The organism is Stenotrophomonas sp. TWI602, assembly GCF_039674045.1.
GTDB lineage: Bacteria > Pseudomonadota > Gammaproteobacteria > Xanthomonadales > Xanthomonadaceae > Stenotrophomonas.
On record NZ_JBDJMT010000020.1, the window covers coordinates 1 to 57,671 of the forward strand.

The window sequence follows — 57,671 nt, forward strand, 5'->3', positions numbered from 1 at the left end:
CCTTGTGCGGGCCGGGGGGGGGGGCCCTCCGCCGGGGGGGGGGGCGGGGCGGGGGCGGCCCCCCCCGCCCCTGCTGCGCGCGCATTCCATCTGCGCCGCCAGGAAGCGGTAGTGACGGCCGCTGGCCGTCAACCTCATTACAATCGACCCCATGAGTGACATCACCGTTCTGGTCGCCGACGACCATCCCCTGCTGCGTGCTGCGGTCGTGCATTCGCTGCGCCAGGCGCTGCCGCAGGTCAATGTGATCGAAGTGGCCAGCGCCGCGACGCTGGAGAGCGCGCTCGATCAGCATGCAGAGATCGAGCTGGTCCTGCTCGATCTGACCATGCCCGGTGCACGCGGGTTCTCCTCGCTGCTGCATGTACGCGGCGCGCATCCGGATGTGCCGGTGGTGATCGTGTCCTCCAACGACCACCCGCGGGTGATCCGGCGTGCGCAGCAGTTCGGCGCGGCCGGCTTCATTCCCAAGTCGGCGCCGGCCGAGACCATCGGCCAGGCCGTGGCCGCCGTGCTCGACGGCGGCGTGTGGTTCCCGGCAATGGCTGCGCAACGTTCTGAATCCGATGCCCTGCTGGCCGCGCGCCTCGCCCAGCTCACCCCGCAGCAGTTCCGCGTGCTGCTGAGCCTGGCCGACGGCCTGCTCAACAAGCAGATCGCCTACGAACTGGGCCTGGCCGAGAACACGGTCAAGGTGCACGTCACCGCCATCCTGAAGAAGCTCGAGTGCCACAGCCGAACGCAGGCGGCGGTGCTGGTGAAAGCGCTGGAGCCGGAAGGGGATGCCGGCGCCGGACTGTAGAGGCTCAACCTCAGCTGCGATGCCGCACCAGCAGTTGTGTCATCAGCGCCCGCAACGCCGGTGGGCGTACCGGCTTGGACAGGAAGCCCCAGCCATTCTCCATCGCCTGCGCCTTCAACGCATCGTCGCGCTCGGCGGTGACCAGGATCACCGGTGGGCGTGCCTGCCACAGCGTGCACAGTGCTTCGTACAGGTCCGGGCCGTGCCACTGGCCCATGCGCACGTCCAGCAGCAGCAACTGCGGCGGGTTGAAGGCCGAGGCGATCTCCAGCGCCGGCTGCGGGCCATCGGCCAGCGCCACCGTGCATCCCCAGCGTTCCAGCAGCGCGCGGGTAGCCGCGCATACGCGCGGGTCGTCGTCGATGCTCCAAACCCGGCAGCCGCGCAGCGGGCTGTCGTCGCCCGGCTCGGCGTTCGGCACCGGGGCGGCGGCGGGAAGGGGTACGTCGGCGGCGGCGCCCAGCGGTACGTCCACCGCGAACACGCTGCCGCTGCCCAGGGTGGAACGCAGGTGGATGCGGTGCCCCAGCAGGCGGCCGATGCGCTCGACAATCGCCAGGCCCAGCCCGGCGCCGCGCTCCTGGTCCACGCCGTCATCCAGGCGGCGGAACTCTTCGAAGATCTCGCGCTGCAGGCTCTCGGGAATGCCGGGGCCCTGATCGTGCACTTCGATACGCAGCTGATCGCCGGCGCGCCGGCAGCCAATGAGCACGCGGCCGCGCGGGGTGTAGCGCAGCGCGTTGGAGAGGAAGTTCTGCAGGATGCGGCGCAGCAGGGCTTCGTCGCTCACCACCACCGCGCAGGTGTCCACCCAGTCCAGCTGCAGACCACGGCCTTCGGCGGCAATGCCGAATTCGCGCGCCAGCGTTTCCAGCAGCGGCGACAGCGCGAAGGCATGCACGTGGGTCTGCAACGTGCCGGACTCCAGCCGCGAGATGTCCAGCAGGCTGTTGAGGATGGAATCCTGCGCGGCCAGTGCGGCATCGACATGCTCGCTCAATTCCCGCGCATCGCCGCCCAGCTTGCCGCGCAACACCGAGACGAACATGCGCGCCGCGTTGAGCGGCTGCAGCAGGTCGTGCACCGCCGAGGCCACGAATCGTGATTTGTAGCGGTTGGCGCGCTCGGCCTCGCGCCGTGCTTCGTCCAGATCGCGGGTGCGCTCGGCCACGCGATGCTCCAGGGCATCGGCCAGCGAGCGCAGCTCGCGCGCGGTGTTCTTGTAGCTGGTGATGTCTGCATAGCTGGTCACGAAGCCGCCGTCGGGCAGGGGATTACCGCGTATTTCCAGCACGGTGCCGTCGTCCTTCTCGCTCTCGCGCATGTGCGGGCGGCCGCTGCGCAGATGGTTGAGGCGACGCTCGATCGCTTCTTCGATCGGCCCGGGCCCGAGCAGGCCACGGCGCGCGTTGAAGCGGAAAATCTCTTCGATCGGCCGCCCGACCTGGATCAGGCCGGACGGAAACCGGAACAGCTCCAGATAGCGCGCGTTCCACGCCACCAGCCTCTGCTCGTTGTCGATCACCACCACGCCCTGCGGCAGGTGGGCCAGGCTGCGGCTGAGACCGCTGTCGGCCTGCTGGGCGGCCTGCAGTACACCGTCCTGCGCGGTACGCAGCTCCTGCGCATGCTGTTTGAGTACGCTTTCCAGCTCACGCCGGCTGCGCTGGCGATGGGCGGCCAGGCGCCGCCGCTGCTGGATGAACAACACCAGGAAGCCCAGTGCCAGCCATGCCGCACCGCCGCCGATGGCGGCACTGCGCCCGGCGCTGGTGGCAGCGCCGGCATCGTGCAGCAGGTGCAGGTTCCACTGCTCCTCGGGCAGTGCCAGAGTCTGCCAGAGCATCTCGCCCGGCAGCACAGGATCAAGCAGGTGGACCATCCGGCCGCCATCGTCCAGCACGCTGCCGGTGCGTACCCGCAGCGGTTGCAGCGAGCGGTCCGCGTACTGGCGGCTGTCGAGCATCTCGCGGCGTTCGGCGGCGCCCAGCGGGCGCAGCAGCCGGTAGCGCCAGGCGTCGCGGTTGGCCAGGAACACCACATCGTGCTCGTCACTGGCCAGCACCACGTCCGGGCTGGTCAGCCATTCCTGCTCCAGCGCGGCCAGTTCGATCTTGATCACCACCACGCCGATGCGCGCGCCGTCTTCCTCGATCGCCTGCGACAGGTAGTAGCCGGGCACGCCGGTGGTCATGCCGATGCCGTAGAACCGGCCGTGGCCGGTGGCCAGCGCCTGGCGGTAGTAGGGGCGGTAGCTGTAGTCCTCGCCGACGTTGCTGCTGGCCTGGTCCCAGTTGCTGGCGGCCACGGCCACGCCGTTACGCCCGACCAGGGTCAGGGTGGAGGCGCGGGTGACCTGGTTGGCGCGCTGCAGTTTCAGGTTCAGCCGCTGGCGGGCGGCGGCATCGGGGCGCCGCTGCAGCGCCCCGCGCAGGTCCGGGTCCAGCGCCAGCACCTGCGGCAGCGTGCCGAAGCGGTCGATGCGCTGCTGCAAGCCTTGCGCGTACAGCTCCAGCTGGCGCTGCACCTGGCCGCTCTCGGCGGCCAGCGCGCGGCGCCAGGCGTAGTGGCCGGCCGCGGCCGCGCACAGCAAGGTGCCGCCGATCATCACCAGCAGGGTCAACAGCAGGGTGCGGTGGCGGCCGAGCCAGTACATGGGCGGCAGTCTACGATCGCGCGGCGGGCGTGGTGTGCACGCCCGCCGCGCCGGTTGCGGTCGGCGGCGCAGGGCTCAGAAGTGCATCTGCGCGCGCAGTTCGAAGATTTCCGGCTGGCTGCGCACGCCGCGCCGGCTGGCATCGACCTTGACGTAGTTCGCCTGGAACTTGAAGTGCGAGGTCAGGTACCAGTTGGCGCCGATGGTCCAATCATGCTGGCGGCCGCCGAACACGTCGGCATCGTCCAGATCGATACGGCTGTAGCGGGTCACCAGCTCCACCGCGCCGTAGTCGTGGGCCGGCTTGACGTTGGCCACGGCACCGGCGTTGTACGGGCGCGATTCGCCGGTCAGGATCCAGCTGGCCATCGCGTACTGGCCGTTGCCGGTGTAATCCGGCTTGCCCTCACGGCTGACCGTGGTCTGCAGCGCTTCGCCCTGCAGCGAGAACGGGCCGCGGATCCAGATGCCTTCCAGTCCGGTGCGCACGATCTTGTCGGCGGTGGTCAGGGCACCGGAGTCGACCAGGCGGATGTCGGTCAGGCCGGCTTCCGGACGCGCACGCAGGCGCGCGCTGGCGGCATGCGAGACATCACGGCCATCGCGGTAGCCGCGCGGGTTTTCCTGCGAATAGGCCAGGCCCAGGTGGACCACGTCGCCTGCGGCCTTGACCGGAGTCCACACGCCGCGCACGGCCTGGGTGGTGCCGGGGTTGTCGCCCTGCAGGTCCTTGCCGCCATAGGCGCCGGCCTGCAACAGGTACTGCGGGCGCTCCAGCACCCATTCGGCACCGGTGCGGCGGCCTTCGTAGAACGCCTGCACGGGCAGGGCCGTTTCCAGGAAGCTGCCGGCGCGCGAGGAGGTGCCGGCATCCAGGCCGACCGGGGTCTTCATGTAGCCGAAGCGGAAGCGGCCGATGTCGCTGCCGAAGAAGGCCTTGCTTTCGAAGCGCACGAACACATCCAGCCAGGTGTCGGCCTGGAAGTCGTAATAGACCATGGCGTCGTACACGCCTTTCTTCTTCAGGGTCGCGCCGAACTCCTTGCGGCGCACGGCGTCGGCATCTTCGATGCCACTGCCGTCGGAGAAGTCGTTGAGGTCGTAGGCAATGTTGGCCGTGGCTGCCAGCTCGGTACCGTCACTGAAGGTGGTCTTGGTCGGCCAGTTGTCCCAGTCGGCCGCGGTGGCGGCGAGCGGGGCGGTGGTCAGGGCCAGGGCGATGAACAGGGGCGTAGGGCGCATGGGCGGTAGCTGCTAGATAAGGGTGGGGCAGAACAACAACGGCCGCGGACGGCAAATCTGTGGGTCTCTCCCCCTGATCCGCTGCCGGGCCACCCGCCGCCGTGGGGGCGCGGTGCCGGGGCAGTGTAGGCAGTCCGGCCAGCTGAACCGGGGGGCTAGTACCAATAGGTTATCTGCGTTGGCGAGATGCGGGCGTAAAAAGGCCACGCCAGATGCCGCCCAGCGCGGCCGGCATCCTTCGTGACACTGCCGGAGCTTTCCATGCACGTTCCCACCACCGCCCCGCTGGCGGCCAAGCCGCTGCCGTTCTACCGCCAACTGTATTTCCAGGTCGTGGTGGCGATCGTTCTCGGTGCCATCCTCGGCCATTACGAGCCGGCCTTCGCCGAATCGCTCAAGCCGCTGGGCGACGCCTTCATCAAGCTGGTGAAGATGATCATCGCCCCGGTGATCTTCCTGACCATCGTCACCGGCATCGCCGGCATGACCCACCTGCGCACCGTGGGCCGGGTCTTCGCCAAATCGATGGCCTACTTCCTGTTCTTCTCCACGCTGGCCCTGATCGTGGGCATGGTGGTGGCGCACGTGGTGCAGCCGGGCGCGGGGATGAACATCAACCCGGCCGATCTGGACCAGACCGCCGTCAACGGCTATGTGCAGAAGTCGCATGAGCTGACCCTGGTCGGCTTCGCGCTGGACATCATCCCGGCCACCCTGGTCAGCGCCTTCGTCGAAGGCAACATCCTGCAGGTGCTGTTCGTGGCGGTGCTGTTCGGCATCGCGCTGGCCCTGACCGGCGCCAAGGGCCGCCCGGTGCTGACCTTCCTGGAAGCGCTGACCGCCCCGGTGTTCCGCCTGGTCCACATCCTGATGAAGGCGGCTCCGATCGGTGCGTTCGGCGCGATCGCCTTCACCATCGGCAAATACGGGGTCGGCTCGCTGGTCAACCTGGCCTGGCTGGTCGGCTCGTTCTACCTGACCGCCTTCCTGTTCGTGGCGGTGATCCTGGGCGTGGTCTGCCGCCTGTGCGGGTTCTCGGTGTTCAAGCTGGCCCGCTACCTCAAGGCCGAGCTGCTGCTGGTGCTGGGCACCTCCTCCTCGGAATCGGCGCTGCCCTCGCTGATGGAGAAGATGGAAAAGGCCGGCTGCAGCAAGTCCGTGGTGGGCCTGGTGGTCCCGACCGGCTACTCGTTCAACCTGGACGGCACCAACATCTACATGACCCTGGCGGCGCTGTTCATCGCCCAGGCGACCAATACCGAGCTGACCCTGGGCCACCAGATCGCCCTGCTGCTGGTGGCGATGCTCAGCTCCAAGGGCGCCGCCGGCGTCACCGGGGCCGGCTTCATCACCCTGGCCGCCACCCTGGCCGTGGTGCCGGAAGTGCCGGTGGCCGGCATGGCGCTGATCCTGGGGGTGGACCGCTTCATGAGCGAATGCCGCTCGCTGACCAACTTCATCGGCAATGCGGTGGCCACCGTGGTGGTCTCGCGCTGGGAGAACGCGCTGGATCGCGACCGCCTGGCGATGGTGCTGGACGGCCGCGAAGCCGAGCTGCCGCCGCTGGTCGTCGCCGACCTGCCGGACACGCTGCCGGCCCCGGCGCACTGAGCCCGATGACCTGATTGTGTGGTGCATGGTCGTGCCGTTCCTGCCGGGGCGTCGCGGCCATGTTTTATTTTGAAGGCCCGGTGCGCGGCGCTGGAATATGTGCGGTTGCAGCATGACCGCGACAGCGTAGCGACAGGTCCGTCCACGCCAACGGGGGTATGATCCCCTGTTCCTCTCGCCCATTCATCTGCAGAAAGCGATGTCCAACGAAGATTTCAAACAGGCAGCCCTCGACTATCACCGGCTCTCGCCGCCCGGCAAGATCAAGGTCACCGCGACCAAGCCGATGTTGACCCAGCGCGATCTGTCGTTGGCGTACTCCCCGGGCGTGGCACACGCCTGCGAGGCGATCATGGCCGACCCGCAGCAGGCCAGTGAACTGACCGCCCGCGGCAATCTTGTCGCCGTGATCTCCAATGGCACCGCCGTGCTCGGCCTGGGCAACATCGGCCCGCTGGCCGGCAAGCCGGTGATGGAAGGCAAGGGCGTGCTGTTCCAGAAGTTCGCCGGCATCGATGTGTTCGACATCGAGATCGATGAGAACGACCCGGACAAGCTGGTCGACATCATCGCCTCGCTGGAACCGACCTTCGGCGGCATCAACCTGGAAGACATCAAGGCGCCGGAGTGCTTCATCGTGGAGCGCAAGCTGCGCGAGCGCATGAACATCCCGGTGTTCCATGACGACCAGCACGGCACCGCGATCATCGTCGGCGCGGCCGTGCTCAACGCCATGCTCGTCACCGGCAAGAAGATCGAAGACGTGAAGCTGGCCACCACCGGCATGGGCGCAGCGGGTATCTCCTGCGTCAACATGCTGGTCTCGCTGGGCCTGAAGAAAGAGAACATCCTGGCCTTCGACCGCGACGGCGTGATCCACACCGGCCGCACCGATCTGGACCCGGAGAAGGCGCGTTACGCGCGTGATACCGACAAGCGCACGCTGGCCGAGATCGTCGATGGTGCGGACATCTTCCTGGGCCTGTCGGCCCCGGGCATCCTGACCGCGGACATGGTCAAGACCATGGCCAAGGATCCGGTGATCTTCGCCCTGGCCAACCCGACCCCGGAAATCATGCCGGAGGTGGCCCGTTCGGTTCGCCCGGACGCACTGATCGGTACCGGTCGTTCGGACTACCCGAACCAGATCAACAACGTGCTGTGCTTCCCGTACCTGTTCCGCGGTGCGCTGGACGTCGGTGCGACCGCGATCAACGAAGAAATGAAGATCGCCTGCGTGCACGCGATCGCCGCGATGGCACGCCGCGAGGCCAGCGACCTGGGCTCGGCCTATGGCGATGAGACCCCGAGCTTCGGCCGTGACTACCTGATTCCGCGTCCGTTCGATCGCCGCCTGCTGGTGGAGCTGTCGGCTGCCGTGGCGCAGGCCGCGATGGATTCCGGTGTAGCCACCCGTCCGGTCGCCGACATGGGCGCCTACCGCGAGAAGCTGGCCCAGTTCGTCTACCGCACCAGCCTGATGATGAAGCCGGTCTACGACCGCGCCCGCTCGGACAAGCAGCGCGTGGTGTACGCCGAAGGCGAGGAAGAAGTGGTGCTGCGCGCGGTGCAGAACGTGGTCGATGAAGGCCTGGCGCAGCCGATCCTGATCGGCCGCCCGGACGTGATCGAGGCCCGGGTCGAGCGCCTCGGCCTGCGCATGAAGGCCGGTGTCGATTTCGACATCACCAACATCAACGACGATCCGCGCTTCAACGAGTACTGGCAGTACTACCACAACCTCACCGGCCGTCGCGGTGTGACCGTGGCCGCCGCCAAGAACCTGATGCGCTCGCGCCCGACCCTGATCGCGGCAGTGATGGTGGCGCGTGGCGAAGCCGATGCGATGCTGACCGGCGTGGTCGGCCGCTTCCACAAGAAGCTTGGCTACGTGCGCAGCGTGCTGCCGCTGGAAGCCAAGGTGACCTCCACCTCGGCGATGACCGGCGTGATCAACCAGCAGGGCGTGTTCTTCTTCGTGGATACCCACGTGCAGGAAGACCCGACCGCCGAGCAGATCACCGAAGCGACGCTGCAGGCGGCTTATCGCATGAAGCTGTTCGGCATCGAACCGAAGGTGGCGCTGCTGTCGCACTCCAACTTCGGCAGCCACGACTCCAAGGACGCGCTGAAGATGCGGGCGGTCCGCGAGATGCTGCTCAAGCGCAACCCGCGCTTGAACGTGGATGGCGAAATGCAGGGCGATACCGCATGGGATGAAGCCCTGCGCCAGAAGCTGCTGCCCAACAGCACGCTCAAGGGCCGTGCCAACCTGTTCGTGCTGCCCAACCTGGAAGCGGCCAACATCGCCTACAACCTGGTGCGCGTGTTCACCGACGGCGTGGCGATCGGCCCGATCCTGATGGGCGTGGCCAAGCCGGTGCACATCCTGACCACCAGCGCGACCTCGCGCCGCGTGCTCAACATGACCGCCATCGCGGCCGTGGATGCGCAGATCCGCAAGCAGCTTGAGGCGGAGAAGAACGCCTAAAGCGTTCTTTCCACCTCAAGTTGCCAAAACGCGCCCTTCGGGGCGCGTTTTGGTTTCGCGCTGCGAAACGGGTAGCTGCCGACCGTGGGTCGGCAGGCCTCAGTAAAAGGAACGACGCGACGGTCCCTTTTTGCCTTCGCCGTGCGGTCGCTGTGGCACGTGCATCTGCCACACACGCGCCGCACAGACGTCATGGCTCTGCAACCTCCCAAGCGCCCAATACCCCCACGCGGCCCGGCCGTGGTGGCGCTCCGGTGGGGGCGTCGCCACCCTGGGCCCGACCAGCTCCTCCACGATCAGCCACGGGAACAGTGTCATGCGCGATCCACGCACGAAGCGGTATTTCCAGCAGTTGTTCGCGTTGTACGCCGGCTTGGTCGGCGCGCGCTGACCCACGAAAGCCTACCGACCCACCGTCGTTACCTGCCATCGCCCCGTGGGCACCGATGGCACCGATGGCCCTGTGGGCACCGTGGGCACCGATGGGCACCGATGGGACCGATGGCACCGATGGGACCGATGGGACCGATGGGACCGATGGCACCGATGGCACCGATGGCACCGGTAGTGCCGGCCGCTGGCCGGCTCCTCGCAGACGCCGATCAGGCCCGCGGAGCAATCAGCGTGTCCGCACGTACTGCGCCCACAACCGCGGCAGCGATGTACCGCTGAGCGTTTCCCACAGCGCCGGCGTATAACGGCCCTCACGCAGGGCGCCATCCAGCGCCTTCACCAGCCCGGGGTGCTGCGCCTCGCTCCACGCCAGGAACGCACCGGTGACCCGGTAGCCGGTATCGAAGTTCTGCTCCGGTTTGACCTGCGTCGGCAATGCCCAGCCCGCCCCGGCGTTGTCCTTGCCGTAGCGGTTGCGCGCGTAATCGGCGATGCCTTCCACCAGCCAGCCCGGCACACGCGCATTGGCGTACTCCGGGTAGCCCTGCACGATGTGCATCGCCTCATGCGTGACCAGATCGATGTCACCCGGGTGCTTGGCCAGCCAGGCCGGATTGATCGTGATCGTCGCCGCCTGCGCCTTCTCGCCGACAAAGGCGATGCCGTCGTAAGCCGGGTCGATCACGATGCCGACCTGCGTCGGTGCGGCCGGATGGAAATCGGCGCGCTCGCGCAGATACGCGCCGAAGAAGGTCTCGATGATGCGCTCCCGGACCGGCGCGGCCAGCGCATCGCTGGCGTCGCGGTAGTGCAGGGTCACGTCCTCGCGGGTCTGCGTGGTCTCGAATGCGTGCGCATCGGCGAGCCCGGCGCTGACGAGCAGGGCGGTCAGCAGGCAGCGGGTGATCGGCAGGGCAGTGCTCATCGCGCCGCCGCCGGTGCGAGCAGTTCGACTTCCGCCAGCTGCAGGCGACCCGGTGCACCGATGCGCAGCCGGTACTCGGCGTAGCGGCCCGGCTGGGCGATGCGGAACGGTCGGGTCTGCATCGCCCAGGCGAAGGCTTCGCCGCGGCGCTGGTCGACCTGCACCCAGCGACCACCGGTGGTGCGCGCTTCCAGGGTCCATTCACCGCCGCGGATGGGGCCATTGCCGCTGGTCAGCGTGTACATCGACGGCGTGCCCGCGGCGACGTTGCTGAAGGTGATCGTGCTCGAGCCGCCCAACGGCAGTGCCGTGGCCGCATCGTCATCGATCAGGGCCTCCGCCGCGCGGCCATCGCCGAGCTGGGCGGTGGCCCCACCGCCCAGCAGATCATGCAGCAGGGCCGGCTGCTGGCCGCGCGCGGTGAGCGAGCGCGGTGCATCATCCGGGCCGGTGCCCCAGCGCGAGGGTTCCGGGCCCATGACGAAGTCCAGCGTGGCGCCCTTGGCCAGCAACTCGTGCGGCAGCCAGGTCTTGGTCCACGGCGTGCCGTTGACCTTCAGCGACTGCACGTAGATGTTGCGGTCCGAGTTTTCCGGTGCGTTGACGGTCAGTACCGCGCCGCCCTGCAGCTCGACGCGGGCATGGCGGAACAGCGGCGAGCCGATCACGTACTCCGGTGCACCCATGCGCAGCGGGTAGATGCCCAGCGAGGCGAACAGATACCACGCCGAGGTCTCGCCGTTGTCCTCATCGCCCGGGTAGCCCTGGCCGATCTCGCTGCCCAGGTACAGGCGCGACAGGATTTCGCGCACATGCTGCTGGGTCTTCCACGGCTGCCCGGCATACAGGTACATCCACGGAATGTGGTGCGCCGGCTGGTTGCTGTGCGCGTACATGCCCATGCGCACATCGCGCGCTTCGGTCATTTCATGGATGGTGCCGCCGTAGGAGCCGGAGAACGCGGCGTCGGCGGTCTCCGGCGTGGCGAAGAACGTGTCCAGCTTGGCCGCCAGCTGCGCGCGCCCGCCGTACAGCGCCGCCAGGCCTTCGCCGTCGTGCGCGGCGGTGAAAGCGAACGTCCAGCCGTTGGATTCGGTGTAGTCATGGCCCCACACGCGCGGGTCATAGTCCTTGGCGTCCAGGCGCCAGCTACCATCTGGTTTGCGACCCTGGAAGAAGCCTGCGGCGGGATCGAACAACGTGGCGTAGGTGCCGGCACGGTGGCGGAAGTAGTCGGCCTCGGTGGCGTAGCGTTCGCGCGCGGCCGGCGTATCGGCCTGCTTGGCCAGGGCCTCGGCCATGTTGGCCACGCCGAAATCGTTGAGTGCGCCTTCCATCGTCCACGACATGCCCTCGTGCACATCGGCGGTGGCATAGCCACGGAACGTGGAACGGTCCATGCCCTTGCGCCCGACGTGTCGGTCCGGTGGCACCACGGTCGCGTTCTTCAGCGCGGCAGCGTAGGCCTCCTGCGGGTCGAAGCCACCGATGCCCTTCAGCCACGCATCGGCGAAGGCCACGTCCGAACTGGTGCCCACCATCAGGTCGGCGTAGCCGGGCGAGGACCAGCGCGCGACCCACCCACCGGCGCGGTACTGCTCCAGGAAACCCTGCACCAGCGCGCCGGCATCGTCCTTGGTGAACAGCGCATAGGCCGGCCAGGTGGTGCGGAAGGTATCCCAGAAGCCGTTGTTGACGTACACCTTGCCGTCGCGCACCGGCGCGAAGCTGCGCGTGGCGCTGCCATCGGTGTTCTCATCCGAGGCGCTGGCCTGGCTGGCATAACGCCAGTCCGGTGCCGCCGCGGTGCCGGCGTTTTCATGGCCGGAATTGGGGTAGAGGTAGAGGCGGTACAGGTTGGAGTACAAGGTGGTCTTCTGGTCGTCACTGGCATCGCCCACATCGAAGCGGGCCAGGCGCTGGTCCCACGCCTCCTGCGCACGCGCGGCCACGCGATCCACATCGTCGGCAGCAGCCACTTCCAGGGCGAGGTTATGACGGGCCTGCTCGACAGAGATCAACGAGGTGGCGATGCGCATGGAGACGCGACGGTCGGGACCCGCATCGAACTTGATGTAGCCGGTCGGGCGGCCGGTCTTCACCGTGCCGCTGCTGCGCCACGGGCGGTCGAAACTGGCCACCACATACATGCGGGTGGCGCCGGTGGACAGGCCGCTGCGCGTGTCGGTATAGCCGGAGAGTGTCTGCGTGGCGGCATCCAGCGTCAGCCCGCCGCGCGCGTCGACGTTGTCGAACAGCAGGTTGGCATCACCGCCTGCGGGGAACGCGAAGCGGAACACCGCGGCGTGGTCGGTCGGTGCGATCGAGGCGGCGATGCCGTTGTCGAAGCGCACGTCATAGCGGTACGGGCGGGCCTGCTCATTGTCGCGCGAGAAGCTCAGCGCACGCTTGCTGCGGTCGGCCTCGGGCACGCCACGGGTCGCCGACGGCATCACCTGGAAGGTCTGGCGGTCGCCCATCCACGGGCTGGGCTGGTGGCTCAGCGCCAGCGCCTGCAGGCGGGGCCGGTTGGCCGTATCGTTCTGCTCGTTCCAGCGATACAGCCAGGTCAGTGAGCCGGCGTCGGTCACCGGCGTCCAGAAATTGAAGCCGTGCGGCACGGCGGTGGCCGGGAAATTGTTGCCGCGCGAGAAGGTGCCATTGGCCTGCGTGCCGCGGGTGGTCAGCACCCAGTCGGAGGGACGCTGCGGCGTGCTGCGCGGTTGCGCGTCCAGGCGGACATCGTCGATCCAGCCGGCCACCGGTGCGCCGTCGGCGCTGGCCACCTCCAACTCGAGCGCGACCACGCGACGCCCGCGCAGGGCCGGGGTATCGCCCAGGCGAACGGCTTTGCGCGCCCACTGCTGCGGGTACAGCGTCTTCGATTCGCCCTGCGCACGCGCACCCAGCGCCACGCCGTGGTGATCACGTGCGGTGCTGGCCGAGACGCGGCTACCGTCGTCGAGCACCAGATCGAGCGAGACGTAGGTCGAGGCGACGGTGTCCTTGCCGACGATCTCGGGCAGCACCAGCCAGGACAGGGTGGTATCGGCGTCGATGGCCAGGTCGGTCGTGAACAGCTGGCGGCGCGCGTGGCCGCCGGCGCTGGCGTACTGCAGCGCATGCAGGCCGCTGTAGCCGACGCCGGGTTTGGCGGCATAGGGCGCCACCGGCCCGGTGCCGATCCGCACCTGCAGCGCGCCGTCGCCGGCGGCCGGGGCGGGCTGACCCGGCTCGAACGAGGTCTGCAGGCCCTGCGCGGCAGCCGGCAGGGCGATCGAGGCGCAGGCCAGGGCCAAGGCGAGGGGAAGGGCGCGGCGGGCGGGGCGCAGGTCGGACAGGGTCATGCAAGGGTCTCCCGGGAAGGGCAGGCGGCAGGCAGGACCCGCATCGATGGCCACGGCGGACGGCGTCGCCCCAGCCGTCGGCAGACGGCAGGAAAGAGGCGATGCATGTCCGGTGGGGGGCGGGCAGGCGATCGGGTCGATGATCGGTACCCGGACGATCCTGCATCACGACAACTGGCCCTGACAAGTGAAATTAGTTCGATCTAAATCCGGCAAATTCGTTTCAACGCCCATTGTTGACAATGAATTTGGATCGATTTAAAAACACCGGTGGCCGCTAGGATGCCGTGATCGGCTCCGCGCCGTGCCCGGCGGGGTGCAGCGGCCTTCGGCGGCCGCCAGATGCTAGAATCGGCGGTCTCGCAACCCCCTTTGTGTGTCCACGCCATGAGCCATACCGCCACCGCGCCCGCCAATGCCGAGAAGCGTTACACCGTGCACCGCAGCGACCTGCCGCTGAGCTGCCCGACGCCGGAAATGGCGCTGTGGAACTCGCACCCGCGCGTGTACCTGCCGATCGAAGACGAGCCCAACTGCGAGGCCGCGTGCCCGTACTGCGGCGCCGTGTTCGTGCTCGCCGACTGATCCGCGGACCACACTGTGCGCCGACTGACCGTGGTGCAGCTGCTGCCGGCGCTGCACTCCGGCGGGGTCGAACGCTCCACCCTTGAGATCGCCTCCGCCCTGGTTGCCGCCGGCCACCGGGCCATCGTCGTGTCCGCCGGTGGGCGCCTGGTCGAGCCGTTGCTCGCCAGTGGCGCCGAACACCTGACCCTGGATATCGGCCGCAAATCGCTGCTGACGCTGCGCCATGTGCTGACCCTGCGCAACCTGTTCAACGAGGTGGGCGCGGACATCGTGCATGCGCGCTCGCGGCTGCCGGCCTGGCTGGGCCTGTACGCCGTGCGCAATCTGCCGGCGGCGACACGCCCACATTGGGTCACCACCGTGCACGGGCTCAACTCGCCTGGTCGCTACAGCGCGGTGATGACCAGCGGCGAGCGCGTGATCTGCGTGTCCAACAGCGTGCGTGAGTTCGTGCGCGCGCACTACCCCAGCGTGCCGGCCGAGCGCCTGCAGGTGATACCCCGTGGTGTCGATGTCGCGCAGTTCCCGCGCGTGGGCCGGCAGGATCGGCGTGCGCGCCTGGCCGTGGCCGAGCAGCATCCCGCGCTGGCCGGCGAGGCACCGTTGCTGTTGCTGCCTGGCCGTGGCACCCGCCTGAAAGGGCATCGCCACGCGCTGAGCCTGCTGGCAGGACTACATGCCGCCGGCGTGCCGGCCAAGCTGTGGATGCCGGGCACGCGCGAGCCGGGCCGCGAATCCTATGTCGCCGAACTGGACGCCCAGGCGCGCAGCCTGGGTGTGTTCGATGCCGTGCTGATGACCGCGCCGACCTCGCGCATCGCGCAGGCCTATGCGGCCAGTGATCTGGTGCTGCAGCTCTCGGACAAGGCCGAAGCGTTTGGCCGCACCGTGGTCGAAGCGCTGTCGGTGGGCCGCCCCGTGCTGGGCTGGAACCATGGCGGCGTCGGCGAGTTGTTGACTCAGCTGCAACCCTCCGGCGCGGTACCCTTGGGCGACGCCGATGCACTGCTGGCGCGCGCGCAGCAGTTGCTGCTGCAGCCGCCCTCACTGCCGACGCGGATCCCGTTTACCTTGCAGGCCATGCAGCGTGACACGCTCCAGCTCTATACCTCCCTCATCGGCTGAGCCCACCGTCCTTCCCGGTTCGCCGGGCTCCCGTGCGGGCCGCTGGGCCCCGTGGTGGGTGATTGCGTTTGTCGCGTTGTGGCCGCTGCCCGGCATCGCCGAGGGCGTGCTGGTGCTGGGCGCGCTGTACGCGGCGGTGCGCATGGTGCAGCTGCGCCTGCAGGGCAAGCAACGTCTGCTGAGCAGTCCTGCGTGGGCACTGACCAGCATCCTGTTCCTGGGTTACTGGCTGCCGCAGGCATTTTCCGCCTTCGATGCGATCGACCCCGGCACTGCGTGGCGCAAGGCGGCCGCCGGCCTGCGCTATCTGCCGTTCATGTGGCTGGTGGCGATCGCCGTGGCGACTCCGCAGCGGCGCGCGCTGACGCTGGGCGGGCTGGCGGTGATCACCGGGCTGTGGACGGTGGATGCGCTGGCACAGGCGATCGTCGGCAGCAGCCCGCTGTTCTGGTCAATGGATCAGCTCAAGTGGGCGGTCAGCGGCCATGGGTTGTGTTCACCGCAGGAGATGGCGGCGGTGGATCGCCTCAGCGGCGTGCTCGGCCCGTGCAACCTCAAATTCGGCCAGGTGCTGGCCAGCCTCTCGCCGTTCCTGTTGTTCGCCGCCTCACGGCGTGCCGGCATTCTCGGCTGGTCACTGGTGGCCGCCGCAGTGGGGGTCGTGCTGGTCTTGGCCGGTTCGCGCGCGGCGTGGCTGACCTATGCCCTGGTGCTGGTGCTCTCCGGCTGGCGGCTGATCGGCGTGCGCGGCCTGCTGGCCTGCGTTGCGGTCGGCGCGGTGGCGGCGATCGTCCTCACCGTGAGCGTGCCGCAGGTCGGTGACCGGGTCGCGCGCACCGCCATGGCGTGGGAAGGTGAGAACGACGGCGTCAATCAGGCATTGTCCGGCCGCGCCCAGATATGGGCCGCAGCAACCTGCATGATCGAGGCGCATCCGATCAACGGCGTCGGTGCGCGTGGTTTCCGCGACGCTTACCCCGCGTGCAATCCGGACCCGGCCGCCCAGGAAGTGTGGGGCGCCGGCCCAGCACTGCACGCGCACCAGATCGTGCTCGAGATCCTCGCCGAAACCGGCCTCCTCGGCCTGCTGCTGTGGTTGGCGGCCGTGGCCCAGGCGTGGCGCGCGTGGCGTTTTGCACCCCCCGAGGCCCGCGAGCGCGCGCGCCCGGCGATGCTCGCGCTGGCGGTGACGGTGTTCCCGCTCAATACCCATCTGGCGTTCTACTCGACCTTCTGGGGCGGCCTCACGCTGCTGCTGGCCGCGCTGTATGCGGGCAGTCTGTTGGCACGCGACGACGGGTAGAGCCACGCCATGCGTGGCTGCTTGTGGCCCGGGCATGGGGACATACCGACGCACACGCGCGCCATCCACCGATGGGCTCCACGCCCCGGTCAACGCACCCTCGTGCGATGGCCAGCCCACGCCTCCAACGCGGCCGATACTCGCATCCAGGGTATTGCTACGCGCTCACCACCACCACCACGCACGACAGGCGCAAGTGGTTCGAGGATCCCCTCAATGCAGAAGTAATCATCGACACGCTGCGTTACATGGATCGTTGCGGGGTCAGTTGCACGTTAGCTTGGGTGGTAATGCCGGACCACGTGCATTGGTTGATCCAACTGCGGCAAGCCACCTTGGCTCGTTGCATGCTGCTGTTCAAATCACGCAGCAGCCGATTGTTGAATGAGCGTCGGCAGCGAACGGGAAAGCTCTGGCAGCACGGGTACTTCGACCACGCCGTGAGAAATGAGCAATCCTTGCGCCGTCAGGCGCTGTACATCCTCGCCAACCCGATACGTACGGGATTGGCCAGTGCGCTGGGGGAGTACCCGCACGCGTGGTCGCGGTGGCCCATGGAAGCGTAGAGCCGCCTCATGGGTGGCTGCCCGCGGTCTGGCACCATGCAGCCACCCATGGGGTGGCTCTACCGAGGGGGGGCGTGCAGCCACCCATGGGGTGGCTCTACCGAGGGGGGGCATGCAGCCACCCATGGGGTGGCTCTACCGAGGGGGGCGTGCAGCCACCCATGGGGTGGCTCTACCGAGGGGGGCGTGCAGCCACCCATGGGGTGGCTCTACCGAGGGGGGCGTGCAGCCACCCATGGGGTGGCTCTACCGGTAGTAATCGCTCCGCCCACCGGGCTGGCGCTTGAACCGGCGGTGGATCCACAGGTACTGGTCCGGCGCCTCGCGCACCATCGCTTCGATGGCCTGGTTGACGCGGGCGGTATCGGCCTCGACATCCTCGCTGGGGAAATTCTCCAGCGGTGCGCCGATCTTCAGGAAATACTTCCCGCCTTCGCGACGGTGGAAATACGGGATCACCGCACAGCCGGTCATCCGGGCCAGCTGATGGGTGGCGGTGATGGTCGAGGCGGTGTGGCCGAAGAACGGCACGAACACCGTGTCCTTGCCGCGCATGTCCTGGTCCGGGGCATACCAGAGGAAGCCGCCCTTCTTCAGGTGCCGCACGGTGGCGCGGATATCCTCGTTGGCGTACATCGCCTTGGCGTAGCGCAGGCGGCCGAACTTCACCGCCCATTCGTAGACCGGGTTGCGGTGCTTGCGGTACATGCCGGACAGCTCCACGTGGTCGCACAACAGGCGGCCGCACATCTCCAAGGTCATGAAGTGGCCGGAGACCAGCAGCACGCCACGGCCCTGCGCCTGCATGCGGTGCAGGTGCTCCAGCCCTTCGATCTGCACCTGCGGGCGGATGCTGTCGATGCTGCCCCACCAGGCCCGGGCGAATTCAAAGATGCCCACGCCCAGCGCGTCGAAGCTGTCGCGCAGCAGGCGCTGGCGCCAGGCGTCGTCCTTCTCGGGGAAGCACAGCTTCAGGTTGACCTCGGCGGCACGCCGACGGCTGCTGGCCAGCCGGTAGGCGACCGTGCCGACGCCGCGGCCGAGCGCGCGCTGCAGCATCCAGGGCAGGCGGGCGATCGCGAAGGCGACCAGCATGAAAGCGAAGGTCGGCCAGTGGCGCGGATTGCGCAGGGACGGCCGGGTGGCGGTGGAAGCGTTATCGGACATGCCTCGATTCTAATGGATGCGCCCGGATGCGTCCCGGCGCGGCCATCACGGCGGCGCGGCGTGTCTTCCCCGCGCCGCTCCCGTATCCTTTGCGCATGCGTAAAAGCCCTGTCGAATGGATCCTGCGCGGCCTGTACTCGGCCGTGCTGTACCTGCTGTTGCCGATCACCGTGTACCACCTGGTCTGGCGGGGCTTCCGGGTGCGCGAGTACTTCCAGCGCTGGGATGAGCGCTATGCCTCCTATCCGCACTCCAGCGGCCAGCCGCGGGTCTGGCTGCACGCGGTCTCGGTGGGCGAGGTGAATGCCGCCGCGCCGCTGGTGAATGCCCTGCGCGCGCTGCGCCCGGACATCCGCTGGGTGATCACCACCATCACCCCGACCGGCTCCGAACGGGTCCGCGCGCTATGGGGGGATGCGGTCGACCACGTGTACCTGCCCTACGACGTGCCGGGCAGCGTCGGCCGCTTCCTGGGTCACTTCAAGCCCAGCCTGGCGCTGATCCTGGAAACCGAGCTGTGGCCGAACCTGCTGTTCGGCTGTCGCGACCGCCGGATTCCGGTCTACATCCTCAATGCCCGACTGTCGGCGCGCTCGCTGCGTGGCTATCGGCTGCTGCGGCCGCTGATCGGCCGTGCACTGCGCACGGTCACCTGCGTGGCCGCACAGTCGGCCGATGATGCCGAGCGCTTCATCCAGCTCGGGGCGCGCCCGGACCAGGTGCAGCCGCTGGGCAATCTGAAATTCGACATCGCCACGCCGAACGTGCAGGACTTCATCGCGCGCTTCCATGATCTGGTGCCCGCCACGCGCCCGGTCTGGATCGCCGCCAGCACGCACGAGGGCGAAGAGCAGGCCACCCTCGATCTGCACCGCCGCCTGCGCGAGGCGATGCCGGGGCTGCTGCTGTTGTGGGCGCCGCGGCATCCCGAGCGGTTCCCGCGGGTGGAAGCGCTGGCCCGCGAGCAGGGCTGGAAGGTCGCGACACGCCGCCAGCAGCAGTGGCCGCAGGCCGATACGGATGTCTTCGTCATCGACACGCTCGGCGAGCTGATGTCGTTCTACGGCTGTGCGCAGGTGGCCTTCGTCGGCGGCAGCCTGCAGGCCATCGGCGGGCACAACCTGCTGGAGCCGGCGGCGATGGGCACGGCCGCCGTCACCGGCCCGCACCTGCACAACTTCGCCGAGATTTCCCGGCGCATGCGCGAAGCCGGTGCGGTGGTGATCGCCGAGGATGCCAACGGTGTCGGCGATGCACTGCTGACCCTGCTGCGCGATCCGCAGGCACGCGAAGACATGGCGCGCGCGGGGTGTGCGCTGGTGAGCAACGGCCGCGGTGCGCTCAAGCGCACCGTGGCCCTGATCGCCCCGCAGTTGCCGCCGCCGGTGGCGTGATCGAGACCGGCCTGGCCGCCATGCGCGGCGACCAGGCCTGCCGATCCATCAGCCCGCGGAGACCAGCAGGTCACCCAGGAAGGCATACGCGAACCCGAAGTAGATGAACACGCCGATCAGGTCCATGACCGAGGTGATCAACGGGGCCGACAGCGTGGCCGGATCCGCCCCGATGCGGCGTGCGGCGAAGGGCAGCAGTGCGCCGATGATGCCGCCCAACGCGGTGCACACCAGCATGCTCGAGCCCACCACCATCAGCACGTCCATGCCCACGCCTTTGCTGAAGTAGGCCAGGATCGCTTCGAGTACGGCGATGGTGATGCCCAGCCCCGCCGCGACCGGCAGTTCGCGCTGGATCACGAACCACACATCGCGCCAGCTCAGTTTCAGTTCCCCCAGCGCCATGCTGCGGATCACCAGCGTGGCTGACTGGCTGCCGGTGTTGCCGCCCATGTCCACGATCGGGGCGATGAAGGCGGCCAGCACGATCACCTGCGACAGCAGCTCCTCCTGCGCGGCGACAAACGTGCTGGTGACGATGCCGAAGCAGGTCAGGATCGCCAGCCAGAACACACGTACCCGGAACATCTGCTTCAGCGGCGTGCTGCGCACATCAAGATCGTTCCCGTTTCCGCTGGCCGTGCCGCCAAAGCGGGCCAGCTGCGAGGCATCCTGTTCCTTCTCGATGTCCATCGCATCGTCCACGGTGACGATACCGATCATGCGGTCCCCTCCATTGGTCACCGGCAGCGCGAGCAGATCGTAGCGACGGATCAGTTCGGCGGCCTGCAGCCTGGGCCAGTGCGCCTTTGCGGCGACCGGCTGCTCATGCATGATCGAGGCGACCGTGCGGTTCTCGTTGGCCAACACCAGATCACGCAGGGCCACCGTGCCGCGCAGCCGCAGCGTGTGGTCGAGCACGAACAGGATGTTCACCGTCTCGCTGTGCAGCGCAGTGGCGCGGATATGGGCCAGCGCCTGCGCGACGGTCATCTCCGGTGACACCCACACATAATCGGACGTCGTCGCCGAGCCGACCGTGCCTTCGGGATAGGACGCCATCTTGAGGATGTCGTCGCGCTCGACTTTGGTCAGTGCCGGCAGCAGTTTCTGCTTGGCATCATCGCCGAGCCGGTTGTACAGATCGGCGCGGTCATCCGAGGGCATGTGTTCGAACAGCTGCACCACCGCCTCGCGCGGCATCGCGGCCAGCAGCTGATCCTGGCGTATCTCGGTGAAGTGCGCGAACAGCTCGGCGCGTGCCTGCGGGTCGAGCATCATCAGCAAGGGGAGTGTCTTGTCCACGCTCAGCGCATCGAGCGCATCGACCAGGTCGGAGGGATGCGTGGCCGAGGCGATGCTGACAAAGCCGGCCGTGTCGAGGGAAAGCGAGAGGGTGCGGATCGAGAACAGGAGGTCTTCGCGGTTCATGGTGGTTCTCCAGCAAAAAGCAGCGCAGTGCGCTGAGGTACACAAGGCCGACGCGCGGGCAGGGCTCGAGCGGGGCAGGTATCGGTGGGTGCATGGGCCGTGTGCGGAGGCGCACGCGGTCCGGTCGGTCGGTGCCGTCAGTCGGCACGCAGGGCGTTACGGTGCAGAGGCCAGATTGAAGCCGAGCGTGATCCAGTGGCCATCGCGCTGGTGATGCACACGACCGGCCAGCAGATCCACGCTGGCGCCGCGCCAGAGTTCGTGGCGGACGCCGAATTGACTGCTGCGCTGGCGTGTGACGTCACGCGCGGTTTCGGCCAGCAGCGACCAGTGTGGGGCGGTGACGATTTCCAGGCCGATGCCCTCGGTGCGGCCGCGTGCGCCGGCCGTGCGGGCCCAGCCCAGGTTGAGGTGCAGCAGCGTGCGATCGCTTGCGCCAAGGGCGAGGGTCAGGGGCGCGTTGATGCCCCAGTCATCGCCACGCAGGTGACGCCAGTCGCTGCCGACGCCCGCACTGAGCGCCAGGCCCCAACGGCGCTGGTCGATGTCGCGCAGCACGCGCTTGGCACCCAGCGCCCATTGCGTGGACGAAGCAGCATGTTGATGGCTCACGCCGAGCGACCACTCGGTATCGGCGAAGGTGCAGGCCGGCACGGCGGTCCACTCCGCCCCGGCATCGGTATGGCGGCCCCAGCTTTCCAGCTGGCAGCGACCGGCATCGGTGATCGAGGCGTCATCCACCATCAGGCTGGCGGCGGCGCGGGTGTCGAACGGAAGCATCGCCACGGCCACGAGCGGCAGGGCGAACACACGGAAAACGTGCATGGGCAATCTCCAGGCAAACGGAAACGCCAGCGGCACCCTTCTTGGGGTCGGTGGAACGGCGATACGGATGATGCGAGGCGGGCGAGCGTGTCAGCTGCGCCGGTGGGCCCCGTCCTGTGCGGACGGAACCGACCTTGGGGTCAGTGGGTCCGTCGGCTCAGGAGCAGCAACGAGATCGACTATGACTGTCCAAGGAGGGGGCCTCTGGAGGGAAAGGGAAGGTGGTGCGGGGCGGACCATAGTCGGCCCATGCCGAGGGGTCAAGCCATTTTCAACGACACGTACCGGACTGTGGACCGGTTCACGGTGGAGACTGTGCGCGGGTAGGCATTACGCGATGAAATCGCCACGGCAGTGATCGCGTGTGTGACGCGCGCGAGGTGTCGGAATCAACCCCGTGCACGCATAAAAAAACCACCCGCATGCGGGTGGTTTTCTGTCACGCGCTGTGCCGTCGATCAGTTGACGGTGGTGCTCGGCGTGGCCGCCTTCTGGGTCAGCAGGCGATTGATGTCCTGCAGTTCGGCGATGTCCAACGTGCCGACCGCCTGGCCCAGCTGCAGACGGTTCTGCAGGAAGGTGTAGCGGGCGTTGGCGTAGTCCAGCTGCGCGGAGAACAGGATGCGCTGGTTCTGGATCACATCCAGCACGGTACGCGTACCGACTTCCAGGCCGACCTGCGAGGCGTCATAGGCGCTCTGTGCCGACACGACGGCCAGGCGACGCGCTTCCACTTCGCTGATGCCGGCCACCAGGGTCTGGTAGGCATTGCGCGTGTTGCGATCCAGCGCGCGCTTCTGCTGCTCGTAGCCGTCCTGGGCGATATCACGCTGGGCCAGGGCCTGGCGCACGCCGGACTGGGTGGCGCCGCCGGAGAAGATCGGCACGTTCAAGGTCAGGCCGACGCTGTTGGTGCGGCGGTCCGGGCTGAAGCTGCTGCCGCCGTCGCCGACCACATCACCCCAGCTGGCCGACTTGCCGGCGGTGGCACCCAGCGACAGGGTCGGGTAGTGCGCGCCGCGGGCGGCCGAGACGCCGGATTCGGCAGCGTTGACCTTCAGTTCCTGCGCCTTCAGCGCCGGGTTCTGCGCAACGGCCTCGTTCACCAGCGTATCGATGGTGGCGTACTTGGCCGGCAGCTCCGGACGGAAATCGGCCGGCAGGGCGCGCAGGTCGGTGACCGGCTGGCCGGTCAGTTCGGTCAGCGCCTGGTAGGCGTCGGCCAAGGTGTTCTGCGCGATGATCGTGTTGGCGCGCGCCTGGTCGTACTGGGCGCGGGCTTCGTGCACGTCGGTGATCGGCGCCAGGCCCACTTCCAGGCGCTTGTCGGCGAAGTCGAACTGCTTCTTGGCAGCGGCTTCGTTGGTCTGCGCGGCCGACAGCGATTCAATGCCCACCAGCACGTTGAAGTACGCCGCCGAGGTGCGCACGATCAGGTCGTCGTTGGCCGAATCCAGGGTGAAATCCGCTGCGCGGCTCAGTTCGCGCTGCGAACGCAGGTTGGCGAACTGGGTGAAGTTGAAGACGGTCTGGCTGCCGTTGATCGTGTAGTTCCGGCTCTTGGTGGTGAACGAGCTGGAGGTCAGATCATGGTTCGGGTTGGTGCGGCTGCGGTTGAGCGAGGCCTCGCCGTTGAGCTGCGGCAGCAGGGCGGCACGCGCCTGCACAGCGCCTTCCTTGTCGTACAGACGGGTCGACTCGGCAGCCGACAGCTGCGGATCGCCGTTGCGCGCCATTTCGTAGACCTGCAGCAGGTCGGCGGCAGAGGCGGTCATCGGCAGCAGGGCGGCGGCCAGCGCAAAGGCGAGGGATCGGCGGATCATTGCGGCTTCCTTGGACTCAGAGTTGGAACTGGGGTGCCGGGGCGGCACCGCGCAGGTAGTCGATATCGGTTTCGAACAGCGATTCAGTGGTGCCGTCCGCCTTGACCAGCACCGCTTCCATGACCGGCGACCGGCCACGGATCACGAACAGTCGACCGCCGGGACGCAGCCACTGGGCGAAACGTGACGGGATGACATCCACCGCGCCGGTGACGCAGATCGCATCGAAGCGGCGCTCGGTGTCCCAGGTCAGGGCGTCGGCGGTTTCGATGCGGACGTTGTTGCCCAGGCCGGCAGCGTCCAGACGCGCGCGCGCGGTGGTGGCCAGGTCGGCATCGATTTCCAGGCTCAGGACTTCGCGGGCCAGTTCGCCCATGCAGGCGCTCAGGTAGCCGCTGCCGGTGCCGATTTCCAGGACTTCATCGCCCGGCTGCAGATCCAGCGCCTGCAGCGTGCGGCCTTCGATGACCGGCTTCATCATCTTCTGGCCGTTGCCCAGCGGCAGCTCGATATCGGCGTAAGCCAGGGCCCGGTGCGATTCAGCGACGAACGCCTCCCGCGGCAAGCGTGCCAGTACATCGAGCACGCGGATTTCCAGCACATCCCAGGGGCGGATCTGCTGTTCAACCATCAGTTCGCGGGCGTGGGAGTAATCGATCGTCATGAGGTTCTATATCCAGCGCAGTGGGCCGGCCATTTTACCGGTGCCGGGAGCCGGCGGCGCGCTGAAAGCATCGCTGCCGTCGCGCCGGGGTCGCAGTGCCGGAAGTCACCGCGACCTCCGGTCCATTCAGTTTAGTGCCGCCGGGCATACGCCCGCAGGAAAAAGTCGACGCTGGCGCACACGTGGGCGTCGGCATCGCACTCGGCCGGGGCCGGCCGCAACCCGCACATCATATGCGTATGCAGCTCGCCCTTGATCAAGGTCAGGAACTGGAGGGCGGCGGTCTGGCAGTCGGTGATCTCCAGTTCGCCGCGGGCGGTGCGGGCGCGCAGGAAGTCAGCGAGCGCGTCGGTGGTCCGCTGCGGGCCGGCCAGCCAGAACATCTCGCGGATCCGGTCATCGGTATCCGGGGACATCATCACCCGCTGCACCGCGACGGCCGCATCGGAGGTGATCAGGCTGAAGAAGGCGTGGCCGATGCCCATCAGCTGGTCGCGCAGCGGGCCTTCGATGTCGGTGACGAACAGTTCGTCAGGCAGCATCTCGACGCACTTGGACTGCACAGCTTCGGTGAAAAGGGTCTCTTTATCGCCGAAATGGCTGTAAACGGTCAGCTTCGATACGCCAGCCTGGGCGGCGATGCTGTCCATGCTCACCCCGTTGTAGCCCTGGTCGACAAACAGCGATTTAGCGGCTTCCAGAATGGCCGCGCGCTTACCCAGATCCTTCGGGCGCCCCGGCCCGGCGGCCTTGGCGGCCGGCTTGGAGGGCGATGTGGAGGAGGTCGGATCAGTCATCCAATCAATACTAGACCAATCGGTTCGATATTTATACTATACCGGCTGGTTCAATATTGAAGCAGCTGGAACAGTGTGTCTCCAGCGGCTTTTCCCGGGTTACTTTTCAGGTCCAGGACCTCATGAAAAACATGCGATGGATGGGTGGTGGGTTGCTGGCGATCGCGCTGGCAGCATGTGGCAAGCAGGACGCCGAGCCGGTCGCGCCGATGCCGGTGCTGGTGGTCCACCCGGGCACTGTGACCGGCCAGGAAGTGGCTGCCTATCCCGGTGAGATCCGCGCCCGCGAGGAAAGCCCACTGTCGTTCCGCGTCGGGGGCAACCTGATCAAGCGCCATGTCGATGCCGGCCAGCGCGTGCGCAAGGGCCAGCTGCTGGCCGAGCTGGACGCCGCCGACTACGCCTCACAGGCCAGTGCCTCGCAGGCGCAGCTCGCGGCCGCCGAAGCCGATCTGATCCGCGCCCGCGATGACCAGAAGCGCTACGCCACGCTGGCCGAGCAGCAACTGGTCAGCCAGTCCGCACTCGACAGCCAGACCGCTGCCTTCAAGGCGGCGCAGGGCCAGGCCAATGCCGCCCGCGCCAATCTGGCCGTGGCCCGCAACCAGGCCGAGTACGCCCAGTTGCGTGCGCCCGCCGATGGCGTGATCGCCAGCCGCCAGGCCGAAGCCGGGCAGGTGGTCAGCGCCGGGCAGACCGTGTTCACCCTGGCCGCCGATGGCGGCCGCGAAGTCGTGATCGCCCTGCCGGAAAGCAACATCCGTGATTACCAGGTGGGCCAGCCGGTGCAGGTGGAACTGTGGAACCGCCCGGGCCAGCTGCTGGCCGGCACGATCCGTGAGATCGCCCCGGCCGCCGATGCCCAAGGACGTACCTATGCCACCCGCGTCAGCCTCGCACCGGAAGCCTTGACCGAGGTCGAGCTGGGCCAGAGCGCGCGCGTGTTCGCCGCGGCCGGTCGCCAGGGCACGCTGCAGTTGCCGCTGGCGGCGGTGCAGCGCGGTGCCGATGGGCGCAGCAGCGTGTGGGTGGTCGATCCGGCCAAGCGCACGTTGAAAGCCACGCCGGTGACGGTCGGGGCGTATGGCGTCGACTCCGTTCCGGTGCTGAGCGGGGTGAGCGCGAACGACTGGGTGGTGGCTGCCGGCGGCCATCTGCTGCGCGAGGGCCAGCCGGTGACCGCGGTGGATCGTCAGAACCGCCCGGTGCAGGCACCGGCGGCCAAGCCTGCCGCGCCTGCTGCCGGCAAGGGGAACTGATCCCGTGCGCCGCTTCAACCTCTCCGAATGGGCGCTGGGCAACCGGCCACTGGTGCTATTTGCGATGCTCGCTTTCGCGATCATCGGCGCGTGGTCGTACAAGCATCTGGGCCAGTCCGAAGATCCACCGTTCACCTTCAAGGTGATGGTGGTGCGCACGAACTGGCCCGGCGCGACCGCCGAACAGGTCTCACGCCAGGTCACCGAGCCGATCGAGAAGGCACTGCTGAACACCGGGCAGTACGAGTTCATCCGCTCCTACTCACGCCCGGGCGAATCGCAGGTGATCTTCGTGGCGCGCGACAGCCTGCGCTCCAAGGCGATTCCCGACCTGTGGTACCAGGTGCGCAAGCGCGTGGGCGACATCAAGCCGACGCTGCCGCGCGAAATCGTCGGCCCGTTCTTCAACGACGAATTCGGCGACACCTTCGGCAACATCTACGCGTTGACCGGCCAGGGCTTCGACTACGCGGTGATGCGCGACTACGCCGACCGCATCCAGCTGGAACTGCAGCGCGTGCCGGATGTGGGCAAGATCGAGCTGGAAGGCCTGCAGGACGAGAAGGTCTGGATCGAGCTGTCCAACACCAAGCTGGCCACGCTGGGCGTGTCGCTGCAGCAGGTGCAGCAGGCATTGGCCGACCAGAATGCCATTGCCGCGACCAGCTTCTTTGAAACCCCGACCGACCGGGTGCAGCTGCGCGTCACCGGCCAGTTCAAGCGCGTGGAGGACATCCGCAGCTTCCCGATCCAGGCTGGCGACCGTACCGTGCACCTGGGCGATATCGCCGAGATCAAACGTGGTTTTGCCGATCCGGCGTCGCCGAAGATGCGCTTCATGGGCGAAGACGCCATCGGCATCGCGGTGGCAATGAAAGACGGCGGCGACATCCTCAAGCTGGGCAGTACGCTGGATGCCGAGTTCGAGCGACTGCAGAAGACGCTGCCGGCCGGCATGCAGCTGCGCAAGGTCTCCGACCAGCCGCATGCGGTGGAAGAGTCCGTCGGCGAGTTCGTGCAGGTGCTGACCGAAGCGGTGGTGATCGTGCTGCTGGTGAGCTTCTTCTCGCTCGGCCTGCGCACCGGCCTGGTGGTGGGCGTGACGATTCCGCTGGTGCTGGCGATGACCTTCTTCGTCATGCATTACTTCGGCATCGGCCTGCACAAGATTTCCCTGGGCGCGCTGGTGCTGGCGCTGGGCCTGCTGGTGGACGATGCGATCATCGCGGTGGAGATGATGGCCACCAAGATGGAGCAGGGCTACGACCGCCTGCGCGCGGCCAGCTTCGCGTGGGAGTCGACCGCCTTCCCGATGCTGACCGGTACGCTGATCACGGCGGCCGGCTTCCTGCCGATCGCCACGGCCGCCTCCAGCACCGGCGAATACACCCGCTCGCTGTTCCAGGTGGTGACCATCGCGCTGGTGGTGTCGTGGATCGCCGCCGTGCTGTTCATCCCGTACCTGGGCGACAAGATGTTGCCGGACCTGTTCAACCCGCAGCCGCCCAAGCCGGACAGCCTGGCCGGGCGCTGGCATGCCCGCCGCCTGCAGTGGGCCGACCGCCATCCCGCGTTCGCGCGCTGGATCGCGCCGAAGGTGCATGCGCACGACCATGATCCGTACCAGCGTCCGTTCTACGTGCGCTTCCGCAGGTTCCTCGATGTGTGCCTGCGCCATCGCTGGTGGGTGATCGCCGCCACGGCCGCGCTGTTCGTGTTCTCGCTGCTGATCTTCCGCTTCGTGCCCCAGCAGTTCTTCCCGGATTCGACCCGCCCGGAACTGATGGTGGACATCGAACTGGCCGAGGGGGCCTCGTTGCAGGCCACCCAGGCCCAGGCGACCAAGCTGGAAACGCTGCTCAAGGACCGTGAGGGCATCAGCAACTTTGTGGCCTACGTGGGTACCGGCTCGCCGCGCTTCTACCTGCCTTTGGACCAGCAGCTGCCGGCCACCAACTTCTCGCAGTTCGTGGTGCTGACTGAGAATGCAACCGCACGTGAGGCGACCCGCGACTGGTTGCTCAAGGACGTGATTCCGCAGTTCCCGGACGTGCAGATGCGCGTGACCCGCCTGGAGAACGGCCCGCCGGTGGGCTACCCGGTGCAGATGCGCATCTCCGGCGAGCATATCGAGCAGGTGCAGGCCATCGCACGGCAGGTGGAAGCCAAGGTGCGCGCAAACCCGCACGTGATGAACGTCAACCTGGATTGGAGCGAGCCGAGCAAAGTGGTGCGGCTGGTGATCGACCAGGATCGTGCACGCGCACTGGGTGTGAGCAGCGCGCAGGTGAGCCAGCTGCTGGGCACCTCGTTGTCGGGCATGAGCGTGAGCACCTACCGGGAAGGCAACCGCCTGATCGAGATGCTGCTGCGTGGCCCGGACAACGAACGTGTGCGGCTGGACATGCTGGGCAGCCTGGCCATTCCGACCGCCAGCGGCACCTCGGTGACGCTGTCGCAGGTGGCGCGCCTGGAGTACGTGTTCGAGGACGGCATCATCTGGCACCGCAACCGCCTGCCGACGGTGACCGTGCGCGCCGACATTGCCGACGCGAAACAGCCGCTGGACGTGGTGCAGCAGATCCTGCCGACGCTGGAGGGGATCCGTGCCGAGCTGCCGTCCGGCTACCTGCTTGAAACCGGCGGTACGGTGGAGGATTCCACCCGTGGCCAGGATTCGATCAAGGCCGGCATGCCGCTGTTCCTGATCGTGGTGGCGACCTTGCTGATGTTGCAGCTGCGCAGCTTCTCGCGTGCGGCCATGGTGCTGGTCACCGCGCCGCTGGGCATCATCGGCGCCACGCTGTTCCTGCTGCTGTTCCGCGCGCCGTTCGGCTTCGTGGCACTGCTGGGTACCATCGCGCTGGCCGGCATGATCATGCGCAACTCGGTGATCCTGATCGACCAGATCCAGCAGGACATCGATGCCGGTCACGACCGCTGGCACGCCATCATCGACGCCACCGTGCGCCGCTTCCGCCCGATCGTGCTGACCGCGCTGGCCGCGGTGCTGGCGATGATTCCGCTGTCGCGCAGTGCGTTCTACGGTTCGATGGCGATCTCGATCATGGGCGGCCTGATCGTCGGTACCGTGCTGACCCTGGTGTTCCTGCCGGCACTGTATGCGGCGTGGTTCCGGGTGAAGCCGGACGAGGCCAAGACCAGCGAAGGCTGAGGGACGATGAAGCCGGCCGGTGGCCGGCTTCATCGTTTGAGTGCGACGCAAAGGCCTGTCGCCTTCGTCGTGCCAGCAAGCGCACAATGCACACCGGATTTCTTCGGTCGCACATGATGTCGTCACGTTCCTCTTATCCGTTCGCCACTGCGGCGGCGATCGTTCTGCTGATGGTTTCCGCGTTGCCGACGCAGGCGACCACCGCTGCCAGTTTCCAGCGCGATCTCGTCGAGCTGCTGGAGTGCCGTGCCTCACCGGCGACGATGCAGGCGGTGACGACCGCGTTGCGTGGTGCAGCGTATGGCACGGCGCAGGAACGACCGGCCCATCTGCAGGGCTGGAGCTTCACGCGCAGCGGTGACGAGGAGCACGCGACGACCCTCATCGACATGCCGGTGACGTTGACGGCACACGGCATCACAACGCACCGCGTGGTGGCGGATGACATGGGCTTCTCGATTCCCATCGATGCAGGGCAGCGTGCGCGCATCGTTAGCGGGAACGGACTTCGGCACCGGTCGAATACGTTGCGTGAGCCGTTCCAGATGTGGTCAGCGCCCGCCGCATCAGGCGATCCGGCATCGCCGGGCGCCATCGTGGTGAGCAGCGATGGTGCAGGCTATCGGTTGGGATGTGACTACCCCGGTCCGATGCGCGAGGCGCGCCTTCCACCCCGATTGCGCGAGACGGCCACGGCGGATGATATGGGCGCCGCGCTCGAATGCCGGGCGGACGACGCTGCCATGCGGCGCATCGCCAACCTGTGGGAGCGTGTCTCGGAACTGTCGCCGCTGGCATGGCCGGACAATGTCCGCGCGGTGGCCGAGCGTGAGTACCATGCCGATGGCCAGGAGATGCCCGTCGTGGTCGTCACGCTGGAGCAGCCGGTAGCGTTGAAGGGTCTGCCTGCGCAGTCGCTCGTCCTCGCCTATGGAGGCTACTTCGCGGCGGACATGGGCGATGCGCCGCTGAAGGCGGTGCTCGATGCCGCCGGCCTGGGCGCGGCGGATCGGCAGGTAGAGGGGTATTGGAGGCGCGAGGCAACGCGGGAGGCGTCCTCCGGATACACACGCGTGCGGGTGTTCAGCGTCATACCCACCGACAGCGGCGCGGTGCTGGCCGGCTGCATGACCAGCGAGGTCCACTCGGTGAACTGACCGCTGCGGTACGACACGCCGCAGGGCGCAGCGGATGAACACCGCTGCGCCTCTACAGCGGTCTGCCCTCAGTAAACGCCCTGCGCCAGCATCGCATCAGCCACTTTCACGAAGCCGGCGATATTGGCGCCATCCACGTAGTTCACGCTGCCATCGGCCCGCTTGCCGTGGCGCACGCAGTTGGCGTGGATATCCTTCATGATTCCGTGCAGGCGCTCATCGACATCGGCGTGATGCCATGACAGGCGCTGCGCGTTCTGGCTCATTTCCAGCCCCGAGGTGGCCACGCCGCCGGCATTGCTGGCCTTCCCCGGCGCATACAGGGTGCCCGCCTTGAGGAAGACCTCCATGGCCTCCAGTGTCGACGGCATGTTGGCGCCTTCGGCCACGCACAGCACATCGTTGTCCACCAGGGCGCGGGCATCGTCTTCGTCCAGTTCGTTCTGGGTGGCGCAGGGCAGGGCGATCTCGGCCGGGATGTGCCAGGGGCGCTTGCCGTCCAGGTACTCGAAGCGTTTGTCATCAGCCAGTTCGGACAGGCAGCCGCGACGTTCGTTGCGCAGTTCCATCACCTCCTGCAGGCCCGCTTCGTCGAAGCCGTCACGGGCGTACAGCGTGCCGCCGGAATCGGAAAGCGTGAGTACGTTCGCGCCCAGTTCGATGGCCTTGATCGCCGCATGCTGGGCCACGTTGCCAGCGCCGGAAATCAACACCCTGGCGCCATCGGTATCGCGGCGGGCATGGTGCAGCATCTGCTCGACGAAGTAGACCGTGCCGAAGCCGGTCGCTTCCGGGCGCATCAGGCTGCCACCGTAGGAGAGACCTTTGCCGGTGAACACGCAGGCGGCATTGTTGGTGAGCTTCTTCATCATGCCGGCCATGTAGCCGACCTCGCGCGCGCCGACGCCGATATCGCCAGCCGGTACATCGGTGTCGGCACCCAGGTGGCGATGCAGTTCCAGCATCAGCGCCTGGCAGAAGCGCATCACCTCGGTGTCGCTGCGGCCCTTGGGATTGAAATCCGAACCGCCCTTGCCACCGCCCATCGGCAAGGTGGTCAGCGCGTTCTTCAGGGTCTGCTCGAAGGCGAGGAACTTCAGGATCGATTGGTTGACCGACGGATGGAAGCGCATGCCGCCTTTGAACGGGCCGATCGCCGAACTGTGCTGCACGCGCCAGCCGCGATTCACATGGGTCTTGCCGGCGTCATCGGCCCAGGCCACGCGGAACTGGATCACCCGCTCCGGCTCCACCAGCCGCTCCAGCAGGCCTTGTTCCAGGTAGCGGGGGTTTCGCTCCAGGAACGGCCACAGGCTCTGGATCACTTCTTTGACGGCCTGCAGGAATTCCGGCTGATGCGGATCGCGCTGGGCCACGTGGTTGAGAAAGTCGGCAGAGGAACGAGGGTTCAAAGGCTTTCCTTGTTGGGGGCCGGCCGCTGGCTGCGACGTGGCCGACGGGACAGGGAGGCCGTGCGGGATGTGGACACACGAACGCGGCCCTCAGGCCGCGTTCGTGACGATCATTGCAGCTTGGCAAGGACCGCGTCGGTTGCTGCGGCGGTACTCACCGCAAGACCCTTGGCGGCGAGATCGGCGGTGAACACGCCGTCATCCAGCACGGCATACACCGCGGCCTCGACCGTAGCAGCCTCGTCGTCCAGCCCCAGTGAATGCCGCAGCAGCATCGCGGCACTGAAGATCGTCGCGTACGGATTGGCAATGCCCTTGCCGGCGATGTCCGGCGCCGAGCCGTGGATCGGCTCGTAGATGCCCACTGCGCCGGGCTCGCCCAGCGATGCCGAGGGCAGCAGGCCGAGCGAGCCGGCCAGCATCGAGGCTTCGTCGGTGAGGATGTCGCCGAACATGTTCTCGGTCACGATCACGTCGTACTCGCGCGGCTTGGCCAGCAGATGCATGGCCATCGAATCGACCAGCTGGTGCTCCAACGCGATCTCCGGGAATTCCTCGCGGCCGATCCGCGCGGCGACATCGCGCCACAGGCGCGAGGTTTCCAGCACGTTGGCCTTGTCCACCGAGGTGACCTTGCCGCGGCGGGTCTGGGCCAGGCGGAACGCGGTGCGCAGCACGCGCTCGATCTCGCCCACGCTGTAGCTGCACAGGTCGCTGGCGGTGTCGGCGGTGCGGGTCTTCTCACCGAAGTAGATGCCGCCGGTCAGCTCACGCACGACCACGAAGTCCACACCCTCCAGCAGTTCGGCCTTGATCGGCGAGGCGCCAAGCGCGGCCGCGTGCGTGCGCACCGGGCGCAGGTTGGCGTACAGACCCAGCGCCTTGCGGATCGCCAGCAGGCCCTGCTCCGGGCGGACCTTGGCATTCGGATCGGACCACTTCGGGCCGCCGACCGCGCCGAGCAGGATGGCGTCTGCCTTGCGGCACGCCTCCAGCGTGGTGGCCGGCAGCGGCTCGCCGTGGCGATCGATGGCGATGCCCCCGATATCGTGTTCCTGGAACCCGAAGGTGTGACCGAAACGGGTGGCGACGGCCTCCAGCACCGCCACGGCGGCGGCGGCGACTTCCGGACCGATGCCGTCACCCGGCAATACGACAATCTCAGCGTGCATGTTCACTCTCGTAACGTTCAATGTCAGGGGTACGGCCCAACAGATACCCCAATTGGTCCACGCCTTCCAGCAGGCAGGTCTGCGAGAAGCCGTCCAGCGGGAAGGCATACACGCGTCCATCGGGGGTGCGCAGTTCGCGCGCGGCCACGTCGATGGTCAATTCGTCATCCGGACGCTGCATCAGGGTCTGCACATCGGCCTCGTCCAGCACGATCGGCAGCAGGCCGTTCTTGAGCGAATTGCCGCGGAAGATATCGGCGATCTCGCTGCTGACGATGGCGCGCAGGCCCAGGTCGGTCAGCGCCCACGGCGCATGCTCACGCGAGGAGCCGCAGCCGAAGTTGCGGCCGGCCAGCAGAATGCTGCGGCCAGCGTTGTGCGGTTGGTTGAAGGCGAACGCCGGGTTCGGCACGCCCTCGCTCTGCCAGCGCCAATCGTTGAATGCGTGCTTGCCCAAACCGACGCGCTCGGTGGTGGACAGAAAGCGCGCGGGAATGATCTGATCGGTGTCGATGTTGGTCTCGCGCAGCACCACGCTGGTCGAGGTCAGGGTACGGAAGCCGCTCATCAGGCCACCTCCAGCGTGGCATACAGTTCGCGTGGGTCGGCCACGCGGCCGTTCACCGCAGCCCAGGCGGCCGTCATCGGCGAGGCCAGCAGGGTGCGCGAACCGGGGCCTTGGCGGCCTTCGAAATTGCGGTTGCTGGTGCTGACCGCCAGTTGTCCCGGCGCGACCAGATCACCGTTCATGGCGATGCACATCGAGCAGCCCGGCTCGCGCCATTCGGCGCCGGCCGCGCGCACCACCACATCGATGCCTTCGGCTTCGGCCTGGCGCTTGACGATCTCCGAACCGGGCACCACCAGCATGCGTACGCCGTCGGCAACGCGGCGGCCCTGCAGCACCTGTGCCACTTCGCGCATGTCGCTCAGCCGGCCGTTGGTGCAGGAGCCGACGAAGACCACATCCACCGGGGTGCCGGCCAGGGTCTGCCCGGCGTGGAAGTGCATGTAGTCCAGGCCTTTCTGGTCGGCCGCATCGTTGGCCGCCGGGATCGGCTGGTCCACCGCGATCGCCGTGCCGGGGTGGGTGCCCCAGGTCAGGGTGGGGCGGATGTCGGCGGCCTCGATGTGGACCTCGACATCGAAGCGCGCGCCGGCATCGCTGCGCAGCTGCGACCAGGCGGCAACGGCCGCATCGAAGTCGGCGCCCTTGGGCCCGCGCGGGGTGTTGGCGACCCAGTCGAAGGTGGTCTGGTCGGGGGCGACCATGCCGGCGCGAGCGCCGGCCTCGATGGACATGTTGCACAACGTCATGCGCTGTTCCATGTCCATCGCCTCGATGGCGCTGCCGCGGAACTCCAGCACGTGGCCGGTGCCGCCGTTGACGCCGATCACGCCGATGATGTGCAGCACCACGTCCTTGGCGCCGACACCCTGGGCCAGCGCGCCATCGACGGTGATCGCCATCGTCTTGGCTTTACGCTGCAGCAGGCACTGCGTCGCCAGCACATGGCCGACCTCGCTGGTGCCGATGCCGAAGGCCAGCGCGCCAAACGCGCCATGTGTGGAGGTGTGGCTGTCGCCGCAGACGATGGTCATGCCCGGCTGGGTGAAGCCCTGCTCGGGGGCGATCACGTGCACGATGCCGCGGCTGGCCGACTGCAGGTCGAACAGCTCGATGCCGTGCGTGGCGCAGTTGTCGGCCAGCATCGCCACCTGGGCTTCGGAGGCGGCGCTGGCATAGGGCAGCTTGCCGTCGGCACCGGCCGGCAGGGTGGGGGTGGAGTGGTCCATCGTCGCCTTGGTCCGGTCCGGCCGGCGCGGGGAGAGGCCACGCTCGCGCAGTTCGGTGAAGGCCTGCGGCGAGGTCACCTCGTGGATCAGGTGCAGGTCGATGTACAGCACGGCGGGCGCGCTGTCGGTCTCGGGAACGACGACGTGGGCATCCCACAGTTTGTCGTACAGGGTGCGGGGAGCTGGGGTCATGGACTGGCCTTGCTGCGGTTCGGGGTACGTAGTGGGGGTGCTCAGGCCGCGGCGGTGGCCGCGGGCTGCTCGGCCGTCGCGTTGCGCTGGCGCAGCAGACGGTTGGCGACCTCCAGCCACGCCAGTGCGGAGGCTTCGATGATGTCGCGGCTGGTGCCGGTGCCTTCGTACTCCACGCCCTCATGGCGCACGCTCAGGTTGGCTTCGCCGCGCGCATCGGCGCCGATGCCCACACTGTGCACGTGGTAGCTGTCCAGCATCAACTGCACGCCGGTGGCGGCCGACAATGCACCGAACAGCGCATCGACCGGACCATCGCCCTGCGCCGTCTCGGCAACGCGGTTGCCGTCAGGATCGGACAGCTCGACCAGCGCGTTGGCGCGGCTGCCGACGTCGCTGATCGTCATCGAGGCCAGCCGGTAGCCGTTCTGGGTAGCGCTGCCCTGCATCAGGGTCTGCAGGTCGGCGTCGGTGACCACGCGCTGCTGTTCGCACAGTGCCTTGAACTGTTCAAAGACGTGCTTCAGTTCCTCCTCGTACAGGAAGAAGCCCAGCGCACGCAGGCGTTGTTCGACCGCAGCGCGGCCACTGTGGCGGCCCAGCACCATCTGCGAGGATTCCCAGCCCACGTCTTCCGGGCGCATGATTTCGTAGGTGCCGCGGTGACGCAGCATGCCGTGCTGGTGGATGCCCGACTCGTGTGCGAAGGCGTTGGCGCCGACGATCGCCTTGTTGCGCTGGACCGGCATGCCGACCAGGCGCTGCAGCAGCTGCGAGGTGGCGACGATGCGCTGGGTGTTGATGTGCGTGTCTTCGTCGTAGAAGGCGTTGCGTACCTTCAGAACCATCGCGATTTCTTCCAGCGAGCAGTTGCCGGCGCGCTCGCCGATACCGTTGACGGTGCACTCGACCTGACGCGCGCCGCCTTCGATGGCGGCCAGCGAGTTGGCCACGGCCAGGCCCAGATCGTTATGGCAGTGCGCGCTGAAGATGATGCGGTCGCTGTCCGGGACGCCGGCGATCACGCGCTGGAACATCCCGCGGATCTCTTCCGGCGTGGTGAAGCCCACGGTGTCGGGCAGGTTGATGGTGGTGGCGCCGGCGGCTACCGCCACGCGGGCGACCTCGATCAGGAAATCTTCCTCGGTCCGCGTGGCGTCTTCAGCGGAGAACTCCACATCACCCACGTAGCTTCGGGCCAGGCTGACGTGCTTGTGCACCGACTCCAGCACCTGCTCGCGGCTCATGCGCAGCTTGTGCTCGCGGTGCAGCGGGCTGGTCGACAGGAATACATGCAGGCGCGGGTTCGCCGCTGCCTCCAGCGCCTTGGCCGAGGTTTCGATATCGGCGGCCAGGCAGCGCGACAGCACGGCCAGCGTCGGGCGGCGGACTTCGCGGGCGATCATGGCCATCGCTTCGCGGTCGGACTGGGAACTGGCCGGGAAGCCGGTTTCCATGACATCCACGCCCAGCTCGTCCAGTGCGCGGGCCATCACCAGCTTCTGCTGCGGGCTCATGCTGCAGCCGGGCGATTGCTCGCCGTCGCGCAGGGTGGTGTCGAAAATTCTGATTCGGGGGGAGTTGGGCATGGTCACCAGGAGGTCTCCTCGACGGCAAGGTCGGATGGGATGGCAGAGGTAGGAATCGAAGCGGAAATCGGGGATGTCGCGAGCACGGTTGGTAGGGGCGGGCGTGTTCGCTCGCTGGCGCGGCGGCGCGGCTTGCGCGGGGGGCGGGGACGGATGTCGGCCAGCAGCTGGGCCAATACCAGCGCATCGATGTTGCCGCCGGAGACCACCGCGCACTTGCGCTTGCCGGCGACCCGGCGGCCGGCGGCCAGTGCCAGCGCGCCGGCACCTTCGGCGATGACGTGCTCTTCCAGCGCCAGCCGCACCAGGGTCTCGCGCAGCTCGGCTTCACGCACGATCACCACATCGTCCAGCAGCGCACTGCACAGCTTGCGGGTCAGGAAACCGGGAATCTTCACCTTGACGCCGTCGGCCAGCGTGGCGACGGGGGCGATTTCACGCACGTCGCCGCGGATGGCGCGGGCCATCGAATCGACGCCCTCCACCTGCGCACCGACGATGCGCACGCCCTGCGATTTCAGCGCCAGCGCGACGCCGGAGGCCAGGCCACCGCCGCCGATCGGCACGATCACCACGTCCGGCGCATGCGGGGCCAGTTCAATGCCCAAGGTGCCCTGGCCGGCGATCACGTCCGGGTCGTCGAAGGCGGACAGGAAGCGATAGCCGTGCTGGTCGGCCAGGGCACGGGCGAAGGCGTAGGCCTCGTCGTAGCTCTCACCGTGCTGGCGCACGGTGGCGCCCCAGTGGGCGACCCCGGCGATCTTGGTGGCCGGTGCACCGTGCGGCATCACCGTGATCGCCGGAATGTTCAAGCGGTAGGCGGCCCACGCCACGCCCTGGGCGTGGTTGCCGGCCGAGGCGCAGATGACCGGGCGGTCATCGCCGCGCTCACGCCCGGCCAGCAGGGCGTTCAATGCACCGCGCACCTTGTAGGACCCGGTGCGCTGCAGGTTTTCCAGCTTCAGCCAGACGCCGAAACGCTCGGCGTAGTGCAGCGGCGTGGGCGGCAGGAAGCGGCGCAGCCGCGCCTGCGCGGCCAACACATCCGCGACGCTTACGTCGCCTACCTCCGGTTCCTGCGGGGTACGGCTAGCCGGCATCACGCACCCGGCCATGGTGATCGTCGCGGCGCGGTACGCGCTGCGACGGCGCACGGTGCGGCGTCGTGCCTCCTGCAGCGCGGTGCGACGTTGTGCATCCTGCACGCGCACCATTTGCACATCCATGTGCTGCAAGAAGACACCTCCGTACCGGCACCGATGCAACGGTGCGGGCGTTCATGCGGATACTCCGGGTTCCAGCGCGCTGATGCGCACCGAAACACAGTCGTAGATCTTCTCGATCTGGCGACGCAGGGTTTCCGGCGGGCGGGTGGAATCGACCACCAGCTGCAGGTGCCAGCGGCCGTCGTCGGCGGCATTGGGCGCACCGGCGATCGCGCGCGGCGCGAAGCCGCGGCGTTCGGCCATGCCGATCACGCGCAGCAGCGCGCCTTCGGCCGGGGTCAGCACCAGGTCAAGCCGGTATTGCATTGGGGAACTCCTGGGACTGATGAGCGGGGTTGCTTTCCAGCATGGTGCTGTTGGCGTTGTTGGGCGGCACCAGCGGCCACACGTTGGCACGCGCATCGATGGCCACATGCAGCAGCGCCGGGCCGGGCTGGGCCAGCATCGCGGCCAGGCCACCTTCGACATCGTCACGCGCCTCGATGCGCGTGGCCGGAATGCCAAACACCTGGGCCAGTGCGGCGAAGTCGGGGTTGTCGGACAGATCGATCTCGCTGTAGCGCTCGGCGAAGAACAGTTCCTGCCACTGGCGGACCATGCCCAGCGAGCTGTTGTCCAGCAGCACGATCTTCACCGGCAGGCGGCAGCGGGCGATGGTGACCAGCTCCTGCACGTTCATCATGAAACTGCCATCGCCGGAGACCAGCACCACGGTGCGATCCGGGCAGGCGAACTGCGCACCCATCGCCGCGGGCAGGCCGAAGCCCATGGTGCCCAGCGCACCGCTGGTCAGGTGGTTGCGCGGGTGGGTGAAACGGCAATGCTGGGCGACCCACATCTGATGCTGGCCGACATCGCAGGCGATGATCGCGTCGCTCGGCGCCAGCTCGCTCAGCCGCTTCAGCAGCGCCGGTGCGTAGATGTGCTTGCCCGGTGCGTCGTAGCGCGGGGCGAAGCGTTCACGATGGCCCTGGCAGCGCTTGGCCCAGGCCTCCTGCGTGGCCGGTGCGGTGGCCGCGGCGGTCAGTGCGCGCAGCGCCGTACCGACATTGCCCGGCACCGCGATGTCGGCGGTGCGCAGCTTGGAGATCTCGTACGCATCGGCATCGATATGCACGACGCGGGCAAACGGGGCGAACTCGTTCAACTTGCCGGTCGCGCGGTCATCGAAACGCGCCCCGACCACGACCAGCAGATCGCTTTCCTGCACGGCCATATTGGCCGCGCGGGTGCCGTGCATGCCCAGCATGCCCAGGTAGTGAGGGTGCTGCGGCGGCAGCGCCCCCAGGCCGCGCAGGGTCAGCACGGTCGGAATACGGGTTGCCTCGACGAAGGCACGGAAGTCCTCCACCGCATCGCCCAGCGCCACGCCACCCCCGGCATAGATCACCGGCTTTTCGGCCGCGGCGATGGCGGCGATGGTCTGCGCGATGGCCTCGTCCTGCGGCGCAGGCGGTGCCACCACCGTGGACGGCACGTGGTCGGGCAGGTGCGACGCATCGGCCACCTGCACGTCTTTGGGCAGATCGATCAGCACCGGACCAGGACGACCCTCGCGGGCGATCCGGAACGCATCGGCGACCACCTGCGGCAGGTCATCGACCGAGCGCACCAGCCAGCTGTGCTTGACGATCGGCAGGGTCAGCCCGAACACGTCCAGTTCCTGGAACGCGTCGGTGCCCAGCAGCGGGGTGGCGACCTGGCCGGTGATGCAGACCATCGGCACCGAATCCAGCATCGCATCGGCGATGCCGGTGACCAGGTTGGAGGCGCCCGGGCCGGAGGTGGCGACGCAGACGCCGACCCGGCCGCTGGCACGGGCGAAACCGTTGGCGGCCAGGGCCGCGCCCTGCTCATGGCGGACCAGGATGTGCTTCAGCCCGGAATCCACCAGGGCGTCATAGAACGGCATGATGGTGCCGCCCGGATAGCCGAACAGCGTATGCACGCCCTCGGCTTCCAGGGCCTGCGTCAACCAGCGTGCGCCGTTGCGGGGCGCGGTGCTGTGTGCGGAGGTATTCATGCGGTGACCTTTACGAAAGCGGGTGGGGGAGCCGCGCGGTTACGCGGCTTGACTTTGCAACCAGACCATCTTGGCGCGCAGTTCCTTGCCTACCTTCTCGATCGGGTGCTCCAGGTCGGCCTGCTTGAACTTGTTGTAATTCGGCAGGCCCGCTTCGTACTCGGCCACCCAGTTCTTGGTGAAGGTGCCGTTCTGGATATCGGTCAGCACGTCCTTCATGCGCGCCTTGGTGCCGGCGTCGATCACGCGCGGGCCGCTGACGTAGTCGCCGTACTGCGCGGTTTCGGAGATGAATTCCAGCATGCGGGTGATGCCGCCTTCGTAGAACAGGTCCACGATCAGCTTCAGTTCGTGCAGGACTTCGTAGTAGGCGATTTCCGGCTGGTAGCCGGCTTCGACCAGGGTTTCGAAACCGGCCTGCACCAGGGCCGAGGCGCCACCGCACAGCACGGCCTGCTCGCCGAACAGATCGGTTTCAGTCTCTTCCTTGAAGGTGGTCTGGATCAGGTTGGCGCGCGCGCCGCCCAGGCCACCGGCGTAGGCCAGGGCGTACTCGGCGGCCTTGCCGCTCTTGTCCTGGTAGACCGCCCAGATGCACGGCACACCGCGGCCGATCTCATACTCGCGACGGACCAGTGCACCCGGGCCCTTCGGCGCGACCAGTACCACGTCCAGATCCTCGCGCGGTTTGATCATGTCGAAATGCACGTTCAGGCCGTGCGCGAACAGCAGCACCGCGCCCTGTTTCATGTTCGGCGCGAGCACGTCTTCGTAGAGCTTCTTCTGCACCATGTCCGGGGTCAGCACGGCGACCAGATCGGCATCCTTCACCGCCTCGGCGGGGGCTTTGACGGTGAAGCCGTCGGCCTGTGCCTTGACCTCGGTCGGACCGCCCGGGCGCAGCCCGACGACGACATCGAAACCGGATTCACGCAGATTCAGCGCGTGCGCGCGGCCCTGGCTGCCGTAGCCGACAACAGCGATCTTGATCTGGGGCAGGTCGTTGGTGCTCATGGGGGAGGTCCTTTGGAGGCAAGAAAAAAGAGGGCCGACGGTCAGCGACGCGTCGGCCCATCAGGGGAAGGGGTGGCACCGGCCTGGCCGCGACCACACGCGAACGCACCCGCCGTGGGGGCGGTAGGCGTCGGCTGGCTCGAGGTGGGCTGGCGGGTCATGGTGGAAGGCAACTCGGAGGGGAGGTGGGAAATCAAAGGGTTCTGAAACGAAAAAACCCGCACCTGGTCGGGTGCGGGTTTTGATGGATACCTGGCAGTCTTGCTTACACGCCGGTCCGTCCCGCACCTGTTGGTTGGGTAATAAGTACGAGGACGAGAAGCGAATGGATGGAGGCCGCGCCGTGGTCGGCGTGCTCGATGGATTCGCGGGTGGCTGTGCGCTGCAACATGAGATCGAGAAAACCACACGGCTTTTGGCGGTGTCAACCCTGGAAACACAATTCCCATCGGTTTCGCCTGCATCCACCGCAAGGCCCCGCCGTACAAGGATGGTTGCGGCTGAAAGCGTTCCGATGAACTGGAATTCAGCATTTTGCAGGGCCTGATTGCGCGGATTCGCGGCGGATTTGTGGGAGGTGCATGACCATAGTGGGATGTGCTCCGGCGGCATCTGCCGCCACCATCAGCTCGCTACCACCCTCAGGAACCACCCCGTGTCCTCACGCCTTGCCCGCGGCCTGCTCGCCGCCGCCGTCCTGTGTGCCCTGCCTGCGGCCGCCATCGCTGCCGACCGGATCACCGGCCACACCTTCGCCACCCGCTCGGAGGTGATCGCCCCGCACGCGATGGCCGCCACCTCCCAGCCCCTGGCCACCCAGATCGCCCTGGACGTGATGAAGTCCGGTGGTTCGGCGGTGGATGCCGCGATCGCGGCCAATGCCGCTCTCGGTTTGATGGAACCCACCGGCAACGGCGTCGGCGGTGATCTGTTCGCGATCGTATGGGACCCCAAAAGCGGGAAGCTGTATGGGTACAACGGCTCGGGTCGCTCGCCGAAGTCGCTGACCCTGGCCGAGTTCCAGCGCCGGGGCCTGAAGGAGATTCCGGCCACCGGTCCGCTGCCGGTCTCGGTACCCGGCGCGGTGGATGGCTGGTTCGCCCTGCATGACCGTTTCGGCCGCAAGCCGATGGCCGACAACCTCGCGCCCGCCATCCGCTACGCCCGCGAAGGCCACCCGGTCGCCGAGGTGATCGCCTACTACTGGGACCGCTCGGTGCCGCGACTGTCCAAGTACCCTGGCTTCACCGAGCAGTTCACGATCAACGGCCATGCCCCGCGCAAGGGCGAGATGTGGAAGAACCCGAACCTGGCCCACACGCTGGAGCAGATCGCCCAGGGCGGCCGCGATGCCTTCTACAAAGGCGAGATCGCCCGCACCATCGGCACCTACTTCAAGGCCAATGGCGGCTACCTGAGCTATGACGACATGGCCAGCCATCACGGCGAGTGGGTGGAGCCGGTCAGCAGCAACTACCGCGGCTATGACGTGTGGGAGCTGCCGCCGAACAGCCAGGGCATCGCCGCGCTGCAGATCCTCAACGTGCTGGAAGGCTACGATTTCTCCAACATCCCCTTCGGCTCGCCCGAACACGTGCACCTGTTCGTGGAAGCCAAGAAGCTGGCCTTCGCCGACCGCGCGCGCTTCTACACCGATCCGGCGTTCCACCCGGCCCCGGTCGACCGGTTGATTTCCAAAGGCTACGCCGCTGAGCGCCGCAAGCTGATCTCGATGGACAAGGCGCTGAGTGAAGTGCAGCCGGGTACGCCGAAGCAGCTGCAGGAAGGTGACACGATCTACATGACCGTCGCTGATGCCGACGGCATGATGGTCTCGCTGATCCAGTCCAACTACCGCGGCATGGGCAGCGGCATGGCGCCTCCGGGCCTGGGATTCATCCTGCAGGACCGTGGCGAGATGTTCGTGCTGCAGAAGGATCACCCGAACGGCTATGCGCCGGGCAAGCGTCCGTTCCAGACCATCATCCCGGGCTTCGTCACCAAGGACGGCAAGCCGTGGATGAGCTTCGGCGTGATGGGGGGCGCGATGCAGCCGCAGGGCCATGCCCAGATCGTGATGAACATGGTCGATTTCGGAATGAATCTGCAGGAAGCCGGGGATGCGCCGCGCATCCAGCACGAGGGCTCGACCGAGCCGACCGGGCAGGCCACCGCGATGAGCGACGGCGGCGAAGTCAACCTGGAAACCGGCTTCCCGTACGAAACAGTGCGCGCGTTGATGCGCAAGGGCCACCGGGTGGTGTTCGCGGATGGTCCCTACGGTGGGTACCAGGCGATCCTGCGTGATCCGGAGACCGGGGTGTACTACGGCGCGTCGGAAAGCCGCAAGGATGGGCAGGCGGCGGGGTACTGATTCCCTCGTGCTTCGTAGCGCCGACCGTTGGTCGGCAGAGTCGCAGGGCAGAGCGTCAAGCAGGGCGTAAAGCAGGGCGCTTTGGGGCTGCGGGTAGTGGGCCGCCCTGGGTGGGTTGGCGGGACCCGCCGTGAATCCATCCATGGAGGCTCATGTCGCCGCATCCATGCGGCTCATGGTCCCGCCAACCCACCCACGCCGACCCACCCACAGTGGGTCGGTGCGCATGGCAAAAGCGAACACGGCCGAAGCGGTAGAGCCACGCCATGCGTGGCTGCTTTGCCTCAACCAGGAGCCAAGGCGTCAGGTGCACGCTGCTGCGCCGAGCTTGGCCCGGCGGCTCTCCCCAGAACCACCTTGAAACTGTGAGCGGGACGGGGCGGGTGGGTTGTCGGCACCATGAGCGCCATGGATGGCGCGACATGAGCCTCCAAGGACGGATTCACGGCGTGTCCCGCCAACCCACCCGCCCCGGCCCGCCCACCGATAGCCCGGGAGCGTGCCGCTCTAAGCGACCAACCCAGCCACCCTAAGGCGCCCGAGCCGCCTCATCGCGTGTCTCTTCCTGCGCCGCGATCTCCCGCTCGATCCACTCGTCCATCAACCGCCGCGCGCGCTGCGCACGGCGCCGCTGCAGCGCATGCTCCATATCCAGTACCCGGTACAACGACCACATCACCGCCAGCATCAACAACGCAAACGGCAGTGCCGCGATCGTGATCATCCCCTGCAGCGCATTGAGGCCGCCGGCCAACAGCAGCACGCCCGCGATCAACGCAATCGCCACGCCCCACACCATCCGGCGCGCCAGCGGCGGATCGCCGGCCTCCTCCGTCGACATCGTCGCCAGCACCAGCACCGCCGAATCGGCCGAGGTCACGAAGAAGATCATCAACAGCACCAGCGCGATCACCGACAACACCGTCGGCATCGGCAGGCTGTCGAACATCGTGAACAGCACCGTCTCGTAGCCATTGCCCAGCGCCTGGGCCAGATCCACGTGGCCGAAGATCTGCGACCACAGCGCCGTGCCACCGAATACCGAGAACCACAGGAAGCCCAGCACGCTCGGTGCGATCACCACGCCCAGCACGAACTCGCGGATGCTGCGCCCACGCGAGACGCGCGCGATGAACGAACCCACGAACGGCGCCCACGCGATCCACCACGCCCAGTAGAAGATCGTCCAGTCCGCCACCCACGTGCTGCCCGAGAACGGGGACATCCGCAGGCTCATCGTCACCAGCGAATTGAGGTAGGAGCCGATCGTGGTGGTGAACGTATCGAAGATGAAGCCGGTCGGCCCCAGCACCAGGATCAGCGCCAGCAGCAATGCCGCCAGGCCGAGGTTGAAGTTCGAGAGCCATTTGATGCCGCGGTGCACGCCACTGGTGGTGGAGGCCATGTACAGCACGAACGCCACCGCGATGATGGTCAACTGCACGGGTACCGAGGCCTGGATACCGAACACGCGCTCAAGGCCGGCCGCGATCTGGATCGTGCCGAAGCCCAGCGTCGTGGCCACACCGATCGCCGTGGCGACCACGGCGGCGACGTTGACCACGGTACCCATCCAGCCGCGGTGATGCGCGCCGATGATCGGCTGCAGCAGATCGCTGATCAGCCCGCGGCCGTTGCGGTTGAACTGGAACCAGGCCATCGCCAGGCCGATCAGCGCGTAGATCGCCCAGGGATGCAGGCCCCAATGGAAGAACGCATAGCGCATCGATGCGCGCGCCGCTTCCATGCTTTGCGGGGCCAGTCCCTCGGGCGGCTTCACGAAGTGCGAGATCGGTTCGGCCGCGCCCCAGAAGACCAGGCCGATGCCCATGCCGGCGGCGAACAACATCGACATCCAGCTCGCATTGGAAAAATCAGGCTCGGCATCCTCGCCGCCGATGCGCAGCGAACCGAAGCGGCCGAAGGCCAGGTACATCAGGAACGACAGCGTGATGAACACCACCAGCAGATACAGCCAGCCAGTACTGCGGATGATGGTGGACAGGCCGCTCTGGACGACCTCGTTGAAGGGGCCCGGCGCGAGGCCGGCGATCAGCACCAGCAGTGCGACCAGTGCGATGGAAATGCGGAACACCATGCAGGCGTGTCTCCGATCAGTAGGGGCGAGCCGAGGCTTGCAATCTCCAGCGGCACAACGGCAACAACTGGGGCGGATCAAGCCGGTCGAGGCCGGTCAGTACGGACGTCAATGGCGTCGAGCAGAGCGCGGTGTGCGCACGATCGGGAGGCTACCCCCTGACCGCACCGCATACCGCGCTGCAGCATGGTAGTGCATGGGGTGTCGGCGCTCTGTTCACATGCAAAGGCCCATCACGTCAGTGTGCGGCTCGGTCGTGCGCCCGTGGGCGCCGCTTTGTGCTCTAATTCGCCCCGAAGCGGGGGTACCGCGGCCCAGTGGCCAAGGTTGAGACAGTCCCTTCGAACCTGATCCGGTTGATACCGGCGTAGGGAAGCTTCGCATCTGCAGATGCATTGCGCCGTAGGGCCACCGCGCCCGGAGACCGCCCGCAATCCGTCCGTCGAGCGCCGCCGTTTCGTCCCTCCCATGCGAATCCCTCGCATAGAACCGCACAGTCCCTGTGCGGGGATTGAACCTAGGACGATGCCTCGATGAACGCACAGCTCTCCGCCCTGCAGCAACAGGCCCAGCAACTCTCCGAATCGGTCACGCGGCCGATTCCCGGCTCGCACAAGATCCACGTGCAGGGCTCGCGCAGCGACCTCCAGGTGCCGATGCGCGAGATCACGCTGACCCGCACGCCCACCTTGTTCGGTGGCGAAGAGAACGCGCCGGTCACGGTGTACGACACCTCCGGCCCCTACACCGATCCGGCTGTCGCCATCGACCTTTCCGTCGGCCTGCCTGCGCTGCGCGCGGCCTGGGTGGCCGAGCGCGGCGATACCGAGGTGCTGGACGGCCTGAGCTCGGCATTCGGCCGCTCGCGCGAAACCGATGCCCGTCTGGACGCGGTGCGCTTCCCCGCGCGGTTGCAGCCTCGCCGTGCGCGGGCCGGCGCCAATGTCACCCAGATGCACTACGCACGCCGCGGCATCATCACGCCGGAGATGGAGTTCGTGGCGATCCGCGAGAACCAGCGGCTCGATGCGATCCGCGACGCCGCACTGCTGCAGCAGCATCCCGGCGAGTCCTTCGGTGCCTCGATCCCCAGGATCATCACCCCCGAGTTCGTCCGCGATGAGATTGCGCGTGGCCGTGCCGTGCTACCCAACAACATCAACCACCCGGAAAGCGAGCCGATGATCATCGGCCGCAACTTCCTGACCAAGATCAACGCCAACATCGGCAACAGCGCGGTGTCCTCGGGCATTGCCGAGGAGGTGGAAAAGCTGGTCTGGGCGATCCGCTGGGGCGGCGATACCGTGATGGACCTGTCCACCGGCAAGCACATCCATGAAACCCGCGAGTGGATCCTGCGCAACTCGCCGGTGGCGATCGGCACCGTGCCGATCTACCAGGCCCTGGAGAAGGTCGATGGCCGCGCCGAAGAACTGAACTGGGCGATCTTCCGCGACACGCTGATCGAGCAGGCCGAGCAGGGCGTGGACTACTTCACCATCCACGCCGGCGTGCTGCTGCGCTACGTGCCGCTGACCGCCAAGCGCGTGACCGGCATCGTCTCGCGCGGTGGCTCGATCATGGCCAAGTGGTGCCTGGCGCATCACAAGGAGAACTTCCTCTACACGCACTTCGAGGACATCTGCGAGATCATGAAGGCCTACGACGTGACCTTCTCGCTGGGTGACGGCCTGCGCCCGGGCTGTATCGCCGATGCCAACGATGCCGCGCAGTTCGGCGAGCTGGAGACGCTGGGCGAGCTGACGAAGATCGCGTGGAAGCATGACGTGCAGACCATGATCGAAGGCCCCGGCCACGTGCCGATGCAGCTGATCAAGGAGAACATGGACAAACAGCTGCGCGAGTGCGGTGAAGCCCCGTTCTATACGCTCGGCCCACTGACCACCGATATCGCGCCGGGCTACGACCACATCACCAGTGCGATCGGTGCGGCCATGATCGGCTGGTACGGCACCGCGATGCTCTGCTATGTCACCCCGAAGGAACACCTGGGCCTGCCCAACCGCCAGGACGTACGCGACGGCATCATGGCCTACCGCATTGCCGCGCACGCCTCGGACCTGGCCAAGGGCCACCCCGGCGCGCAGGTCCGCGATAACGCGCTGAGCAAGGCGCGTTTCGAATTCCGCTGGGAAGACCAGTTCCATCTCGGGCTGGATCCGGAAAAGGCCAAGGAATTCCATGACGAGACGCTGCCCAAGGACGCGCACAAGCTCGCCCACTTCTGCTCGATGTGCGGCCCGCACTTCTGTTCGATGAAGATCACCCAGGATGTGCGCGATTACGCCGCCGGGCAGGGGCTGGAGGCGCACACGGCGCTGGAGGCCGGCATGGCCGAGAAGTCCGCCCAGTTCCGCGAGCTCGGGGCGCAGGTGTATCGCCAGGAGTGAGGCAGCGGCCGTGGCGGCGCACAACGCCACGGCCATCATCCGCCGCCTGCGTGATTCCCGCTAAGCTCGGCGCGACCAGGCAGGGATGGGGACGACGATGGCGATAGCACGCAGCACCAAATGGCTGGCCATCGCGCGCCGGCATCCCTCGGCCTGGTTGTTGGCCGTGCAGCTGCTCGGGGTGCTGCTGTATCCGGCAATGGACGAGGCTGGCGCCAGCCGCGCCCTGTTCGGGGCGTTCGGCATCGCCGTGCTTGGCCTGGCGTTGTGGGTGGTACGACGCAGCCCGCTCGGCATGTGGGTGGCGCTGGTGCTGGCCATTCCTTCGGTGGTGTTTTCCATCTCAGGCGCTCTGTTGGAGCGCCCGGCGCTGGTCACCACCGCGCAGCTGCTGGAATGCCTGCTGTATTTCTATACGGCGGGCAGCCTGATCGCCTACATGCTCCAGGACCACAAGGTGACCCGCGATGAGCTGTTCGCGGCGGGCGCCACCTTCACGCTGTTGGCGTGGGCCTTCGCCTTCGCTTTCGCGGTATGCCAGCAGTGGTACCCGGGCAGTTTCGTGGCGGCCAGCGAGAGCGAACTGCGCACCTGGATGGAGCTGCTTTATCTGAGCTTCAGCTTGCTGTCCGGGGTCGGTTTGAGCGATGTGGTGCCCATCCATTCCCAGGCGCGCGCGCTGGTGATGCTGGAGCAGTTCGCAGGCGTGATGTACGTGGCGTTGGTGGTCTCGCGGCTGGTGGGACTCACCATGCTGACCCGTGCACGAAACTGAATCCAACATAAAAAATTCGCGCCAGAAGGCGCGAATGTTGACGCGTTTTATGTGAATTCATCGGCGAGAGAGAGCCTGTTGTCGGCCGCACGCACAGGCGCGGTTAACCGGCATAGGCTAGTATTCGCGCGCCTCGGTGTTTTTGCGGTTTGCGCCGATGGCGTGTGCGGAATCTGGCGGTTCGTCCTCGTGTATCGATTGTGACGTTCGCGTGAATTCCAGTGGTTTTTTGCATTTTCCTCGTGTCCTGGATGATCAGCAACGACAGTGAGCGCCCCTCCGCCGATGTGATTCGAATCGGCGACTTCCTCGTTACTCTCTCCTCGCGGGAAGTGATGAGCGAAGGCCTGCGTCGCCCACGTCGACTGACACCCAAAGCATTGGGTGTTCTCAAGGCGCTGCTGCGTTCTCCAGGGGCGGTGGTTACCCGTGATGAACTGTTTGCGGAGGTCTGGCCGGATACGCTGCCGACCAACGACGTGCTGACCCAGGCGGTCACCCAGCTGCGCAAGGCCTTCGCCACTGATGACGATGCGGCCGAACCCTATATCGAAACCATTGCCAAGACCGGTTACCGCCTGCTGATGCCGGTCAGCGTGGTCGACGATGCCGCACCTGTGCTGCTGCTCGAGCCCGCGCTGCCGTCGGCCTCCACGCCTGTGCTCGCCGCCGCGCACGTACCGGCGGCACTGCCGCATGCACCGCCCCCGCAGGACCCGATCAAACGTCGTCGGCGGCGCATCCGCCGCTACGCGGTCATGGTCGTCGGGCTGGTGATGGTGGTGGCGCTGCTGGTGATGGCCGCCATGCTGATGCAACGCGATCCGCCGGCCTCAGCGGTCGAGGCCGCGGTGGAGGACGGCACGCGGGTGATCGGTAGTCCTCAACGCCCGTATCGCCTGATTACCGCCACGGCAGGATTTGAAACGTATCCCACGCTGTCCCCGGATGGATCGCAGATCGCCTATGAAGCCGATGTGCCCAGCCGACCGGGCAGTGTCATCAAGGTGCAGACCTCCGGTAATGCACCAGCACGCGTGCTGGTCGAGCCGCCCACGGGCATGTCCGACCGCTTCCCGAGCTGGTCGCCCAATGGCCGTGAGATCGCGTTCGCCCGGTTCGGCCCGGCCGAAAGCTGCGAGGTGTTGATCGCCAGTGCGACGGGTGGGGCGGTGCGCCATGTGACCCGTTGCGACGGCACTGAGCTGCTCAGTTTCGACTGGACCCCGGACGGTCGCGGCCTGGTCTTCGGCTCGCTGTCCGGACGGTATGCGCAGCGCGGCATCCGCACCCTGGATATCGCCAGCGGCCGCTGGCAGCCGCTCGACTACGACATTGGCAGCGACAACTTCGAATATGCACCGCGGTACTCACCGGATGGGCGCTGGATCGTGTTCGTGCGCAATCCGCAGATCGGCGATCTGTGGCGCATGCCGGCCGAGGGGGGCAGTCCGGAGCAGCTGACCGATGATTCGGCGGAGATCCGTGGCTGGGCCTGGCGCGGCGACAGTCGCCACATCGTGTTCGGCCGCCGGGTCGACAGCGAATCGCGGCTGTATGAGCTCGATACCGATACGCGCGTTCTGCGCGACGTTGGTCTTGACGATGCGCAGTCCCCCACCGTTTCCCGGGCGAACGACATGCTCGCCTTCGTACATCGGCGCCCCCAGTTCGGCTTGTTCCGTGTGCCGGTGGAGGCAGCCGGGCTGGGCGTGCCGCAGCGGCTGTTCCCCTCGGGAGGCCGTGACTCGCAGCCCATGGTCTCTCCGGACGGTCAGCAGATCGTGTTTTCTTCGGACCGTTCGGGCAGCTATGCGCTGTGGTGGGCGGATCTGCAGCGACCTGAGTCGTTGCGTCCGATCGAGGGCCTCAGGCCCGAAGCGCGCCAGGCCTCGGACTGGTCGCATGACGGCAAGCGGGTGCTGGTGTTGGGGCGCGATGAGCATGCCAACCCCGGGATCTATGAGGTCTCCCCGCGCGATGAGCAGACATTGCGTCTGCCGGTTCCGGTGCGCCAGCCATTGCAGGCGCTGTACGGCAAGGATCCGCTGCAGGTGCTGGTGGTGGAACGCGACCGTGATGAGCGGATGCGTCTGTCGCTGTTCGATCGCAGCCTGACCCCGTGGCGACTGATCAGCAGCATCGAGGGCGTTTCCCAGGCGCGTTATGACGTCGCCGGCGAGCGCGTATTGTTCACCCGGCTCTCGGCAGGGGGGCTTTGGCAGGCCGACGCTGCGCTGAGTTCACAGAGCATCCGCCAGATCAGCGAAGACCGCCCCACGCGCTGGCGGTATCGCACCTGGACCGTGTCCGCGCAGGGGGGGATCGACTATCTTTCCAATCGCTCTGATTGCGCCACGGTGTTCACCCGGATCGCACAGCCGATCGCCGATCAGGAGCATTGCCTGGATGCAGACCGCCTCAGCGCCAGCAATGGATTCAGCGCAGGACCCGGCGGGGAGGCGCTGTATGTCGCGCTGGCGGTGGCCGATGGCACTGACATCGGCGTGATGTCGCTCCCCGAGCGCGTACCGTCGCTGTTTCCGGGGTTCGTCAAGTCTATGATTTTAAAAACAAAAAACCCTTCGTAACTTCTTCGTGGCGTCCTCGTCTCGAATTCGTATCAATCTCGCCAGGACTTCCTGAGGCAGCGGCCTGATTTGGCAAGACTGCAGGCCAGCAAAGGCAAACTCTTGGTGAAGTCATGCGTCAGCTCTCCCTGGCCGATCGCGGTCAATCGCTCTCCCTGGACAAGGTCGTTGACGACGGTCCGTTGCCCACCTGTCTGGGTGTGGCCCGGTTGGGCAGTCTGCAGAGTCCCGGGACGACCTTCACCGTGTGGATCCAGTTGCGGGGCAGTGCGTGGGTCGAGTCCAAGGAAGGGCGGTTCCGCTTGCGCCAGCGTGAGTGGATCGCCTTCGAGAAGGAATCCCGCCCCATGGTCCAGGCCGGCCGCGACGGCCTGTGCATCGGGCTGAGCCTGGCGCCGGACGCGCTGCGCGCGCTGGGTGAGCTCACCGACTGCAGTCTCTACGCGGGCCGCGGCAGCATGAGCCGCAGCGACGCCCGCGTCGCCCTGCGGCTGTGGCGTGACGTCCTGGCCACTGGCCATCCTACCCAGGCCCTGCGCCCGGTGCTGCTGCATCTGGCCGCCCTGCAGCAGGGCATGGCGACGGGCGTACAGCGCTGCCCGGGGCGTTCGCGCAGCCGCAAGCGCCAGGTCTTCGGACGCATGCAGCGCGCCCGTCTGTACCTTGAGGGCAACAGCCACCGCGTCGTGCGCATTGGTGAGCTGGCCGAACTGACCAATTTCTCCAGCTGGTACCTGTCAAAGACGTTCCAGAGCCTGTACGCGGAAAGCCCGCAATCGCTTTCCGCGCGCCTGCGCCTGGAGCGCGCCGCCGATCTGCTGCGCGACACGGACATGATGGTGGGCGAGGTGGCGGCAGCGAGTGGATTTGACAACTGCTGCAGCTTCGCACGGGCGTTTCGAGCCCGCTTCGGACTGTCCGCGTCACGCTATCGTGAGGCCGGTGCGAATCTCTCGCCAGATTCGGCAAAGTCTTCGGTTGTCTCACGCAAATAATTCACTGCAACGCAATCGTAACTTTCCGAGGCGTTTTTAACACGCTACTAACGTACCTCGGAGAGATAAATGAATTTTCGTACTCCCGCAGTGCGGCTGGGCCTTCTGCCCGCCGGCATTGCGCTTGCCCTGACGCCGGCCTTTGCTTCGGCGCAGGAAGCAAGCGGCACGACCGACCTGGACCGCATCCAGGTCACCGGCTCGCGTATCCGTCAGGCCAGCACCGAGACCGCCCAGCCGGTGATCGCGCTGCAGCGCGCCGACATCGAGAAGCAGGGCTTCACCAGCGTCGCCGACATCGTCCAGAACCTGTCGGCCACCGGCTCGCCGGCCATCAGCCGCGCCGATGCGCTGTCCTCGGGTGAAGAAGTTGGCGGCCAGTACGTCGACCTGCGCAACCTCGGCCCGGAGCGCACGCTGGTGCTGCTCGACGGCAAGCGCATGGGCGTCAGCTCCGGCGGTTACACCGACCTCGCCTCGATCCCGACCTCGGTCGTGGAGCGCATCGAAGTCCTGACCGATGGCGCTTCGGCGATCTACGGTTCCGACGCGATCGCCGGCGTGGTGAACATCATCACCCGCAAGAACTTCGACGGTCTGGAAGCCAGCGTCTACAAGGGCCAGTACGGCCAGGGCGACGGCGACAAGACCACCTACAACTTCGTGTACGGCCAGACCGGCGATCGCGGTTCGATCACCCTTGGCGCCGAGTACAGCGAGGAAAAGCCGGTTCTGGCCAAGAACCGTCGCTACAGCGCCTCGGCCAACGGTTACCGCCATCCGGTCCCGACCGATGAGGACACCAACGGCTGGAGCGCGATCACCGAGAAGGGCGTGCTGGTTACCGATGATGGCAACTACGTCCTGAACCCGGGCGGCGCCTCGAACAACTTCGGCGATTACCACGATCTGGGCAACGCCGATCTGTCCAACCCGTCGCAGCAGATGTTCCTGTCGACCGGCATCAAGCGTCGTTCGGTCTTCTCCAACGGCCAGTTCGATTTCACCGACAACATCCGCGGTACCGCCAGCGTTCTGTACACCGAACGCGAAGCGCTCCAGCAGATCGCCGGCTACCCGTACCGTTCGGCTGCCTACGACACCCAGATGGACGCCAACAGCGTCTTCAACCCGCTCGATACCGACGTTGATTTCATGCGTCGTACGTGGGAAGTGCCGCGTCAGACCAAGTCCGAGCTCAACACCTTCCGCTTCAGCGGCGGTCTGGAAGGCTCGTTCGAGTTCGCCGACAAGTACTTCGACTGGGATGTGGGCTACGTCTACAACCGGAACAAGGGCGTCAAGACCGGCACCGGCAATCTGTTCATTCCGAACGTGAAGAATGCCGTCGGCCCGTCGTACCTGGATGCCAACGGTATTGCCCAGTGCGGTACCGCCGCGGCTCCGATCGCCGGCTGCACCCCGTGGAACCCGCTGCTGCCGTACGGCTCCACCGCCGACGGTTCGCTGTCCAACCCGGATCTGCAGAAGTACCTGTTCCTGCCGACCCACGACACCTCGCTGACCACCAGCAAGGTCTACAGCGCCAACCTGAGCGGCGCCATCGTGACCCTGCCGGCCGGCGACCTGTCCTTCGCGACCGGCTACGAGCACCGCGAAGAAGAAGCCGAGTACAACCCGGATGCGCTGCTGCAGTCGGGCCTGAGCACCGACCTGGCCGGTGCGCCGACCGCCGGTGGCTACAAGCTGGACGAGTTCTACCTGGAACTGAACGTGCCGATCCTCGCCGATCTGCCGTTCGCCAAGGAACTGTCGGTCGACATGGCCGGCCGTTACTCGGACTACAACACCTTCGGTGACACGTTCAACTCCAAGTTCGGCCTGAAGTGGAAGCCGATCGACGACCTGCTGGTCCGTGGCACCTATGCCACCGGCTTCCGTGCGCCGACCGTCGCCAACCTGTACGGTGGCACTTCGCAGAGCTTCGACAAGTACACCGACCCGTGCGACACCGCCTTCGGTGCAGCCGTGCGCAACCCCGACGTCGCTGCCCGTTGCGGCGGCGCGGTGCCGGCCAACTTCCGTCAGGAAGCGTCGGGTGGCATTGATGCCACCGGCCCGGGTGCACAGTCGAACTACCCGTACCTGTCCGGTTCCAATGATGGCCTGCTGCCGGAAACCTCCAAGACCTGGACCGTCGGCCTGGTCTACAGCCCGAACTTCGTGCAGGGCCTGGATGTCAGCCTGGACTGGTGGAAGATCCGCATCGACAACGTCATCGCGGCGGAGTCGGTCACCTCGATCCTCAACCAGTGCTACGTGCTGAACAACGCCAACGCCTGTGACCGTGTCACCCGTGACACCGACTCCGGTCAGGTCGTCGACGTGACCCGTACGCTGATCAACGGCGGCTACCAGGAAACCGCAGGTTACGACCTGGGTATCCGTTACCGTCTGCCGGAACTGTCCTTCGGCAATGTCGTCATCGACTGGAAGACCACCTATGTGGACTACCTCGAGTACAAGCGCGACAACGAAGCTGAAACCGCTGTCGAGCAGCACACTGGCTGGGGCACCGGCGATTGGGGCGGCAACTTCCGCGTGCGTTCCAACCTGAACATCGATTGGAGCCTGGGCAACTTCGGCGTCAACTGGGGCATGCGTTACTACTCCGGCCTGAAGGAAGAGTGCGCCTACGATCGCGAAGGCGGCCCGGAGTGCAACAACCCGAGCTACTCGTCGGCCTATACGCTGGCGATCCCGGTGCGCAACACCGGTTCGAACACGTTCCATGACCTGCAGGTGCGTTACACCACCCCGTGGGATGCCACCATCTCGGCGGGCGCGAACAACGTGTTCAACCACGAAGGCCCGGTGATGTACAGCCAGCCGAACTCGAGCTTCTCCTACTACGGCGGCTTCGACATCGGTCGGTTCTACTACCTGAAGTACACCCAGCGCTTCTGATCCATCGAAGCAATGGCGTAAAAAGAAAGGAGGGCGGGCCGCAAGGTCCGCCCTCCTTGCGTTGTGGGGTAAGGAAAGTCTGAGTTTCAGCGAAAGGTGATCCGCCTCACGTTTCGGGCGTAAATTCAGTTGATACCGTCAATCGGTCCAATCGTGGACGATTGAGAGATCGATATGAAAATGACGCTCGCTCAGAAGATTTCCGCTGTACTGCTTGCCTCCCTGGCGACCGCGGCCAGTGCATCGCCCGGCTTGATCGTCTGCGCAGGAGGGCGTTACTGCCAAGAGGTCCGCATCGAATGCCTCGCCGACGGTGGCTCCGCCGCCATGTGCGAGCGCCTGTGGCGCTTGTGCGTGCTGGACGCCTGTCCGCAGCGCTGAAACGACGATGGCGCGCCACAGGGCGCGCCATCCTTTGAGAACGCTTTACCCCGCACTCAGGCGTCGCTGGCGACCAGCCCCATCAGTGCGTTGGCGTGATCGCGCCACTGCGGGAGCTTGTTGAGCACGCCGGCCCGCTGCAGATACTCCTCGTCCACCGGATCGCCATTGATCAGCGCCAGTGCTACATGCACCGCACCGGTCACCCAGAAACTGCGGGTGTTCGAGCGCTGCGGCTGCAGGTGGAAGGCCACCGCCTCGATGATCGGCATCGGCAGGCCCCACAGCCCCAGCAGGTAGGCGCCTGCCTCGGCGTGACCCGGGCGATTCTCTGCCGGGTCTTCGGCGGTGCGTTCGTTGCGTACGCCCGGCAGCAGCAGGCCGATGTCGGCCAGCAGGGCCGCGGTGGCGCCCAGTTCGGCGCTGGACTCCGGCAGCAGCTTGGCGGCCAGGCGGGAGGCCAGCAGCGCACGCTGTTGCAGCGAGTTGCGCTCGGCACCGGACAGCGGCTGCGCGGAAAACACTTCGCTGGCCAGGACCAGATCACGCAGGGTCGACAGCCCCAGGCGGGTCACGGCGGTGCGCAGGTCGGAAATGATCCGGCCACTGTTGAAGAATGCCGAGTTGGACAGCTGCAGCACCTTGGCTGCGATGGCCGGGTCGGCCGCGACCAGCTTGGCCACGTCGGCGGTGTTGGTATCGTCGTCGTGCTCAAGCGCCTGGGTCAGGGTCAGGTACAGATGCGGCGGGGAGGGCAGCTTCTCGATCCGGCCGATGGCGCTGCGCAGGCGCGCGCTGTCCAGCAGTTCGCGCAGCTCTTCCAGGCTGGTCAGGGCTTCGAGCAGGACCTCCGGGGCCAGCGGCATCGGCAGGAAGCGATGGGCCACGCCGATCAGGCGCGCCGGCGGCGGGCGGTTGCCATGCTCGGCATCCACCAGCGCGATCCGGATGGTTTCAGGGCGCAGCGTGCGGATCTGGCCGAGCAGTGTCGTAGCGTTGAGATCGGGCAACTGCGGGCACACGATCACCGCATCCACCGGCGAGCCGGCAACGATGCCCATGGCGCTCTGGCCATCGGTCGCGGTCAGCGGTTGCCACTCTTCCCCAAGATCGGCAATGAATTCCAACAGCTCAGCCGACAGGCTGGCTTCGTCCCCAACAAGCAGAATGCGCACGACACGGTCCCCTGGCTGACCACGGTGAAACGCACCGTGGACGGTGTGAAGAGACGCAATGTACCCAATCCGGCACGAATAGTGATGTGCCGCATTGAAAAAACGTGATGCGCATCGCTCCGGCAACGGTGTGCCGGAGCGACGCCGGTCAGTCTCAGGCGATGTTGCCGAGGTAGCGCTGGTGCGCTTCGACCAGGATCTTCTTGGCTTCGGCGGCGCCGCCCCAGCCATCGAGCTTGACCCACTTGCCCTTTTCCAGGTCCTTGTAGTGCTCGAAGAAGTGGCCGATGCGCTCCAGCCAGTGGCTGGACACCTGCTCGATGTCCTCGACGTGGGCATAGCCACTGAACACCTTGGAGATCGGCACGGCCAGGATCTTCTCGTCGCTGCCGGCTTCATCGCTCATCTTGAGCACGCCGACCGGACGGCAACGCACCACCGAGCCCGGGACCAGCGGCAGCGGCAGCACCACCAGCACGTCGGCCGGATCGCCATCACCGCACAGGGTGCTCGGCACGTAGCCGTAGTTGCACGGGTAGCGCATCGGGGTGGAGAGGATGCGGTCGACGAAGATCGCGCCGGTTTCCTTGTCCACTTCGTACTTCACCGGCTCGGAATCCTTCGGGATTTCGATGATGACGTTGATTTCTTCCGGCGGGTTCTTGCCCGGCGAAACGAGTTCCAGACCCATGGGTGTGCTCCAGCTGAGAGGGGGTACGGCGCAAAGTCCGCCATTTTAGGCCCATTGGCGGCCAGCGTGCAGCGCGACGGCGGCGC

Annotated in this window: 40 protein-coding genes and 1 riboswitch; of the genes, 18 read left to right on the plus strand and 22 right to left on the minus strand. The window is 66.9% G+C overall.

Going from position 1 to position 57,671, the window contains the following annotated elements:
* Positions 1–151 precede the first annotated feature (151 nt).
* On the plus strand, positions 152–802 hold the full coding sequence (locus ABE483_RS15345; protein ID WP_313209137.1) for a response regulator transcription factor: 651 nt from the start codon (positions 152–154) through the stop codon (positions 800–802).
* A 10-nt stretch (positions 803–812) separates the two neighbouring features.
* Here ABE483_RS15345 and ABE483_RS15350 read toward each other — a convergent pair whose 3' ends face one another.
* The gene (locus tag ABE483_RS15350) at positions 813–3,458 is read right to left on the minus strand and encodes a PAS-domain containing protein (protein ID WP_346481972.1); all 2,646 of its coding nucleotides are present in this window, start codon (positions 3,456–3,458) and stop codon (positions 813–815) included.
* Between the two features lie 75 nt (positions 3,459–3,533).
* Positions 3,534–4,700: a porin gene (locus tag ABE483_RS15355; protein ID WP_346481973.1), complete on the minus strand. Its 1,167-nt coding sequence runs from the start codon at positions 4,698–4,700 to the stop codon at positions 3,534–3,536.
* A gap of 261 nt (positions 4,701–4,961) precedes the next feature.
* On the opposite strand from ABE483_RS15355, the gene ABE483_RS15360 reads away from it, so the two are divergent.
* Complete coding sequence (locus ABE483_RS15360; protein ID WP_121039654.1) at positions 4,962–6,311, plus strand: dicarboxylate/amino acid:cation symporter; 1,350 nt, start codon at positions 4,962–4,964, stop codon at positions 6,309–6,311.
* 199 nt (positions 6,312–6,510) lie between these two features.
* On the plus strand, positions 6,511–8,802 hold the full coding sequence (locus tag ABE483_RS15365; protein WP_121039652.1) for an NADP-dependent malic enzyme: 2,292 nt from the start codon (positions 6,511–6,513) through the stop codon (positions 8,800–8,802).
* Positions 8,803–9,421: 619 nt separating this feature from the next.
* Here the strand turns inward: ABE483_RS15365 and ABE483_RS15370 are convergent.
* Together ABE483_RS15370 and ABE483_RS15375 are read right to left on the minus strand one after the other, a co-directional pair.
* Complete coding sequence (locus tag ABE483_RS15370; RefSeq protein WP_346481974.1) at positions 9,422–10,120, minus strand: basic secretory protein-like protein; 699 nt, start codon at positions 10,118–10,120, stop codon at positions 9,422–9,424.
* Positions 10,117–13,467, minus strand: a complete 3,351-nt coding sequence (locus ABE483_RS15375) for a GH92 family glycosyl hydrolase (RefSeq protein ID WP_346481975.1) — start codon at positions 13,465–13,467, stop codon at positions 10,117–10,119. The genes ABE483_RS15370 and ABE483_RS15375 overlap by 4 nt, the downstream gene beginning before the upstream one ends.
* A gap of 387 nt (positions 13,468–13,854) precedes the next feature.
* Between ABE483_RS15375 and ABE483_RS15380 the strand changes: the two genes are divergently transcribed.
* The 4 genes from ABE483_RS15380 to ABE483_RS15395 all read left to right on the plus strand — a co-directional run bounded on the left by ABE483_RS15380 (position 13,855) and on the right by ABE483_RS15395 (position 17,049).
* A complete protein-coding gene (locus ABE483_RS15380; protein ID WP_019183790.1) occupies positions 13,855–14,052 on the plus strand; it encodes a zinc-finger domain-containing protein in 198 nt (65 codons plus the stop codon).
* 15 nt (positions 14,053–14,067) lie between these two features.
* The gene (locus ABE483_RS15385; RefSeq protein ID WP_313209142.1) at positions 14,068–15,180 is read left to right on the plus strand and encodes a glycosyltransferase; all 1,113 of its coding nucleotides are present in this window, start codon (positions 14,068–14,070) and stop codon (positions 15,178–15,180) included.
* 58 nt (positions 15,181–15,238) lie between these two features.
* Positions 15,239–16,483, plus strand: coding sequence for an O-antigen ligase family protein (locus ABE483_RS15390; RefSeq protein WP_313219633.1), 1,245 nt, complete (start codon positions 15,239–15,241; stop codon positions 16,481–16,483).
* Between the two features lie 107 nt (positions 16,484–16,590).
* Positions 16,591–17,049: a transposase gene (locus tag ABE483_RS15395; RefSeq protein ID WP_346481976.1), complete on the plus strand. Its 459-nt coding sequence runs from the start codon at positions 16,591–16,593 to the stop codon at positions 17,047–17,049.
* A 246-nt stretch (positions 17,050–17,295) separates the two neighbouring features.
* Here the strand turns inward: ABE483_RS15395 and ABE483_RS15400 are convergent, their stop codons facing one another.
* Entirely contained in the window at positions 17,296–18,216 is a 921-nt protein-coding gene (locus ABE483_RS15400; protein ID WP_313209145.1) for an LpxL/LpxP family Kdo(2)-lipid IV(A) lauroyl/palmitoleoyl acyltransferase, read from the minus strand.
* A 95-nt stretch (positions 18,217–18,311) separates the two neighbouring features.
* Here ABE483_RS15400 and waaA point away from each other — a divergent pair, with 95 nt between their 5' ends.
* Positions 18,312–19,610: a lipid IV(A) 3-deoxy-D-manno-octulosonic acid transferase gene (gene waaA / locus ABE483_RS15405; RefSeq protein ID WP_313209146.1), complete on the plus strand. Its 1,299-nt coding sequence runs from the start codon at positions 18,312–18,314 to the stop codon at positions 19,608–19,610.
* A gap of 48 nt (positions 19,611–19,658) precedes the next feature.
* Here waaA and mgtE read toward each other — a convergent pair whose 3' ends face one another.
* The 5 genes from mgtE to ABE483_RS15430 all read right to left on the minus strand — a co-directional run bounded on the left by mgtE (position 19,659) and on the right by ABE483_RS15430 (position 25,150).
* Positions 19,659–21,041 carry a magnesium transporter gene (gene mgtE, locus ABE483_RS15410; protein WP_313209147.1) on the minus strand — a complete coding sequence of 461 codons (1,383 nt, stop codon included), beginning with the start codon at positions 21,039–21,041 and terminating at the stop codon, positions 19,659–19,661.
* A 156-nt stretch (positions 21,042–21,197) separates the two neighbouring features.
* Positions 21,198–21,866 carry a hypothetical protein gene (locus tag ABE483_RS15415; protein ID WP_313209148.1) on the minus strand — a complete coding sequence of 223 codons (669 nt, stop codon included), beginning with the start codon at positions 21,864–21,866 and terminating at the stop codon, positions 21,198–21,200.
* A 458-nt stretch (positions 21,867–22,324) separates the two neighbouring features.
* Positions 22,325–23,689, minus strand: coding sequence for a TolC family outer membrane protein (locus ABE483_RS15420; protein WP_121039628.1), 1,365 nt, complete (start codon positions 23,687–23,689; stop codon positions 22,325–22,327).
* Positions 23,690–23,705: 16 nt separating this feature from the next.
* Positions 23,706–24,353 carry a protein-L-isoaspartate O-methyltransferase gene (locus ABE483_RS15425; RefSeq protein WP_313209149.1) on the minus strand — a complete coding sequence of 216 codons (648 nt, stop codon included), beginning with the start codon at positions 24,351–24,353 and terminating at the stop codon, positions 23,706–23,708.
* A gap of 131 nt (positions 24,354–24,484) precedes the next feature.
* A complete protein-coding gene (locus ABE483_RS15430) occupies positions 24,485–25,150 on the minus strand; it encodes a TetR/AcrR family transcriptional regulator (protein WP_346466055.1) in 666 nt (221 codons plus the stop codon).
* Between the two features lie 122 nt (positions 25,151–25,272).
* On the opposite strand from ABE483_RS15430, the gene ABE483_RS15435 reads away from it, so the two are divergent.
* From ABE483_RS15435 to ABE483_RS15445, 3 genes are all read left to right on the plus strand, one after another.
* Positions 25,273–26,409 (plus strand): efflux RND transporter periplasmic adaptor subunit, encoded by a 1,137-nt coding sequence (locus tag ABE483_RS15435; RefSeq protein ID WP_313219638.1) that lies wholly within the window; start codon positions 25,273–25,275, stop codon positions 26,407–26,409.
* Between the two features lie 4 nt (positions 26,410–26,413).
* A complete protein-coding gene (locus tag ABE483_RS15440) occupies positions 26,414–29,584 on the plus strand; it encodes an efflux RND transporter permease subunit (RefSeq protein ID WP_313209152.1) in 3,171 nt (1,056 codons plus the stop codon).
* Positions 29,585–29,700: 116 nt separating this feature from the next.
* Positions 29,701–30,741 (plus strand): hypothetical protein, encoded by a 1,041-nt coding sequence (locus tag ABE483_RS15445; RefSeq protein WP_346481977.1) that lies wholly within the window; start codon positions 29,701–29,703, stop codon positions 30,739–30,741.
* A gap of 68 nt (positions 30,742–30,809) precedes the next feature.
* Here the strand turns inward: ABE483_RS15445 and gdhA are convergent, their stop codons facing one another.
* The 9 genes from gdhA to ilvC form a co-directional block, all read right to left on the minus strand.
* Positions 30,810–32,153, minus strand: a complete 1,344-nt coding sequence (gene gdhA, locus ABE483_RS15450) for an NADP-specific glutamate dehydrogenase (protein ID WP_346481978.1) — start codon at positions 32,151–32,153, stop codon at positions 30,810–30,812.
* A 110-nt stretch (positions 32,154–32,263) separates the two neighbouring features.
* Positions 32,264–33,325 carry a 3-isopropylmalate dehydrogenase gene (leuB, locus tag ABE483_RS15455; protein WP_346481979.1) on the minus strand — a complete coding sequence of 354 codons (1,062 nt, stop codon included), beginning with the start codon at positions 33,323–33,325 and terminating at the stop codon, positions 32,264–32,266.
* On the minus strand, positions 33,315–33,893 hold the full coding sequence (gene leuD / locus ABE483_RS15460; protein ID WP_123730256.1) for a 3-isopropylmalate dehydratase small subunit: 579 nt from the start codon (positions 33,891–33,893) through the stop codon (positions 33,315–33,317). The genes leuB and leuD overlap by 11 nt, the downstream gene beginning before the upstream one ends.
* Positions 33,893–35,314 carry a 3-isopropylmalate dehydratase large subunit gene (leuC, locus tag ABE483_RS15465; RefSeq protein WP_346481980.1) on the minus strand — a complete coding sequence of 474 codons (1,422 nt, stop codon included), beginning with the start codon at positions 35,312–35,314 and terminating at the stop codon, positions 33,893–33,895. Before leuC ends, leuD begins: the two co-directional genes overlap by 1 nt.
* Positions 35,315–35,355: 41 nt before the next feature.
* Complete coding sequence (locus ABE483_RS15470) at positions 35,356–36,903, minus strand: 2-isopropylmalate synthase (RefSeq protein WP_313219644.1); 1,548 nt, start codon at positions 36,901–36,903, stop codon at positions 35,356–35,358.
* A 2-nt stretch (positions 36,904–36,905) separates the two neighbouring features.
* Entirely contained in the window at positions 36,906–38,003 is a 1,098-nt protein-coding gene (locus tag ABE483_RS15475) for a threonine dehydratase (protein ID WP_265309319.1), read from the minus strand.
* 177 nt (positions 38,004–38,180) lie between these two features.
* Positions 38,181–38,435: an ACT domain-containing protein gene (locus tag ABE483_RS15480; RefSeq protein ID WP_019183810.1), complete on the minus strand. Its 255-nt coding sequence runs from the start codon at positions 38,433–38,435 to the stop codon at positions 38,181–38,183.
* Entirely contained in the window at positions 38,419–40,152 is a 1,734-nt protein-coding gene (ilvG, locus tag ABE483_RS15485; RefSeq protein WP_313219645.1) for an acetolactate synthase 2 catalytic subunit, read from the minus strand. The genes ABE483_RS15480 and ilvG overlap by 17 nt, the downstream gene beginning before the upstream one ends.
* Before the next feature lie 39 nt (positions 40,153–40,191).
* Positions 40,192–41,166 carry a ketol-acid reductoisomerase gene (gene ilvC / locus ABE483_RS15490; RefSeq protein WP_313219646.1) on the minus strand — a complete coding sequence of 325 codons (975 nt, stop codon included), beginning with the start codon at positions 41,164–41,166 and terminating at the stop codon, positions 40,192–40,194.
* Positions 41,167–41,821: 655 nt separating this feature from the next.
* Between ilvC and ggt the strand changes: the two genes are divergently transcribed.
* Entirely contained in the window at positions 41,822–43,540 is a 1,719-nt protein-coding gene (gene ggt / locus ABE483_RS15495; RefSeq protein WP_346481981.1) for a gamma-glutamyltransferase, read from the plus strand.
* A gap of 529 nt (positions 43,541–44,069) precedes the next feature.
* Here ggt and ABE483_RS15500 read toward each other — a convergent pair.
* Entirely contained in the window at positions 44,070–45,638 is a 1,569-nt protein-coding gene (locus ABE483_RS15500) for a BCCT family transporter (RefSeq protein WP_102788207.1), read from the minus strand.
* Positions 45,639–45,928: 290 nt separating this feature from the next.
* A riboswitch (TPP riboswitch) is annotated at positions 45,929–46,030 on the plus strand.
* 141 nt (positions 46,031–46,171) lie between these two features.
* On the opposite strand from ABE483_RS15500, the gene thiC reads away from it, so the two are divergent.
* The 6 genes from thiC to ABE483_RS15530 all read left to right on the plus strand — a co-directional run bounded on the left by thiC (position 46,172) and on the right by ABE483_RS15530 (position 55,719).
* Positions 46,172–48,049 carry a phosphomethylpyrimidine synthase ThiC gene (gene thiC, locus ABE483_RS15505; protein ID WP_313209161.1) on the plus strand — a complete coding sequence of 626 codons (1,878 nt, stop codon included), beginning with the start codon at positions 46,172–46,174 and terminating at the stop codon, positions 48,047–48,049.
* 97 nt (positions 48,050–48,146) lie between these two features.
* Positions 48,147–48,824, plus strand: a complete 678-nt coding sequence (locus ABE483_RS15510) for an ion channel (RefSeq protein ID WP_313209162.1) — start codon at positions 48,147–48,149, stop codon at positions 48,822–48,824.
* A gap of 251 nt (positions 48,825–49,075) precedes the next feature.
* Entirely contained in the window at positions 49,076–51,415 is a 2,340-nt protein-coding gene (locus ABE483_RS15515) for a winged helix-turn-helix domain-containing protein (RefSeq protein WP_346481984.1), read from the plus strand.
* Between the two features lie 113 nt (positions 51,416–51,528).
* Positions 51,529–52,410, plus strand: a complete 882-nt coding sequence (locus ABE483_RS15520) for a helix-turn-helix transcriptional regulator (RefSeq protein ID WP_313209163.1) — start codon at positions 51,529–51,531, stop codon at positions 52,408–52,410.
* A gap of 69 nt (positions 52,411–52,479) precedes the next feature.
* A complete protein-coding gene (locus tag ABE483_RS15525; RefSeq protein ID WP_313219649.1) occupies positions 52,480–55,338 on the plus strand; it encodes a TonB-dependent receptor in 2,859 nt (952 codons plus the stop codon).
* Between the two features lie 174 nt (positions 55,339–55,512).
* Positions 55,513–55,719, plus strand: coding sequence for a hypothetical protein (locus ABE483_RS15530; protein ID WP_313209165.1), 207 nt, complete (start codon positions 55,513–55,515; stop codon positions 55,717–55,719).
* 56 nt (positions 55,720–55,775) lie between these two features.
* On the opposite strand, the gene ABE483_RS15535 is transcribed toward ABE483_RS15530, so the two are convergent.
* A complete protein-coding gene (locus tag ABE483_RS15535) occupies positions 55,776–56,894 on the minus strand; it encodes an HDOD domain-containing protein (protein WP_346481982.1) in 1,119 nt (372 codons plus the stop codon).
* A 154-nt stretch (positions 56,895–57,048) separates the two neighbouring features.
* The gene (gene ppa, locus ABE483_RS15540; protein ID WP_019183821.1) at positions 57,049–57,585 is read right to left on the minus strand and encodes an inorganic diphosphatase; all 537 of its coding nucleotides are present in this window, start codon (positions 57,583–57,585) and stop codon (positions 57,049–57,051) included.
* Positions 57,586–57,671 lie beyond the last annotated feature (86 nt).

Excerpts from the sequence above, each read along its gene's own strand:
- ABE483_RS15345 (WP_313209137.1), top strand. The coding sequence starts at position 152 with ATGAGTGACATCACCGTTCTGGTCGCCGACGACCATCCCCTGCTGCGT.
- ABE483_RS15350 (WP_346481972.1), bottom strand. The coding sequence starts at position 3,458 with ATGTACTGGCTCGGCCGCCACCGCACCCTGCTGTTGACCCTGCTGGTG.
- ABE483_RS15355 (WP_346481973.1), bottom strand. The coding sequence starts at position 4,700 with ATGCGCCCTACGCCCCTGTTCATCGCCCTGGCCCTGACCACCGCCCCG.
- ABE483_RS15360 (WP_121039654.1), top strand. The coding sequence starts at position 4,962 with ATGCACGTTCCCACCACCGCCCCGCTGGCGGCCAAGCCGCTGCCGTTC.
- ABE483_RS15365 (WP_121039652.1), top strand. The coding sequence starts at position 6,511 with ATGTCCAACGAAGATTTCAAACAGGCAGCCCTCGACTATCACCGGCTC.
- ABE483_RS15370 (WP_346481974.1), bottom strand. The coding sequence starts at position 10,120 with ATGAGCACTGCCCTGCCGATCACCCGCTGCCTGCTGACCGCCCTGCTC.
- ABE483_RS15375 (WP_346481975.1), bottom strand. The coding sequence starts at position 13,467 with ATGACCCTGTCCGACCTGCGCCCCGCCCGCCGCGCCCTTCCCCTCGCC.
- ABE483_RS15380 (WP_019183790.1), top strand. The coding sequence starts at position 13,855 with ATGAGCCATACCGCCACCGCGCCCGCCAATGCCGAGAAGCGTTACACC.
- ABE483_RS15395 (WP_346481976.1), top strand. The coding sequence starts at position 16,591 with ATGGCCAGCCCACGCCTCCAACGCGGCCGATACTCGCATCCAGGGTAT.
- ABE483_RS15400 (WP_313209145.1), bottom strand. The coding sequence starts at position 18,216 with ATGTCCGATAACGCTTCCACCGCCACCCGGCCGTCCCTGCGCAATCCG.
- waaA (WP_313209146.1), top strand. The coding sequence starts at position 18,312 with ATGCGTAAAAGCCCTGTCGAATGGATCCTGCGCGGCCTGTACTCGGCC.
- mgtE (WP_313209147.1), bottom strand. The coding sequence starts at position 21,041 with ATGAACCGCGAAGACCTCCTGTTCTCGATCCGCACCCTCTCGCTTTCC.
- ABE483_RS15415 (WP_313209148.1), bottom strand. The coding sequence starts at position 21,866 with ATGCACGTTTTCCGTGTGTTCGCCCTGCCGCTCGTGGCCGTGGCGATG.
- ABE483_RS15420 (WP_121039628.1), bottom strand. The coding sequence starts at position 23,689 with ATGATCCGCCGATCCCTCGCCTTTGCGCTGGCCGCCGCCCTGCTGCCG.
- ABE483_RS15425 (WP_313209149.1), bottom strand. The coding sequence starts at position 24,353 with ATGACGATCGATTACTCCCACGCCCGCGAACTGATGGTTGAACAGCAG.
- ABE483_RS15430 (WP_346466055.1), bottom strand. The coding sequence starts at position 25,150 with ATGACTGATCCGACCTCCTCCACATCGCCCTCCAAGCCGGCCGCCAAG.
- ABE483_RS15435 (WP_313219638.1), top strand. The coding sequence starts at position 25,273 with ATGAAAAACATGCGATGGATGGGTGGTGGGTTGCTGGCGATCGCGCTG.
- ABE483_RS15445 (WP_346481977.1), top strand. The coding sequence starts at position 29,701 with ATGTCGTCACGTTCCTCTTATCCGTTCGCCACTGCGGCGGCGATCGTT.
- leuB (WP_346481979.1), bottom strand. The coding sequence starts at position 33,325 with ATGCACGCTGAGATTGTCGTATTGCCGGGTGACGGCATCGGTCCGGAA.
- leuD (WP_123730256.1), bottom strand. The coding sequence starts at position 33,893 with ATGAGCGGCTTCCGTACCCTGACCTCGACCAGCGTGGTGCTGCGCGAG.
- leuC (WP_346481980.1), bottom strand. The coding sequence starts at position 35,314 with ATGACCCCAGCTCCCCGCACCCTGTACGACAAACTGTGGGATGCCCAC.
- ABE483_RS15470 (WP_313219644.1), bottom strand. The coding sequence starts at position 36,903 with ATGCCCAACTCCCCCCGAATCAGAATTTTCGACACCACCCTGCGCGAC.
- ABE483_RS15475 (WP_265309319.1), bottom strand. The coding sequence starts at position 38,003 with ATGCCGGCTAGCCGTACCCCGCAGGAACCGGAGGTAGGCGACGTAAGC.
- ABE483_RS15480 (WP_019183810.1), bottom strand. The coding sequence starts at position 38,435 with ATGCAATACCGGCTTGACCTGGTGCTGACCCCGGCCGAAGGCGCGCTG.
- ilvG (WP_313219645.1), bottom strand. The coding sequence starts at position 40,152 with ATGAATACCTCCGCACACAGCACCGCGCCCCGCAACGGCGCACGCTGG.
- ilvC (WP_313219646.1), bottom strand. The coding sequence starts at position 41,166 with ATGAGCACCAACGACCTGCCCCAGATCAAGATCGCTGTTGTCGGCTAC.
- ABE483_RS15500 (WP_102788207.1), bottom strand. The coding sequence starts at position 45,638 with ATGGTGTTCCGCATTTCCATCGCACTGGTCGCACTGCTGGTGCTGATC.
- thiC (WP_313209161.1), top strand. The coding sequence starts at position 46,172 with ATGAACGCACAGCTCTCCGCCCTGCAGCAACAGGCCCAGCAACTCTCC.
- ABE483_RS15510 (WP_313209162.1), top strand. The coding sequence starts at position 48,147 with ATGGCGATAGCACGCAGCACCAAATGGCTGGCCATCGCGCGCCGGCAT.
- ABE483_RS15515 (WP_346481984.1), top strand. The coding sequence starts at position 49,076 with ATGATCAGCAACGACAGTGAGCGCCCCTCCGCCGATGTGATTCGAATC.
- ABE483_RS15520 (WP_313209163.1), top strand. The coding sequence starts at position 51,529 with ATGCGTCAGCTCTCCCTGGCCGATCGCGGTCAATCGCTCTCCCTGGAC.
- ABE483_RS15525 (WP_313219649.1), top strand. The coding sequence starts at position 52,480 with ATGAATTTTCGTACTCCCGCAGTGCGGCTGGGCCTTCTGCCCGCCGGC.
- ABE483_RS15530 (WP_313209165.1), top strand. The coding sequence starts at position 55,513 with ATGAAAATGACGCTCGCTCAGAAGATTTCCGCTGTACTGCTTGCCTCC.
- ppa (WP_019183821.1), bottom strand. The coding sequence starts at position 57,585 with ATGGGTCTGGAACTCGTTTCGCCGGGCAAGAACCCGCCGGAAGAAATC.